General features: G+C 70.8%; 43 protein-coding genes and 1 pseudogene (1 of these 44 running past the window's edge). 20 read left to right on the top strand and 24 right to left on the bottom strand.

The window, feature by feature from the left end:
* On the bottom strand, positions 1-449 hold the start of the coding sequence (locus AWX74_RS26430) for a thiamine-phosphate kinase (RefSeq protein ID WP_091282518.1). It extends 811 nt beyond the left edge of the window; only the first 449 of its 1,260 coding nucleotides appear in the window; the start codon lies at positions 447-449; the stop codon falls past the left edge of the window.
* A gap of 342 nt (positions 450-791) precedes the next feature.
* On the opposite strand from AWX74_RS26430, the gene AWX74_RS26425 reads away from it, so the two are divergent.
* Positions 792-2,156 (top strand): acetamidase/formamidase family protein, encoded by a 1,365-nt coding sequence (locus AWX74_RS26425; protein ID WP_091282515.1) that lies wholly within the window; start codon positions 792-794, stop codon positions 2,154-2,156.
* A 318-nt stretch (positions 2,157-2,474) separates the two neighbouring features.
* On the opposite strand, the gene AWX74_RS26420 is transcribed toward AWX74_RS26425, so the two are convergent.
* Complete coding sequence (locus AWX74_RS26420) at positions 2,475-9,338, bottom strand: AAA domain-containing protein (protein ID WP_091282513.1); 6,864 nt, start codon at positions 9,336-9,338, stop codon at positions 2,475-2,477.
* 379 nt (positions 9,339-9,717) lie between these two features.
* Between AWX74_RS26420 and AWX74_RS26415 the strand changes: the two genes are divergently transcribed.
* Positions 9,718-13,350, top strand: coding sequence for a UvrD-helicase domain-containing protein (locus tag AWX74_RS26415; protein WP_091282510.1), 3,633 nt, complete (start codon positions 9,718-9,720; stop codon positions 13,348-13,350).
* A 798-nt stretch (positions 13,351-14,148) separates the two neighbouring features.
* Here AWX74_RS26415 and AWX74_RS26410 read toward each other — a convergent pair.
* Genes AWX74_RS26410 through AWX74_RS26395 form a run of 4 tightly spaced genes read right to left on the bottom strand, consistent with a single transcriptional unit; the run spans position 14,149 to position 18,131 of the window.
* Positions 14,149-14,922: a MerR family transcriptional regulator gene (locus AWX74_RS26410; protein WP_091282668.1), complete on the bottom strand. Its 774-nt coding sequence runs from the start codon at positions 14,920-14,922 to the stop codon at positions 14,149-14,151.
* A 12-nt stretch (positions 14,923-14,934) separates the two neighbouring features.
* Positions 14,935-15,756 (bottom strand): ABC transporter permease, encoded by an 822-nt coding sequence (locus AWX74_RS26405; RefSeq protein WP_091282507.1) that lies wholly within the window; start codon positions 15,754-15,756, stop codon positions 14,935-14,937.
* On the bottom strand, positions 15,753-16,712 hold the full coding sequence (locus AWX74_RS26400; RefSeq protein ID WP_091282504.1) for an ABC transporter ATP-binding protein: 960 nt from the start codon (positions 16,710-16,712) through the stop codon (positions 15,753-15,755). The genes AWX74_RS26405 and AWX74_RS26400 overlap by 4 nt, the downstream gene beginning before the upstream one ends.
* Before the next feature lie 57 nt (positions 16,713-16,769).
* The gene (locus AWX74_RS26395) at positions 16,770-18,131 is read right to left on the bottom strand and encodes an aminotransferase class I/II-fold pyridoxal phosphate-dependent enzyme (protein WP_091282501.1); all 1,362 of its coding nucleotides are present in this window, start codon (positions 18,129-18,131) and stop codon (positions 16,770-16,772) included.
* Positions 18,132-18,725: 594 nt separating this feature from the next.
* Here AWX74_RS26395 and AWX74_RS26390 point away from each other — a divergent pair.
* Positions 18,726-19,547, top strand: coding sequence for a class I SAM-dependent methyltransferase (locus AWX74_RS26390; protein WP_193209817.1), 822 nt, complete (start codon positions 18,726-18,728; stop codon positions 19,545-19,547).
* Positions 19,548-19,718: 171 nt separating this feature from the next.
* Here AWX74_RS26390 and AWX74_RS26385 read toward each other — a convergent pair whose 3' ends face one another.
* The 3 genes from AWX74_RS26385 to AWX74_RS26375 form a co-directional block, all read right to left on the bottom strand.
* Positions 19,719-20,996 carry an ABC transporter substrate-binding protein gene (locus tag AWX74_RS26385; protein WP_091282498.1) on the bottom strand — a complete coding sequence of 426 codons (1,278 nt, stop codon included), beginning with the start codon at positions 20,994-20,996 and terminating at the stop codon, positions 19,719-19,721.
* Positions 20,997-21,664: 668 nt separating this feature from the next.
* On the bottom strand, positions 21,665-22,543 hold the full coding sequence (aat, locus tag AWX74_RS26380) for a leucyl/phenylalanyl-tRNA--protein transferase (protein ID WP_091282495.1): 879 nt from the start codon (positions 22,541-22,543) through the stop codon (positions 21,665-21,667).
* Positions 22,537-24,849, bottom strand: a complete 2,313-nt coding sequence (locus tag AWX74_RS26375) for a putative bifunctional diguanylate cyclase/phosphodiesterase (protein WP_397312532.1) — start codon at positions 24,847-24,849, stop codon at positions 22,537-22,539. Before AWX74_RS26375 ends, aat begins: the two co-directional genes overlap by 7 nt.
* Positions 24,850-25,126: 277 nt before the next feature.
* Here AWX74_RS26375 and AWX74_RS26370 point away from each other — a divergent pair, with 277 nt between their 5' ends.
* Positions 25,127-25,999 carry an LLM class F420-dependent oxidoreductase gene (locus tag AWX74_RS26370; RefSeq protein ID WP_091282490.1) on the top strand — a complete coding sequence of 291 codons (873 nt, stop codon included), beginning with the start codon at positions 25,127-25,129 and terminating at the stop codon, positions 25,997-25,999.
* Positions 26,000-26,060: 61 nt separating this feature from the next.
* Here the strand turns inward: AWX74_RS26370 and AWX74_RS26365 are convergent, their stop codons facing one another.
* Positions 26,061-26,891 carry a patatin-like phospholipase family protein gene (locus AWX74_RS26365; RefSeq protein WP_091282487.1) on the bottom strand — a complete coding sequence of 277 codons (831 nt, stop codon included), beginning with the start codon at positions 26,889-26,891 and terminating at the stop codon, positions 26,061-26,063.
* Positions 26,892-27,297: 406 nt separating this feature from the next.
* On the opposite strand from AWX74_RS26365, the gene AWX74_RS26360 reads away from it, so the two are divergent.
* Complete coding sequence (locus tag AWX74_RS26360; protein WP_091282484.1) at positions 27,298-28,545, top strand: TRM11 family methyltransferase; 1,248 nt, start codon at positions 27,298-27,300, stop codon at positions 28,543-28,545.
* Positions 28,546-28,668: 123 nt separating this feature from the next.
* Positions 28,669-29,358 carry a hypothetical protein gene (locus tag AWX74_RS26355; protein ID WP_242666429.1) on the top strand — a complete coding sequence of 230 codons (690 nt, stop codon included), beginning with the start codon at positions 28,669-28,671 and terminating at the stop codon, positions 29,356-29,358.
* A 59-nt stretch (positions 29,359-29,417) separates the two neighbouring features.
* On the opposite strand, the gene AWX74_RS26350 is transcribed toward AWX74_RS26355, so the two are convergent.
* The 5 genes from AWX74_RS26350 to AWX74_RS26330 all read right to left on the bottom strand — a co-directional run bounded on the left by AWX74_RS26350 (position 29,418) and on the right by AWX74_RS26330 (position 33,423).
* Positions 29,418-30,194 carry a sulfite exporter TauE/SafE family protein gene (locus AWX74_RS26350; protein ID WP_091282479.1) on the bottom strand — a complete coding sequence of 259 codons (777 nt, stop codon included), beginning with the start codon at positions 30,192-30,194 and terminating at the stop codon, positions 29,418-29,420.
* Positions 30,191-30,790 (bottom strand): rhodanese-like domain-containing protein, encoded by a 600-nt coding sequence (locus tag AWX74_RS26345; RefSeq protein ID WP_091282476.1) that lies wholly within the window; start codon positions 30,788-30,790, stop codon positions 30,191-30,193. The genes AWX74_RS26350 and AWX74_RS26345 overlap by 4 nt, the downstream gene beginning before the upstream one ends.
* Positions 30,787-32,259 carry an MBL fold metallo-hydrolase gene (locus AWX74_RS26340; protein ID WP_091282473.1) on the bottom strand — a complete coding sequence of 491 codons (1,473 nt, stop codon included), beginning with the start codon at positions 32,257-32,259 and terminating at the stop codon, positions 30,787-30,789. Before AWX74_RS26340 ends, AWX74_RS26345 begins: the two co-directional genes overlap by 4 nt.
* A 401-nt stretch (positions 32,260-32,660) precedes the next feature.
* The gene (locus tag AWX74_RS26335; RefSeq protein WP_226932836.1) at positions 32,661-32,924 is read right to left on the bottom strand and encodes a metal-sensitive transcriptional regulator; all 264 of its coding nucleotides are present in this window, start codon (positions 32,922-32,924) and stop codon (positions 32,661-32,663) included.
* 58 nt (positions 32,925-32,982) lie between these two features.
* Complete coding sequence (locus AWX74_RS26330; protein ID WP_091282662.1) at positions 32,983-33,423, bottom strand: ArsR/SmtB family transcription factor; 441 nt, start codon at positions 33,421-33,423, stop codon at positions 32,983-32,985.
* 102 nt (positions 33,424-33,525) lie between these two features.
* On the opposite strand from AWX74_RS26330, the gene AWX74_RS26325 reads away from it, so the two are divergent.
* From AWX74_RS26325 to AWX74_RS26315, 3 genes are read left to right on the top strand one after another with little or no spacing between them, the layout of a single operon-like run.
* Positions 33,526-34,143, top strand: coding sequence for an ArsI/CadI family heavy metal resistance metalloenzyme (locus AWX74_RS26325; RefSeq protein ID WP_091282469.1), 618 nt, complete (start codon positions 33,526-33,528; stop codon positions 34,141-34,143).
* A gap of 11 nt (positions 34,144-34,154) precedes the next feature.
* Entirely contained in the window at positions 34,155-34,865 is a 711-nt protein-coding gene (locus AWX74_RS26320) for an aquaporin (protein WP_091282466.1), read from the top strand.
* A 39-nt stretch (positions 34,866-34,904) separates the two neighbouring features.
* Positions 34,905-35,312, top strand: a complete 408-nt coding sequence (locus tag AWX74_RS26315) for an arsenate reductase ArsC (RefSeq protein ID WP_091282464.1) — start codon at positions 34,905-34,907, stop codon at positions 35,310-35,312.
* Between the two features lie 138 nt (positions 35,313-35,450).
* Here AWX74_RS26315 and AWX74_RS26310 read toward each other — a convergent pair whose 3' ends face one another.
* Together AWX74_RS26310 and AWX74_RS26305 are read right to left on the bottom strand one after the other, a co-directional pair.
* A complete protein-coding gene (locus tag AWX74_RS26310) occupies positions 35,451-35,903 on the bottom strand; it encodes an anti-sigma factor (protein WP_091282461.1) in 453 nt (150 codons plus the stop codon).
* Positions 35,904-36,049: 146 nt separating this feature from the next.
* Positions 36,050-36,421 carry a hypothetical protein gene (locus tag AWX74_RS26305; protein ID WP_091282458.1) on the bottom strand — a complete coding sequence of 124 codons (372 nt, stop codon included), beginning with the start codon at positions 36,419-36,421 and terminating at the stop codon, positions 36,050-36,052.
* Between the two features lie 527 nt (positions 36,422-36,948).
* Here AWX74_RS26305 and AWX74_RS26300 point away from each other — a divergent pair.
* The 11 genes and pseudogenes from AWX74_RS26300 (at position 36,949) to AWX74_RS26255 (ending at position 48,740) form a co-directional block, all read left to right on the top strand.
* A complete protein-coding gene (locus AWX74_RS26300) occupies positions 36,949-37,431 on the top strand; it encodes a GNAT family N-acetyltransferase (RefSeq protein ID WP_091282454.1) in 483 nt (160 codons plus the stop codon).
* An 814-nt stretch (positions 37,432-38,245) separates the two neighbouring features.
* The gene (locus AWX74_RS26295; protein WP_091282451.1) at positions 38,246-39,217 is read left to right on the top strand and encodes an MATE family efflux transporter; all 972 of its coding nucleotides are present in this window, start codon (positions 38,246-38,248) and stop codon (positions 39,215-39,217) included.
* A 173-nt stretch (positions 39,218-39,390) separates the two neighbouring features.
* Positions 39,391-40,425: a replication-relaxation family protein gene (locus AWX74_RS26290; RefSeq protein WP_091282447.1), complete on the top strand. Its 1,035-nt coding sequence runs from the start codon at positions 39,391-39,393 to the stop codon at positions 40,423-40,425.
* Positions 40,426-40,812: 387 nt separating this feature from the next.
* Positions 40,813-41,883: an SAVED domain-containing protein gene (locus AWX74_RS26285; RefSeq protein ID WP_207550419.1), complete on the top strand. Its 1,071-nt coding sequence runs from the start codon at positions 40,813-40,815 to the stop codon at positions 41,881-41,883.
* Positions 41,884-41,974: 91 nt separating this feature from the next.
* On the top strand, positions 41,975-43,003 hold the full coding sequence (locus tag AWX74_RS26280; protein WP_165615791.1) for an SMODS domain-containing nucleotidyltransferase: 1,029 nt from the start codon (positions 41,975-41,977) through the stop codon (positions 43,001-43,003).
* 15 nt (positions 43,004-43,018) lie between these two features.
* A pseudogene (locus AWX74_RS42875) lies at positions 43,019-43,438 on the top strand (hypothetical protein); the annotation flags it as partial.
* Positions 43,439-43,522: 84 nt separating this feature from the next.
* Complete coding sequence (locus tag AWX74_RS26275) at positions 43,523-44,761, top strand: ThiF family adenylyltransferase (protein WP_242666428.1); 1,239 nt, start codon at positions 43,523-43,525, stop codon at positions 44,759-44,761.
* A gap of 359 nt (positions 44,762-45,120) precedes the next feature.
* The gene (locus tag AWX74_RS26270; protein ID WP_091282436.1) at positions 45,121-45,630 is read left to right on the top strand and encodes a hypothetical protein; all 510 of its coding nucleotides are present in this window, start codon (positions 45,121-45,123) and stop codon (positions 45,628-45,630) included.
* A 293-nt stretch (positions 45,631-45,923) separates the two neighbouring features.
* A complete protein-coding gene (gene fxlM, locus AWX74_RS26265) occupies positions 45,924-47,162 on the top strand; it encodes a methyltransferase, FxLD system (protein ID WP_091282432.1) in 1,239 nt (412 codons plus the stop codon).
* 427 nt (positions 47,163-47,589) lie between these two features.
* Positions 47,590-48,144, top strand: coding sequence for an excalibur calcium-binding domain-containing protein (locus AWX74_RS42630; protein WP_091282429.1), 555 nt, complete (start codon positions 47,590-47,592; stop codon positions 48,142-48,144).
* A gap of 212 nt (positions 48,145-48,356) precedes the next feature.
* Positions 48,357-48,740, top strand: a complete 384-nt coding sequence (locus AWX74_RS26255; protein ID WP_091282426.1) for a hypothetical protein — start codon at positions 48,357-48,359, stop codon at positions 48,738-48,740.
* Between the two features lie 104 nt (positions 48,741-48,844).
* Here AWX74_RS26255 and AWX74_RS26250 read toward each other — a convergent pair whose 3' ends face one another.
* The 7 genes from AWX74_RS26250 to AWX74_RS26220 form a co-directional block, all read right to left on the bottom strand.
* Complete coding sequence (locus tag AWX74_RS26250; RefSeq protein ID WP_091282423.1) at positions 48,845-49,297, bottom strand: deaminase; 453 nt, start codon at positions 49,295-49,297, stop codon at positions 48,845-48,847.
* A 77-nt stretch (positions 49,298-49,374) separates the two neighbouring features.
* Positions 49,375-50,997, bottom strand: a complete 1,623-nt coding sequence (locus tag AWX74_RS26245; protein WP_091282420.1) for an NsdA family TPR-like regulatory protein — start codon at positions 50,995-50,997, stop codon at positions 49,375-49,377.
* 123 nt (positions 50,998-51,120) lie between these two features.
* Positions 51,121-52,317 carry a methyltransferase, FxLD system gene (fxlM, locus tag AWX74_RS26240; RefSeq protein WP_091282416.1) on the bottom strand — a complete coding sequence of 399 codons (1,197 nt, stop codon included), beginning with the start codon at positions 52,315-52,317 and terminating at the stop codon, positions 51,121-51,123.
* 59 nt (positions 52,318-52,376) lie between these two features.
* Complete coding sequence (locus AWX74_RS26235; RefSeq protein WP_091282412.1) at positions 52,377-53,576, bottom strand: lanthionine synthetase C family protein; 1,200 nt, start codon at positions 53,574-53,576, stop codon at positions 52,377-52,379.
* Entirely contained in the window at positions 53,573-56,641 is a 3,069-nt protein-coding gene (locus tag AWX74_RS26230) for a lantibiotic dehydratase (protein ID WP_091282408.1), read from the bottom strand. Before AWX74_RS26230 ends, AWX74_RS26235 begins: the two co-directional genes overlap by 4 nt.
* A gap of 79 nt (positions 56,642-56,720) precedes the next feature.
* The gene (locus tag AWX74_RS26225) at positions 56,721-56,912 is read right to left on the bottom strand and encodes an FxLD family lanthipeptide (RefSeq protein ID WP_165615789.1); all 192 of its coding nucleotides are present in this window, start codon (positions 56,910-56,912) and stop codon (positions 56,721-56,723) included.
* Positions 56,913-57,415: 503 nt separating this feature from the next.
* Positions 57,416-57,671: tetratricopeptide repeat protein (locus tag AWX74_RS26220; RefSeq protein ID WP_131799537.1), on the bottom strand; the 256-nt coding region annotated here is incomplete at its 5' end.

The raw sequence follows: 57,671 nt of genomic DNA, 5'->3' as shown, positions 1-57,671 counted from the left end.
CGCAGGCCGTCGGCGAACTGCTCGGCCCAGGCGATCGGCAGGCTCCGCGGAACACCCAGGCCGACGACCAGGGTGGTCGGCCGGGCACCCATCGCGACCACGTCGGAGAGGTTCTGGGCCGCGGCCTTGCGGCCCACGTCATAGGCGGAGGACCAGTCCCGCCGGAAATGCCGGCCTTCGAGGAGCAGATCGGTCGTGATGACGACCCGGCCGTCGGCGCTGGCCACCACGGCGGCGTCGTCGCCGGGCCCGAGCAGGACGTCCGGGCCGGCCGGCAGGCGTCGGGTGATCGCCCGGATCAGCCCGAACTCGCCGAGATCCGCGACAGTCGGTCCGGATCCGTCGCTGGTGGCCGTGGCGGCTGTACCCGGTGCCGCCGTGTCGGGTGCGGGCGTATCCGTTGTGGGGACATCCGCGGTGTCATCGGTGTCGGGTCTGCTGGTGCTCATGGCCCGGCCCACGCTATCGGTCCGGGCCGTGGTTGCCGCGGGGGTCGGTGTTCTGCCGGGATTCAGTCGGGATTCGGTGCTGTTAACGAGGTAATTGACGCCGACTGCAACATCCACGACATCGTGACGTCATCTTCCGCTGCGACTCTGACGCGCGTGCATCACCCTCAGCGCCGTTGTCGGCGGCCGGCTCGTCCGACAGCCGTGCGCGTCGTCCGTGAGCCCGTGGGGCCTCGCGTCGGCGTCCGTCCCAACGTGGGCGGCGAGCGATGACCGGGCTCCCGCGGGTGTGCGCAGGGCGCCGACCCGGCCTCGCCGGGCGTCGGCACGGGTAGGGCGCGAGTGGCCCTGCAGCCGGGACGAGGAAAGATCGAGGGCCGGCACTATCTGCCGTCCACCCCGGAGACGATCAGCTGGGGTGCCCTCCCGAACGCGCGGACGCGACCGGTGCTCAGCGTGGACTCTGGCACGACCGTCACCATAGACACGGTCAGCCAGGAAGGCATTCTCGAGGACCAGGGCCGCGATCCCGATGCCTTTCTCGGGGGTTTCGGGGTCGTCCCCTCGGAGGTGTTGGAGGACGCGCGGGCCATCGCCGCGTCCGGCGTTCCACACCGGTTCGGCACGGACGGCTCGGATGTGGTGACGGGCCCGATCCACGTACGTGGCGCCATCCCCGGCGACATGCTGCGGATCGACATCCTCACACTGCACCCGCGGGCCCGTTATGGCGTGATCTCCACCCGGCACGGCGCGGGCCTGCTCGCCGGGGAGTTCCCGGAGACGCCGGCCCCGGCCCCCGACGCCGACGCGCGGCGCTGGCAGGGCTATCGCACGGTGACGTCCTTCTGCGCGGTGGAGCGCCGCCGGGGGCGGCTGTTCGGGGCCATGCCGAGCGGGAGCCAAGGGCGCATCCGCTTTCCGCTGAACCCGTGCCTGGGGATCATGGCTGTCGCGGCCGACGTGACGGACGATGCGATCACGTCGCGCTCGACCGGTGCCTTCGGCGGTGCGCTGGACTGTCGGGAACTCGGGCCCGGCGCGCATCTGTACCTGCCCGTCCAGGTGGCGGGGGCGCTTTTCGCGGTTGGCGACCCCCACTATTCCGTGGGCGACGGGATGATCGGGGCGACCGCGCTGGAGGGTCCGCTGCGGGCCACCCTGCGCCTGGTCACCCTGCGGGACGCGGCGGCGACCGCCGCGCTAGGCGCGCTGCGTGAGCCGTTCATCGAGACCGAGGAGCTGTGGATCACCACGGGCTTCGACCCGGATCCGCGGGAGGCGGTGCGCCGGGCGGCGCGGGCCGCGGTGAGGTTCCTGCAGACCAGGGGCGGCCTGCAGCGGGCGGACGCGGTCGGGTACCTCGCGGCGGCGGCGGACTTCGGTATCGGCCGGCTGACCGATGGCCACGGGACCGGCTTCTGCCGGATCCGCCGTTCGGACTTCAACGAGCCGGCGCCGGTCAAGTCACGGCTGCCGCGCGGCGGCTTCGCCCGGATCGTCGGTGCCTCCGACTCCGACTCGGCACCCGACTCCCCACCCGACTCCGACCCGACACCCGAAGCCGAGTCGATGCCCGAAGCCGAGTCGATGCCCGAAGCCGAGGTGGGACGTCCCGGCGCTGACCGTCAGATCATCGTGCCGGAGCCGACCCACGAGGCGGTGACCGCCGCCGGCCAGGCCGGGACCGACGAACCGGTCACCTAGCTCGGCGTAGGACGGCAATCGGACGGACGCGGCTACGCGGCTACGCGGCTGAGGGCCGCCACTGGTCCGAGAAGCCGGTGGCCCGGTTTGGCGCGTCGCAAGAGTGAACGATTTTGGTCGGGCCAACGACCAAAATCCTCACTTCTTGCGGGTCGCCAGGTGGCTCTGCGCCTCTTTTGCCCCTCTTGAGGCGAATTGCTGGTGCTGCCCGGCGGCGCGGGATCCTCGATGGGTGGCCGTGCGCCCGGAAGTCCGGCAGACCACCCGGTCGGGGGCCTGCCGGACCACCGGGCCTGCCGGACTGCCGGACGGCCGGGGTCAGAGCGCCGTGGGAGGAACGTCGTCGAGGCCCTCCAGCTCGGAAAGCTGGATGGGACGCCAACGCTGGCGGCGTTCGTCCGGGTCCGCGTGCACCGAGGCCACACCGGGACCAGCGGTGTCGGATGCGGCGGGAGCATGGTCGGCCGACGGACGGCTGGAGGAAGGGTCGTCCGCGTCAGCCGTGCCACCGGTCGCCCCACCGGCCGCAGTGACGGAGGCCGCCGGTCCGGCGTCGGTCTGCCCGCCGGTCGGCACAGCCGCGATGCTCGCGTCCGGGACGACCGGTGCGCCGGGCGAGACAGCGTCCTCCGACCACTGATCCGGCCCGGAGGGGAGGTCGTGCATGGCGGGGAAGCCGCTGGGTGACGTCCCCACGGACGCCCAGCCGGTGGGCGAGCCGCCGGATGTCGACCAGGCGCCGGCAGCGCCCGAGCTGGTCGTGCCGGAGCCGGTCGTGCCGGAGCCGGTCGTGCCGCCCACGGACGGCAGCGGCAGGCCCGGTGTGCTCGGGAACAGGTCCCGCGCGGTGGACCTCCCCGCGTCCCGTGGTTCCGGCACCGGCAGGGCCGAGGGGCGCACGGGAGCTGAATCCCGCCCGGGTGCGGTGGTGTCACCGGCGGGCCGTGGCGCCGGCCTCGACTCGCTCTCCGGCCGCACCGAGCCGGCCGCGGCCGCCGACAGGGCCTCCGCCGCCGCGGCCGTCGACCCCGCCGGAGTGAACGTCGCGGGAGCGGGCGTCGCTGGAGTGGACGGCGCCGCGATGGACGTCGCCGAAGCCCCCGGTGGGAGGGCTCTCGGTGCCGGGGCCGAGGGCAGGGCGGTGCCGGCGGGCACCGGGCTCGCGTACTCGGGCGCGGTCAGGAGCTGGGTCACGTGCATCGCCGGGTCGGGATGGTTCGGCGTCACCGGCAGGTGCGCCGGGGTGGCGATCGGCAGGATTCCCGCGGCGGCGAGCCGGGGCCACAGCGGGGCGAGCGCCGCCTCCGGGTCGATCTCGAACTCGGACCGGCGGATCCGCCAGATCCGCCAGCCGACCCGGCGCAGCTCCCGCTCGCGGGTCAGGTCGCGCTCGACGTCGTCGGTGGAACGGGTGGTGTCCCCGTCGCACTCGACGGCGAGCCGGGCCCGCCCTCCGGACACGACCAGGTCGAACCGGCGGCCGTTGATCTCGACCTGCGGTGTCACGTGGTAGCCGCGCGTGGCCAGGGCGAGGAAGACCCGCTGCTCGAACAGCGAGTCGAAGCGCGGATGCGGCAGGACCGGGCTGACCTCGGACGCGGCGACCGGCGCCGCCGAGATGGCCGTCGGCGTCGACCCCGAATGCGCCAGCACGTAGCTGAGGTAACTGTGCCGCAGGTCGACGGGGTCGAGGTCGGAGGCCGAGACCGAGTGGAACAGCCAGACCTGGTCACGGGCCCGGGACGCCGCCACGTTGAACCTGCGCTGGTACTCCAGGCGGGTCAGCGAGGTGGTCGACGTGCCGGGTGCGACGACCAGGGAGAGGAAGATGACGTCCCGCTCGTCGCCCTGGAAGTCGGGCGGCGAACCGACCCGCAGCCGGCGTCGCTGCTGCTCGGCGGCGGACATCCGGGAGACCAGCTCGGAGCGGATGAGCTCGGCCTGGGCGCTGCCCTGCAGCACGACGATGCCGAAGGTCAGGCCCCGGTAACGCGGGTCCTCGGCGCATTTCAGCACCTGGGTGACCAGCGCCTCCGCCTCGACGGGGTTGCGCGGGCCCTCCGCCGTCGGGGTCGTGTAGGCGTGCGGGACGTACTGGGCCCGCAGCGGGGTGAGCCGGTCCACGCCGAACTGCCGCAGCGGGATCAGCGGTGCGTCACGGTAGAACATCGCCGACGACCACTCGATGATCTCCGGCATGCAGCGGAAGTGCTCGCGCAGCCGTACGACGTCGCCGAACCTGGTCCGCAGCAGGGAGAACAGGCTGGACCGCGGGGTGAAACCGACCCGCAGCCAGCTGGGGATGTCCGGCAGCAGGGTGTCGAGCCGGTTGAAGACCGGTTCGAGCTCCTCGGCGGAGGCGTCCGGCGGCGTGCACTGGCGGTCGTCGCCGACGACGATCACCCGCGGCGCGAGCCAGAGCAGGAACAGGCTTTCGAGACCGGCCTGGCTTCCCTCGTCGACGATCACCACGTCGAAGCTGTCCCGTACCGCCGGGATGGTCGACAGCACCTCGCTGATCGGCATCACCCAGGCCGGGACGGCGGTCTGCGCGATCCGCATCGCCTCCCGGGCGGCCTGCCGGTAGCGCTCGGCGTGCCGGCCGGTGAAACGGCCGCCGGCGGCCATCGCGTCGGCGTAGGCGCGCAGGGCCGCCGACTGCTCGGTGCCCATCCGTTCCAGGCAGTGCTTCCAGGCCAGCGATCCGGCCAGTTCGGCCGTCGCGGAGGCGACCAGCTCGTCGGCGGCGTCGAGGTCGGCGTCCAGGTCGGCCTGGTCCGTGGCGCGGACGCGGGCGAGCCAGGTCGCGGCGACCGCGTGCGACCACGCCTTGCCGAAGGACTCGAACAGCTCGCCGAGGGCCGCCGGGCCGGTGGGGGCCTGGCCGCCCTGACCGGTCTGACCTGCCTGACCCGTGTGACCTGCCTGGCCGGGCGTCCCGTGGCTGGCCGCGCCCTGGCCGGCGAACAGACGTCCCGCCTGCAGCAGGTCGGCCAGGACGGGGTGGGCCTCCCGGACCCGGCCGAGCAGCTCGTCGCGGCGGCGGGCGCGGGCACGGCCGTTCAGCGCGTCCGCCGTGGCCTCCAGGGCCGCGACATACCCGGCCGGGTCGCGGGCCTCGACCGCCATGGCGAGCAGGGCCAGCTCGTCGACGGCATCCGGCTGGGCGGCGGCGGCGACGAGCTCGGCGGTGAGGTCCCGCAGCCCGGTGCCCGCGGCCGTGGCGGCCTGCCGCAGCCGGTAGGCGTTCGCGGCCGCGCCCACGTCGAAGCACGCCGTCGGGGAGTCCAGCGGGATGCCGTGCGCGCCGAGCGCGTCGAGCAGTGCCGCCAGCCGGCCGCGGGCCGCCACGGCGACGTCGATGGCCCGCGCCACATCCTGCGCCTCGGTGAGACGGGCCAGCCGGACCTCCAGCTCCGCGGACGGGTCCGGGGCGACGCTGAGCAGGGACCAGGCGCGGGTCGCCGCGTCGAGCGCGACCTCCGCGCGCAGCCGGAACAGTGCCAGGTCGAGCAGCTCCGGGGTGCGGGGCGGGACCCCGTCGACGCTGGTCTCCTCGAGCAGGACCCGGGCGTCCTTCTGCGCCTTCGACCGGAAGAACCTGCGCAGCGTGCCGCCGGCGTCCATGTGCTCGCGCAGCGCGATGGCGGAGGACAGCAGCGCGATCGCGTCGGGCCCGCGGCCGTCGGGGTAGCGGGGGAGCTCCACCTGGTGCAGGCCGAGCTCGACCACCGCCGCCGTCGCCTCGGCGATCGCGGGCGCGGCGGCGGCGACCTTCGTCCACAGCACCGCGGCCCGGCCGGCGAAGGCGTCGGCGAGCGCGTCCGCCGCCCACGGCTGCCGGACGGCGAGCCGGGCGATGATCTCCGCCGCGCGCAGCACCCCGTCGACGGCTCCGGCCAGCCGGTCGGCCGCCTCGTCTCCGGCCAGGGCGAGGGCGTGCGCCAGCACGGGAACCATGGCCGCCGCCTGGCGGGACAGCGCCTGCTCGGCGGTCTCGGCGGCGTGCAGGGCTCCCTGCTCGGCGTAGGCCAGCGCGGTCAGCTCGGAGCGGGTGGGTAGTTCGCCGAGCTCCGGTGGCAGCCCGAACGCCCGCTGCTCACGCAGTGCGGACAGCGCGATCGCCGAGGTGATCGGGGATGGGACGGTCGGCGGGTCGGATGGTCCCGTGGACTCCGCCCCGACGGCCTGACCAGCCTGACCGGCCGGTGTCCCCGTCCCGGCTGAAGCACTCGGACCACCCTGGCGTCCTGCTCCAGCCGCGTCCGAGGCACGTTCCGGCCCGGCGCCACCGCCACCATGGCCCGGTTGGGCGGGTTGACCTGGCCGCGCGGACTGTCCCGGCTGGGCGGGGGGCGCCTGGCCGTCCGCCGGAACGGGCGCGGCGGGCAACACGGGTGGCGCGGGCGGTGCTGGGAGGGTGGCGGGAATTGTCCGGACCAGCCGTCCCCCGATGGTGATCCGCAACGGTGTGGTCGGCGCGCTGGACGGGTCGCCCGGCCCGCCGTGCTGCTGTCCGGGGCCACCGAAGCCGCGCATTGCCGAGGAGACGGGGTCGGGTGTCGTCAGCAGGCGCCACAGTTCGGCGGCCTCGGAGTCGTTGAGCGGCGGGCGTGGCCAGCCGCCACCCTCCGGTCCGGGGACGGGAACGGGAATCCATCCGTGTTCGGAGGCCTCGTCGCGCAGCCGCGCGGCGATCTCGGCGCGGGTGCCCGACCAGCCGGCGCCGACCTCGTACGTGCCGTGCCGGCGCCACTCGGCCGCCCGCCGTGCCGCCACCGCGGTGGCGATCCGTTCCCGCTCGGAGACCGCCGAGTCCCGGCGCTGGCGTGCCGTCCGAATCCGCTCGTCCTGGGATCCGGCGTCGTAGACGGCCTTCTGGGCGGCCAGCGCGCTGACGCTGGTGGCGAGCTCGCCGGCACCGCTCTCGGCGTCCTCGGTGAGCGAGACGCACAGCCGGCGAAGCTCGGGCGGGAGCTTCTCCTGCAGCACCCGCAGGGCCTGGCCCTTCTGGCTGGTCACCAGGACCCGGCGGCCTTCGGCGAGCAGCGCGCTGATCAGGTTCGCGATGGTGTGGGTCTTGCCGGTGCCCGGTGGGCCCTCGACGACGACCCCGTTGTCCAGGCGCAGCCTGCGCATCACCCGGGTCTGCTCCGGGCTGATCGGGAGCGGCGAGAGCCAGTCCCCGGCCACGTCGGCATCGGCCGCATCGGCCGCATCCGGCGAGCCGGGGGAGCCGGATGAGCCGGAGCCGGTGGAGTCGGTGGGGCCGGCGAGGGTGCCTGTGGAGCGGGGGGCGAGGGCCAGCCGGCCTGGTTCGGCGCCCTCCGCCGTGGCGAGCCAGGCGAGGCGCTCGGACGTGTCGAGGGTTTCCACCAGCTGGGCGAGCCCCAACGGCGGCAGGCCGTCGCCGCGCAGCGCGTCCAGCATCTGCTCGTAGTAGTTGAGCAGCGCGGCATGCCCGCGGGAGCGCAGGATGAGCGCCGGCGCGAGGGTGAGCGAGGCGCTGGGGCCGGCCGGGCCGGGCGGTGGCCAGTTCGGGCGGTAGCCCTCGGTCGGGCCGTCGACGGCGAGCGTTAGCCAGTCCCGCAGGAGTCGCTCGTCGTCGGCCCCCAGCGGCGCCGCGTCACGTGAGCGGAGGCGCTCGTGCAACGCGTTGGTCCGTTCCGGCCGGAACGCCGGGACCCGGTCGAGGAAGGCGCTGTCCTCCAGCCGGGTGGAGGTACCCGCCGGCACCCGCAGCCGGATGGCCGACGTCATCGGATCGGTCTCGACCACGAGCCGGGTGACGAGCAGATGCCGCCGGACCGGGCGGGGCAGCTTCCAGGTCAGCAGGCCGGTGGCGAGCACCAGCTCCAGGGTGTCGCCTTCCTGGGCCAGACGCTGCGCGACCCCGTACAGCGTCGTGTGCAGGTGGCGTCGGTCGGCGTCGGCCCGCGCCCGTGAGCTCCACACCTGCCACGCCCGCGCCCACTCCGCGAACGCGGCCGCGACGTCCGCCGGAACCGGCGTGGCGCTCGGATAGGTGGTCGCCGGCTCGCCGGAGGTGCCGGCGCGCCCGTTGCCGGCGGCGCCGGCAGTGCTCGGCTGCCGCGGGCCGGTCACCTCACCGGTGCGCGGCCGGGTGCCGTTGGAACGACGGCCGTTGGACGTCGGCGAACCACCCTTGGACGCCGGCCCCGAGCCGTTCGACGTCGGCGCGGATCCATTTGCCGAGGGCGCAGTGCCGTTGGTTGAGGGCGCGGTGCCGTTGGCGGAGGGCGCGCTGCCGTTGGACGAAGGTCCCTTGCCGTTGGATGACGGCGCGGCGCCGTTGGACGTCGGCGAGGAACCGTTCAGGGCACCCGATGGCGCGTCACCCGGGCGCGCCGCGTCATCCCTGTCGGACTGGTCGTCGCCGTGGCCGGCATCGCCGGTGGGGTGGCCCGCGGCCCGCTCCGCCTGGCTCACGGCGGGCAGATCGTAGACGAGGAGCGGGGCCGCGCTCAGGTCCACGTCGGCCGGGGGCACGGGGCCGTGCAGGACGATCCCGTGCTCCGACCGGCCGGCGGACGCCTCCGAGCCACGGACGGGCAGCCGGACCCGGCCACGGAGGATCTCGGGCAGCGGTGGCGCGGGCGGAAGCAGCGCGGCGGCGGGTGCCTCGAGCAGGACCTCGCCGGCACCGGCGGCCTCGAACAGCGACAGGCCGGAGGGCAGGCCGGCGAGCCAGATCACCAACGGGTTCTCGTCGACGTCGACGATCTGCTCGGACTGGGAGACCGCCACCTCGTGCAGGAAGCGCACGAGCCGGTGGCAGCGGTCGGTCAGCGCGGCGTAGCGCTCACGGCGGGCGAGGTCCAGCGCCCTGGCGTCAGCGGCGTAACCGGCGTCAGCGGCGTCAGCCGCGGTGGCGTCGTTGCTGCCACCGTCACCGGCGTCACCGACGTCCGGGCCAGGGCGGCCGGTGCCAGTGCCGGTGCCGGTGTGGCTCTCGGTGCGACCGCGGCTCTCGGTTCCGCCGCGGCCTGCCGCGTGATCGGCGCCGATGCCCGTCCGTGGCGCGTCGGAGCTGGCACGGGTCGTGGTCCGGGCGGTCACCCGTGCCGGACGGCGCTCCGCCCCGTCTGTGCCGACGTCCGCCGTGTCCGTGGCCCCTGCGTGAGCCACTCCGGAGTCCACCGAACCCGAGTCCGTCGTCATCTAGTCTCTCCCCGATTCCGGCCGGCGCGTGCCGGCGGCGGAACTCGTGACGGGGCGTCGCGAACGCCCTGTTCCGATCGTTCCGGGACCGGAACACCCGATACCAGAACTAGTGCAAGCCTCCCGGACGAACCAGGACGGTGGCGCCGCGACCCACTGTTTGCGGCACTCGTCCGTATGCGGAGTTGGCCCAGGGGGTGTGGCGGCTGAAATCGATGGCCCGGCGGTGGCCGGCCGTGGTGGACGGAAGTCGCCTGCGGCTGGGCATGGTTGGCCGTGGTCGGTCCGTGGTCGGGTGCGGGATTCTGCGTGTTCGGTGGCGTGTCCACCGGCGTGCCGCTGCCCGGCCCGAAGGTGGGATGCGACAACATACGCATCCGTGAGGTCACGGTTCTTTGCCGACACCCACGTGCACTCCAGGTACTCGCGGGCCTGCAGCCGCGACTGCGACCTGGAGCATCTGGCGTGGTGGGCGGCCAGAAAAGGCATCAGGGTCGTCGGCACCGGCGACTTCACCCATCCGGCGTGGTCGCAGGAGCTGGCGACCAAGCTGGTGCCGGCGGAGCCGGGGCTGTTCCGGCTGCGCCCCGATCTGGAGCGCGACGTGCTCGCGACGCTGCCGGCCTCGTGCCGGACAGCGACGCGATTCATGATCTCCACCGAGATCTCCACGATCTACAAGCGTGGTGAGCGCACCAGAAAGGTCCATCACCTCCTCTACGCACCCGATCGGGAGTCGGCCGGTCGGATCACGTCCGCACTGGCCCGAATCGGCAACCTGGCCGCCGACGGACGTCCGATACTCGGCCTGGACTCCCGCGACCTGCTGGAGATAACGCTCGCCGCGGGCGATGGCTGCTACCTCGTCCCCGCCCACGTGTGGACCCCGTGGTTCGCCGTTCTCGGCTCGAAGTCGGGGTTCGACGCGGTCGAGGACTGCTACGCCGATCTCGCCGACCACGTCTTCGCGCTGGAGACCGGGCTTTCGGCCGACCCGGAGATGTTCTGGCGGATCTCCGGGCTGGACCGGTATCGGCTGGTCAGCAACTCCGACGCGCATTCGCCGCCGATGCTCGGCCGCGAGGCGACGGCCTTCACCTGCGATCCGGACTACTTCTCGATCCTCGCCGCACTGCGCACCGGGGACGGTTTCGGCGGCACCGTCGAGTTCTTTCCCGAGGAGGGGAAGTACCACCACGACGGGCATCGCAAGTGCGGGGTCGCGCTGACCCCGGAGCAGACCCGCGAGCTCGGCGGGCTCTGCCCGGAGTGCGGCCGCGGGCTGACCGTCGGCGTGCTCAGCCGCGTGGACACACTGGCCGACCGGACCGAGTCCACCCGCCCCGAGACCGCGGGGGACGTCACCTCGCTCGTCGCGCTGCCGGAGATCGTCGGCGAGATCCTCGGTGTCGGCCCGAAGAGCAAGGCTGTCGCCTCCCAGGTGACGACGCTGGTCTCGCGGCTGGGCCCGGAGCTGGGCATCCTCTCGGACGTCCCGCTCGACGCGATCGCCGAGGTCGGCTCGCCGACGCTGGTGGAGGGCATCGGGCGCCTGCGCCGGGGCGAGGTGATCCGCCAGGCGGGGTACGACGGCGAGTACGGCGTCATCCGGCTCTTCCAGCCGGACGAGCTGAGCGCGGACGCGGGCACGCTGTTCGACGTGCACCCGACGGCTCCCCGGCCAACCTCCACCGGCAGCGGCGGCAGCGGCGGCAGCGGCGGCAGCGGCGGCGGCAGCGGCGGTTCGGGCGGGCGAAAGGCTCGGGGCTCCGCCCGGCGCAGCGCGCTGGTTCCCGAGGCCGCCACCCCGGCACCGGAGGCCCCCGTCCCTGCCCGGGAGGCCCCCGCCCCTGCCCCGGCGGTGCCGGGCCCCGTCCCGGATGTCCTCGGCTCGGAACCGGGCGACCCCGGCTCCGGCTCCGCGCCGGATGCCGCTCCCGGCAGCCGTTCCGTTCTCGACGGCCTGGATCCGGACCAGCGGCGCGCGGCGGAGCAGGTCGGTGGGCCGATGCTGGTCCTCGCCGGTCCCGGCACGGGCAAGACCCGCACGCTGGTGCACGCCATCGCGTACCGGGTGCGGGAGCTGGCGGTGCCCGCCGAGCAGTGCCTCGCCGTGACCTTCACCCGCCGGGCCGCCGGTGAGCTGCGGGAGCGTCTCGATCTGCTGCTCGGCACGGGCACGGGCACGGGCACGGCCGGGTTCCCGGCCGGGTCCACGGTCGGATCTGTGGCCGGCTCCGCGGTGACCGCGACGACGTTCCACGGCCTCGGCCTCGCGATCATCCGCGAGCGGCACGAGGCACTCGCGCGGGCCGCCGAGGTGCGGGTGGCGGACGACGCCGTCCGCGACGAGCTGGTGGACGAGGCCCTGCACGGTGCCGAGAGCCCGCAGGCCCGGAGCCGGGTCGTCGCCGAGCTGGCCGACCTCAAACGGCGGCGCGCGCTGGGCCGGTCCTACCGGGAGCATCCGTCGGCCGGGGTGCTCGCGCGCTACGACGCCGCGCTGCGCGACCGCAACATGGTCGACCTGGACGATCTGGTGACCCTCCCGCTCGGGCTGCTGAGGTCGTCCCCCGAGCTGGCCCAGGAGTACCAGCGGCGCTGGCGGCACGTCTGGGTCGACGAGTTCCAGGACATCGACGAGGTGCAGTACGGGCTGCTGCGGGAGCTGTGCCCGCCCGACGGGGACCTGTGCGCGATCGGTGACCCGGACCAGGCCATCTACAGCTTCCGCGGCGCCGAGGTCGGCTTCTTCCTGCGGTTCGGGCAGGACCGTCCGGGTGCTCGTCAGGTCTCGCTGACCCGCAACTACCGGTCGACGCCGACGATCGTCGGGGCCGCGCTGGACGCGATCGCACCCAGCACGTTCGTCCCCGACCGGGAGCTGCGCGCGGTCACCGGCCAGGACGCCGACGGTCCCGTCATGATCCGGCCGTGCGGGAGCGAGGCGGAGGAGGCGATCGCCGTCGTCGACCTCATCGAGGAGGCGCTGGGCGGAACGTCGTTCCACTCCCTCGACTCCGGTGCGGTGGACGGATCGGAGCGGGGCAGGCTCTCCTTTGCCGACATCGCGGTGCTGTACCGCACGGCCCGCCAGGCCGAGCCCGTGGTCGACGCGCTGCTGCGCCGGGGATTTCCGTTCCGCCAGCACGGCCACACCCCGCTCGCGGAGCTGCCCGCGGTGGGGGCCCTGCTCGCGGACCTGCGGGAACGGGCCGGCGAACCGCCGCGCTCCGTGTCGGCCTCCCTGCGGGACGCCGCCGCGCGGCTGACCGATCTCGCGGCCGGTTCGGACACCGCGCTGGGGGCGGTCCTGCGCTCCGAAGCCGCTGCCGGCGTCGGCGCTGCCGCCGGCGGTGGCGCTGTCGGCGGTGGCGCTGTCGGCGGTGGCACTGTCGGTGGTGGCGCTGCCGGTGGTGGCGCTGCCGGTGGTGGCGCTGCCAGTGGTGGTGGCGGCGGTCGGTCGCCCGGTGCGGCGGAGCTACGCCGGGCGGTGGAGCTGCTGACCCCGGCGGCCGTCGCCGCGGGAACCGATCTCGACTCGTTCCTCACCGCGGTCGCGCTGGGGACGGAGATGGACGGGCTGGATCCCCGGGCCGACCGGATCTCCCTGCTCACCCTGCATGCGTCCAAAGGGCTGGAGTTCGGGCTCGTCATCATCGTCGGCTGCGAGGATGGGCTGCTGCCGCTGCGATGGGGCAGATCGGCGCCCGCCGGGGCCGCCGCTGCTTCCGGGCCTGGCAGTGCCGCCGCCGGGCCTGCCGCTGCGGCTGCCGCCGAGGCCGAGGCGGAGGAGCGGCGCCTGCTGTTCGTGGGAATCACCCGGGCGCGTACCCGGCTCGTCCTCACCCATGCCACGCGACGTCGCCGCGGCGGGGAGGTCGTCCAGACCGGGCCTTCGCCGTTCCTCTCCGCCATCGACGGCCGGTACCTGGAAAAACGGATCGGATCAGCGCCCTCCGCCGCGCAGACCCGGCGCCGGTCCGAGGGCCGCCAGCTTCGGCTGATCTGACGGCTAACGAGGCTGAGGCGTGCTGACGGAAGGCGAACCGCACCCGCACGGCTGCCCATCGAGGATCCCGCGCAGCACCGGCAGTTCGTCCTCGAAAGGGGCAAAAGGGGCGCCAGATTGCCTGGCGAACCGCAAAGGTGAAGGATTTCGGTCGTCGGAACAACCGGAATCCTTCACGCTTGCGACTCGCCAAGCCGGGCTACCGGACCCTCGGAGGCCCGGACACGTTGATGGAGCGCACCGTCACCCGCGGGCTAGCGATCTTGATTGGAGCCTCCGGGTTTCTGGCAGTGCTGGTCGGCTTTCGGCGGGTGCACGGCTGTTCTGTTCGCGATCCTAAAGGGCTCCGCGTTTCTCTTTCTTCGGGCCTCTTTACATCCATTTCTTCGCCGGTTTTGCAAGTCTTCGAGGGGTGTTTATCGGAAGAGCGACGAAGAGCCCTTTAGTTGCCGATCCCGCACACCTGGTCGGGAGCTACGGGGGTGGGATTTCGTCCGTCCAGAGGGTGGTTGGCGTCGTCGGCGGCCCCTGAAGACGCTGGTCGCGGGGGTTCTTCGGGTCTCGCCGGATGCCATGACGCGGTGCCGGGCCGGCGATGTCGGATGTGCGGGCTGCCCGTGGGGGCGATTTGTCCGCGATGGCCCGATCGTCGAGTGTCCGTCATTCATCCAACGGATTGGAGCGATTCGGGTTTCTGGCGCCTCCGTCACTTTGCCTGATGAGGACCGAGGGCCGAGGGTCGAGGAACCGGTCCGTTCACGGATCTGAACGGCCATGGGCGCTGGCGGCGGCGCGCCACTATTTCGGCTGGATTCGCTCGATCTTGGTCCAGCCGCGCCAGCCGCGTTCCTCGAGCTGCTTCAGGAGCCTGCGTGCGATCGGTACCGACTCGAGGAAGACGGAGTCGAGGAGCTCCGCGAGCTCGTCGGTGATCTCCCAGTCCCGGTTCTCCGCTTCCGTTTCCGTGGTGTCGGCGGCCTCGAAGGAGGCGATGAGCCGGTCGCCCAGGGCCGCCACCCGCGGGTCGTCGGCATCCCATTCGATCACTGTGGCGAGATCGCGGTAGAGCGTGACGATCGCCGGGTCGTCGAGCTGTTGCCGCTTCAGCTTCATGAGCAGTGGCATGCGCTCCGGGAGCTGGGCGGCGACCAGGATCCAGGCGTCCCGCTCGCCCGCGATCATCAGCTCCGGGAGCCCGAGCTCGCGCAGCCGGTCGAGGTAGGCCACCGCCTCCGGCGGCAGGGCGAGGCTGTCACCGGCCGCCAGCTGGGCGATCCGCTCGCGATGCCGCTGCCGCAGCCTGATCTCCGCGCGCAGGCGCCGGTCGATGTCGGCGACGGCGGTGCTGAACTCCTCCTCGCCCGCGTCCAGCAGCTCGCGGACCTGCGCGAGCGGCACGCCGGCCTCGGCGAGCGTGCGGATCTTGACCAGCTCGACGACGGCGCGGGCGTCGTAGCGCCGGTAGCCGGAGTGGTCTCGCTCCGGCTCCGCCAGGAGACCCTTGGCGTGGTAGTGCCGCACCGCGCGTACGGTGACGCCCGCGTACGCCGCCAGCTGGCTGATCGTGAGCACCATGCCAGTCTCCTATTTCGTGGGCACGCGCAGGAACAGCCGACGTGACCACAGGAAGCCGAGCAGCGCGATCAGGGCGCACCAGCCGATAGCGAGCCACAGGTCGGTGCCTGCCGACGCACCCGTGACCAGGGCCCGCAGGGTGTCGATCATCGGGGTGAACGGCTGGTGCTCCGCGAACTGGCGCAGCCCGGTGGGCATCGCGTCGGTCGGCACGAAGCCGCTGCTGATGAACGGCAGGATCACCAGGAACAACGGCGTGTTGCTGGCTGTCTCGACGCTGTCCGCCGCCAGGCCCATGCCGACGGTCAGCCAGGTGAGCGCGAACGAGACACCGACGAGCAGCCCGATCGCACCGAGCCAGTCGAGCGGGCCGGCGTCGGAGCGGAACCCGAGCCCGAACGCGACCGCCGCCACGATCACCACGGCGAAACCGGTCCTGATGACGGCGCCCAGCACATGGCCGGTGAGCACCGAGACCCGGGCGATGTTCATCGTGCGGAACCGGGCGATGATCCCGGTGGTCATGTCGGTCGCGGTCGAGATCGCGGTGCCGAGCGCGATGCTGGTGACGGTCATGAACAGGATGCCCGGCGTGATGAACTCCAGGTAGTCGCCGCGGTCCCCGGTGCCGGCCCGGCCCACCGCACCCGTCACGCCCTCCTGGCCCGGCAGGCCGGCGCCCAGGGTCCCGCCGAACACGTACACGAACATCAGCAGGAACACGATCGGCTGCGCGACCAGCATGATCGACAGCGAGGGGTAGCGACGGATGTGCAGCAGGTTGCGCCGCAGCATCGTCGCCGAGTCCCGGACGGCGTAGGCGGTGCTCATGCGGGGATCCCCTCTGCGGTGGGCGCCGCTGCGGCCGTGCGGCCGGTGAGCGCGAGGAACACGTCGTCGAGGTCGGCGGACTGGACCGTGAGGCCGGCGACGGTGTCGTCGTCGAGGCCGGCGAGCAGTCGGCGCAGCCCGGCGACGCTGCCGTCGCCCGGCACCTGCAGGGTGAGCGCTTCGACGTTGGACGAGGCCCGCGGATGCGCGGCCGCCGCGGCGGCCAGCCCCGCGGCGTCGGTGAACTGCACCGTCACGTGCCCACCTGGCACCCGGCGCTTCAGCTCGGCGGCCGTACCCTCGGCGACGAGGCGGCCACCGTCGAGCACTCCGATCCGGTCGGCCAGCTGGTCGGCCTCGTCGAGGTACTGCGTCGTCAGCAGCACCGTCACGCCGTCGGCGACCTGCTCGCGCACGATCGCCCACAGGTCGCGACGGCTGCGTGGGTCGAGGCCGGCCGTCGGCTCGTCGAGGAAGATCAGCCGAGGCCTGGTGATGAGCGTCATCGCCAGATCGAGGCGACGCTTCATACCACCTGAGTAGGTCTGCGCCCGCCGGTCGGCCGCGGCGACGAGGTCGAACCGCTCCAGCAGCACCGTCACCGCGGCGGTCGCGGTCGCCCGTTCCAGGTGGGCGAGCTCGGCCATCAGCCGCAGGTTCTCACGCCCGGTGAGCAACTCGTCGATCGCGGAGAACTGCCCGGTCACACCGATCGCGGCACGCACCCCGGCAGGCTCGCGCCGGATGTCGAAGCCTCCGACGCGGATCTCGCCGCCATCGGGGGCCAGCAGGGTGGAGAGGATGTTGACGATGGTCGTCTTGCCGGCACCGTTGGGCCCGAGGAGCGCGTAGACGGAGCCCTGCGGGACGGTCAGGTCGACGCCGTTGAGCACAGCGTGTTGCCCGTAGGACTTGGTAAGCCCGGAAACCTCGATCGCGGGCCTGATGGCGGTCATGGGGCCATGCTGGAGGCCTGACGCAGGGTCAAGGTCAAGCCGCCGCCCGAAAGGAAATCAGTCCAGGCGGCGCAGGGGAAAACGCCGGGCCGCTTCGCTCAGGACGTCCAGGAGCGTGTCGATTTCGGCCTCGGTGTTCGCGGCGGTCACCTGGACGCGCACACCGACCTGGTCCCGGGGCACCAGCGGGAACGGCGCCACCGTCACGTAGATGCCCCGCTCGAAGAGGAACGCACCGAGTGCGTCCGCGTGGTCGGGGCCGGGGTCGGTGAGCGGAATCTCGATGATCGGATGGCCGGAGCTGTTCAGGGTGGCCAGCCCGAGCGAGCGGATCCCGGCCAGCGCCCGGGCGGTCAGGGTGTGCAGGGCCAGCCGGGCCTGTTCGCCGCGCTCGGCGTTGACCCGTAGCCCAACCTGCGCGGTCGCCAGCGACGCGACCGGCGGCGGGCCGGAGAAGATGTACGGGTTGGCCATGGTCTTCAGGTAGTCCTTCAGCTCGGTCGGGCAGGTCGCGAAGGCGAGCAGCGAGGAATACGACTTCGAGAAGCCGCCGACCATGACGACGTCGTCGTAGGACTGCCCGAGATGGCGGACTATGCCGTTCCCGCGCAGCCCGTACGGAGTGGGCTCCGTCGGGGAGCGCTCGCCGATGACGCCGAACCCGTGCGCGTCATCGATGTAGACGACGGCTTCATGCGACCGGGCGACGGCGAGGATCTCGGCCAGCCGCGGCCCGTTGCCCGTCATGCTGTTCACGCCGTCGATCGCGATGACCCGGGGGAAGAGCCGGCACGCGCGCAGCGCGCGGTCCAGCCGGTCCAGCCGGGCCTCCCGGAACCGGCGCACGGTGGCGCCTCGGCCCAACGCCATCGCCGCCCCGTCGTGCACCGAGCTGTGGGCATGCACCTCGACGAAGAGGGCGCCCTGGCCGACAAGCGCGGGCAGCACGGAAAGATGTATGTGGCTGATCGTCGGAAGCAGCAGGGTGTCGGGCGCGCCGAGAAGCTCGGAGAGGCTCTGCTCGATCTCGGTGAACAGCCGTGGATTGGCGATGATCCGGGACCAGCTGGGGTGGGTTCCCCAACGGTCGAGATACTCCGGCACGGCTTCGATGATTTCGCGGTCCAGATCGAAACCCAGATAGTTGCAGGACGCGAAGTCGATCAGCCATCGGCCGTCGATGCGAATGCGTCGTCCCGCGATCTCGTCGACCCGCGAGTCGTAGAACGGTGACTGGCGGCGCATCCGGGCCATTTCCGCCATGACACCGTACGGACGGGCCAGCACGTGGCGAAGACCTGCGCCGTCGGCCTGCCGGGCCGGCGCCACGGCCGGCGCCGCGAGCCGCGGATCGTCGGCGGTGGCCGTGGTGCGGATCGACTCGGCGCCGGCCGGGGCGGAATCCGAGATCTGGGTCACTCGGGCCAGCTTTCGTTCTGCGGATGACGCAGAGCCGTCGGGGTCATCGCCGGCACCGACCTTTCGGGACGCCCGAAAGTCCGGTCTCCGGGCATGGGAAACGAGAAAAATCGACGAAAGGCTGCCCGAGTCGTCGGGAAGTCAGGTGAGGGTGACGCTTGACGAAGAGCCAAGGAAGAACATAGCGGGTCGAACCGGTGCCTTCCACCACTTTCATGTTTTCTTGGGCGCTATCGCGGGGGCGGCGCCGGGCGTCCCACGGCGGCCGGCGCTCCGGGCAGGCTCCGGGCCCTCTCCGGGTGTCCGTGGCGTGGCCTCCCGCGGGTATCCGGGCTCGCCCCGGCCACCTCGTCCGGCTGGTCCGCGGGCGCTCGTCCGGCTGGTGCGGAGGCACTCGTCCGGCTGGCTTGCAGGCGTTCGTCCGGCTGGTCCGCGGGCAGCGCGACGACCGGCCGAACGGCAGGGCGAACGAGGGCACCGGATCGGGCCGCGCGGCGACCCGCGGGCGGGCCCGTCGGCGCCGCCGCGGGAGCAGGCCTTTCGTCGCGGCCACAGGGAACAACCCGGCGCGGCAGTGGTGTTATCGTGCCCGGCATGTCCGAGACCGTGTCCGCTTCGAACAGCCCGTCGTCGAGCGCGCCGGCTTCGGCCAGGCCCGCGTATGAGGGCCCGCCGCCCCTCCGTGACCTCCCGTACGCGGGCTTCGGCCTGAACCGGTCGGTCACGCTCTTCAAGGCGCACCGCAAGGAGCCGGTCGACCCGGCCGGGTTCTATTCGCTCATCGCGGCCGACTCGGTCCGCCAGCTGGAGCGGTACACCTCCCTGGCCGGCCAGCTGGTGCTCGACGTCGGTGGCGGCCCGGGCTACTTCCGGTCCGCCTTCCTGGACGCGGGCGCCCGGTATTACTGGGTTGAGCCCGACGTCTCCGAGATGGAGGCCGGCGGCATCGACGTTCCGGGGCGAATCCGCGGCAGCGCGCTCGAACTGCCGTTCCGCTCCGACTCGATCGACCTCTGCTACAGCTCGAACGTCCTTGAGCACGTGCCCGACCCGTGGCGGATGTGCTCGGAGCTGGTGCGGGTCACCCAGCCCGGTGGCCTCATCTTCCTCAGCTACACCAACTGGCTCTCCCCGTGGGGCGGCCACGAGACCGCGCCGTGGCACTACCTCGGGGGCCACCGGGCCGCCGAGCGGTTCCGCAAGCGTGAGGGAAAGGCACCGAAGAACCGGTTCGGCGAGACCCTGTTCCCGGTTTCCGTCGCCGGCACCCTCGCCTGGGCACGCCAGCGCAACGATGTCGTGGTCGTCGACGCGATGCCGCGCTACCTGCCGGACTGGGCGAAGGTCATCCTCCGCGTTCCCGGCGCCCGCGAGGTCGTCACCTGGAACCTCGCGATGGTTCTGCGCAAGGTCTAGCGCAGCGTCGTCCAGCGCAGCGTCTCAGCAGGGCCCTCGCCGTCGACCGGAAGCAGTGCCCGTCCGAAGAGCCCGAACAGTGGAGGATCGCGGTCGTTCCGACGACCGCGATCCTCCACTGTTGTCTGACAGCAAGGCCGGAGGTGGCGGCGGCCGGCGGCCGCGGCCAGCTCAGTGGTCGAGGCGCTGGCCGCACCAGAGGGAGGCGTTCTGGGCGCCGGGCGCCTCGTTGCGGACGATGTCGAAGCCGGTGCCCGCGTCGTTGACCTGAACGAAGCTGTAGCAGCTGCTGATCCTGCCGAAGTCGTTGCGGAAGTCCACGTCGCCGGCCAGCAGCCCGGAGGCGTTGTAGCCCTTGGACCCGCGCAGGGTGTCGATGAAACCGGTGCGGGTCGGGCAGGGGCCGGCGAGCTCGAGCCCGTGCAGGAAGACGTCCGTGAGGATGTAGGACACCAGCGCGAGCTCCTGGTCGGGCCGGCTCAGCTGGGGCGCGAACTCGCTCATCGCGTTCAGGTAGATCTGCTGTGACGGGGTGCGTGCCTCGAAGGGCACGTAGTTGACGAAGGTGGTCAGGCCGGCCAGCGCGTTGCCCTGCCGGGCCAGCAGGCTCGGATCGTAGCCGTTGGCGGCGAGCATGACTCTCGGCTTCAGGCCGATCCGCTGCCCCACCCGCATGATGTCGGCGAGCTCGTCGCTGGAGATGGGCGCGATGATCGTGTCCGCACCCGAGGCCTTGAGCTGCTGGGCCATCGCCTCGGGCGTGGTCGTGTTCAGGTTCCAGATGAACGGGCCGGGCAGGATTCTGATTCCGGTGGCGACGAGACTGTCCACGATCTTGCTGCTGAAGTCCTGGGGGGCGTCACCGATATCGGTCCTGATGACGGCGGCGGTGGTACCTCCGCGTGCTTTCACGTACCGGCCGAAGGTGTCGACGGACGGGCCTTCGCCGAACACGTAGGAGTACGCGAACATGTTCTGGTATTTGGACCACACGCCCTCGGCCGGCAGCCCGGCAACCGGAATATTGAGGTCGTGCAGGTAGTCAGCGCCGCCGGAGGCCGCTGTTGTCGCCTCCACCAGGCCGAAAACATTCTTCCGATCGATGAGGTCACGGACGACCTCATTATTCGTGGCCGGGCTGGACTCGTCATCCCGCGCGGTGGCGACGATGCGCCGGCCGTGGATCCCACCGTCGGCGTTCGCGAGGCCGATGCGTGCGTCGAAGCCGCTGCGCATCGCCGCCAGGGGTTTCGCCAGCGGGCCCGTGTCCGGGACGACGAACCCGATCTGGATCTCGTCGTCGGTCACTCCAGGTGCGACACAGCCGGCCTTCCGTGCGCTGGCGCCGTCGTCGGCGGACCCGACCAGGGAGCATCCGGCGAGGGCGATCACGGCGGACGTGACGAGCCCGCCTGCCACTCGTAGCTTCCGGTGGTGACGACGGGCCATCTGTGCTCCTCCGCAGGATGCGATTAGTCGGGATCGGTGGCCTGGGCGGGGACCTGGATGCGGATGTCGAACGAGCGTCTTCGAGCCCGTGGCGACCGCGATCCAGGGCATGAGAACAACGTTTCTGGCCGGGTGCTTCGTGATTCTCGTTCTGGGTGGTGCGGGCGGCCTGGTTGTCTTTTCGGGTACGGGCATGCTGGAGCCGCCCGGGTCTTCTGTTTGGTTGGGTGACTGCCGGTCGCCAGGTTCACGGTGAACCGGCGTTCATTTGATGAACCGCCGTTCAAAGTTCCTCTTCCATCTCACGGTCCGGGGCCGGGATGCCGCGGGTCCGAGTGGACGATGGAAGAAGATCAATGCGGTCGACGATTTCGACCACAATACAGATGGCTGTCGGATTGTGCATGGAATGCATCAGGTGTACTTGTTACGTCAAAGCTGACATCGACCAATAATTTCGGGGCGCAACGGATGTATCGACTCATTCCGGCTCCGGCTCCGGCTCCGGCTCCGGCGCCGACTTCGACTCCGACCTCGACTTCGGCACGGACCTGATGATTCGCGGCCGGAATCAGAGCACGTCCCGCGGAATCAGGGGCACGGGTGTATCTCGGGTTTCGGGCATGTGGGGCAGGGCCGGGCTGGCGTGCCGGATGCGTCCGGTTCGCTCAGGCGTCGGTCGGCCGGAGACGGTTCTGCGGTGGCCTGCGCGGCGGCGCGAGGCGGGAGACCGGAAGCCGGTCGCATTCGAGGCGGATGCGATGATCACGGACGGCCCGCAGAGTCGCGAGGAACTCCGAGCGCGGAATCTCCTGCACTCCGAGCGTGATCAGGTGCTCGGTGGTGAGCTGCGTGTCGAGGAGCACCCCGCCGGCCTGCCCGAAGCGGTCCAGGAAGTCGACCAGGGCGACCTTCGAGGCGTCCGAGGCGCGGTGGAACATGGACTCACCGCAGAAGATCCGCCCGACCAGCACGCCGTACATCCCGCCGACCAGGCGGTCGTCGTCCCAGATCTCGATGCTGTGGGCCCAGCCGCAGGCATGCAGCTCGGCGAAGCCCTCGATGAGGTCCTCGGTTATCCACTGGTGCGGGCCGTCGCGCCGGCAGTGGCGGACGACGTCCACGAAGCATTCGTTCATGGTGCTGGTCCAGGTGCTGTTGCGCAGGCGTTTGACCAGCGAGCGGCGGATCCGCATGGTGCCGGGCGCGAGCACGGTCCGCGGATCCGGGCACCACCAGGGCGGGTCCAGCAGCTCCGGGTGCCCACCGGTGATCCGGCGGCGGCGACCGCCCCGCTCAGCCGGGATCCGGGGGATCGCCCCGCGGGCGACGGCCACGCCCAGTGCCGCGCGCAGCTCGTCGGCCTCGGCGGGATCGTCGGTCGGCCACGGGAAGACCCCCTGGCGGTAGGCCCCGACCAGGGTCGCCGGGGTCATCCCACCGCCGGCGGCGACCGGCCCGTACGGCGGGGCCTGATCCAGGTACCGGGCCAGGATCGGATGGTCCCAGCCCGAGGAGGGCGGTTCGGGGCTCGGCGGGGTCAGCATCGCAGCGGACCCATCGGAGTCGGGGCCGGGGCCGGGGCCGGCGTCGGGGTCAGGTGCTGCGCGCAGTCCTGGTGGCCGAGCGCGGACAGGGTCGCCGTCAGCTCGGTCGCGGGCCGCGGCCGGCCCAGGAAGTAGCCCTGGGCCAGGTCACAGCCGTAGCTGCGCAGCTTGGCGAGCACGCTCGCACTGTCCACGCCCTCCACCACGATCCGCAGGCCCAGCGCGTGCGCGAGCCCGATCGTCGACCGGACGATCGCCTCCGCCTTCTGCCGGCGCCGCTCGGACCCGTCCTCCAGCCGCGTGACGAACGACTTGTCCAGCTTCAGGATGTCGACCGGAAGCTCCTGGAGATACGCGAGCGAGGAATAGCCCGTGCCGTAGTCGTCGACGGCGATCTTCACCCCGAGCTCGCGCAGCTCGTCCAGCACCGCGGCGGAACGCACGAGATCGCGCATCAGCGTCGTCTCGGTGATCTCCACCTCCAGCGCCGAGGGCGGCAGACCGTACTGCTGCAGCAGCCCGCGGACCTGCTCCGGGAAGGCGCGGTCGAGCAGGTCCGAGGCGGCGAGGTTGACGGCGACCGTCATGTCGACACCGCCGTCCCGCCAGCGCCGGCACTGGGCGAGCGCCAGCTCCAGCACCTCGATGGTGAGCTTGCGCATCAGCCCCGCCTGCTCGGCGAGCGGCACGAAGGCGTCCGGTGCGAGCAGGCCCCGGGTCGGGTGCCGCCAGCGGACGAGGGCCTCCACACCGTGCGGGCTCCCGGAGCCGAGATCGACCTTCACCTGGTAGTGGACCTCGATCTGGCCGGTTCCCAGGGCCGCGCGCAGTGACTCGATCATGTCGAGGCGCAGCAGCGTGTCGACCTCCGCGCCGGGCCGGTAGTAGCCGACGCCGGTCCGGCCGGCCTTCGCACCGTACATGGCGACATCCGCACGCTGGAGCAACGTCTGTGCGTCGAGTGCGTGTTCCGGGTAGAGGGCCGCGCCGATGCTCGCGCCGACGTGCAGGGTCATCCCGCCGACCTCGAACGGGCCCGACAGCGCCTGCAGCACCCGCTCGGCCACCAGCCGGGCGGCGTCGGCGTCGGCGTCCTCCAGCAGCACGGCGAACTCGTCCCCGCCGAGGCGAGCCTGTAGATCACCGGGCCGCAGGGCGCCCGAGATGCGGGCGCCGACCTCGATGAGCAGCGCGTCGCCCAGGTGGTGGCCGAACGAGTCGTTGATCTCCTTGAAGCGGTCCAGGTCGAGCAGGAGCAGTGCGGACGAGTCGCCCTGCCCGGAGTTCATCTCCATCTGGGAGAGCCGTTCGAGGAAACCCCGCCGGTTCGTCAGCCCGGTGAGATCGTCGGTGTGGGCCAGCGCCCTGCTCTCGGCGAGCTGCTGGACCTCGATGAAGGTCATCGCGGCGCGGGCGAGCGCGGCGAGCACGGTCGTCGCCGCCAGGATCACCGTCACCAGCGGAAGGTGCACGGTCGATCCGAGCACGAGCAGCGCGATCGCGACGACGCTGAGCACCAGCGGCACGGTGATGACGCTCCAGCCGGACATCCGCGCCGGTCTGCGCCAGGGCTGGCGCTGCCAGGCCGCGAACGCGGGGGTCAGCAGCGACAGCACCCAGACGATGTCCAACAGGCCGCCCTGCGTGTACTGCCCGTTCGCAATCAGGTACAGGACGTAGGAGTCGGCCAGGGCGAAGCCGCCGAGCCCGGTGCCGAGCAGCCACCACACCTGCCCCGGGCGCCAGTCCATCAGCCCGAAGGCCGTGACGACCAACAGGAGCAGCAGCAGGTCGGCGAGCGGGTAGATGAGCCCGAACACGATGGTCGCGGTGTCACCGGGATCCGCCTCCGAGATCCACGGAGTGATTCCGCTGCACAGCGCGGCCACCCCGAGGACGCCGACCAGGGCGTCGAGCCACACGCTCGGGTGAAAGCGAAGGATCCGCTGCCGCAGCAAAAGGATGACCGCGACATAACAGGCGGGGTAGAAGAGGAGCCAGCCGATGTCGGCCGCCGAGACGATGCTGTTCTCACCGCTGCCCGCACCGCCCGTGGGCTCTTCGACCACCAGGCTGAAATAGGCGCCGGCGAGACCGTAGCTGATGATCCCGGCGCCGAACAGCGCCCACGGGGCGCGCGCACCGCGCAGCAGGACCGCACGCAGGATGCACAGCAGGCCCGACACGACGATGATGGACGTCCGCAGCGCCAGGACGGCCGGCTCGTCGCTGGAGGCGCCGGCCAGCGTGAGTACCGCGTACAGCCCGGCGGCGAGCAGCAGCGAAAGCTGCGCCAGCCGGATCACACGGAATCGGCGGGGCGCTGGTGGGGAGATGTTCAACCGCCACTCGCCCGATCTCCGCAAACGGCACGGCTGGTGGCTGGCCTGGACATAGGCCAAATTCTGCTGCACGCGACCTCGTGAGCTGCAATGGGTGGTGGTCCGTGGCGGGAGGTCTGGGTGGACGTTGTCCGGGGTGGACGTCGCACGGGCGGATGCTGGTGTCGACAGCGTCGCCGCGTGGTCTGATGACGGGAGAAAACCGAGTCCCGGACGGCCGCGCCGCCTGAGAGGAGACGACGTGCGACTTGGCGTTCAGATTCCGGACTTCACCCGTCCCGCTGGGCCCGCGGACCTCGGGCCCGCGCTCGCCGAGGTCGCCCGGGAGGTGGACGCGGCGGGGTTCGACTATCTGGCGGTGATGGACCACTTCTTCCAGATCGCCTTCGTCGGCCCGCCCGAGCACGACATGCTCGAGGCCTACACGACACTCGGCTTTCTGGCGGCGAACACGAGCCGGGTCACCCTCCTGACCCTGGTCACGGGGACCGTTTACCGGGAACCGGGAGTTCTGGCCAAAATCATCAGCACCCTCGACGTGCTCTCCGGCGGCCGGGCGATGCTCGGTATCGGCGCGGCCTGGAACGAGGAGGAATCGGTCGGGCTGGGCATTCCCTTTCCGCCCGTCGCCGAGCGGTTCGAGCGACTTGAGGAGACCCTGCAGATCTGCCTGCGGATGTGGTCGGAGGACGAGAGCCCCTGGTCCGGGAAGCACTACCAGCTGGCCCGGCCGCTGAACGTTCCCGCGCCGCTCACCCGCCCGCACCCGCCGATCATGATCGGCGGTGGGGGAGAGAAGAAGACGCTGCGGCTGGTGGCGAGGTACGGGCAGGCCTGCAACCTTTTCTTCGGTCCGGAGCTGCGGCACAAGCTGGACGTCCTGCGCCGTCACTGTGACGCCGAGGGGCGCGACTACGACGAGATCACCAAGACCTGCTACTACTCGTTCGACGTGGGTCCCTCCGGCGAGAACGTCGGGCGCATCCTGGACGATCTCGGAACGCTTGCCGACCTCGGTGTCTCGGTCGCGCTCGGGAGCGTCGCCGACATCTGGGACGTCGAACCGCTGCGGATCCTGGGCGAGCAGGTGGTCCCCGCGGCCGCCAAGCTCTGACCCGGGGCCGGGCGCCGGCGGCCGAGACCAGCCGCCGGCGCCGGGCCGGGGAATCGGCGGGTCAGCCCTTCCACAGGTCGCGGACGCTGTCCGCGACCGCGGCGGCCTGCGCCCGTCCCGCCCGGGCGGCGTCGGCACGGATCGCCGGGTCGAGAATGTTCGAGCCGAACGCGGCCCGGGACGCCTCGTCCGCGGCGACCACGAGCACCCGGCTGCCCGCGCGTTCGAGGCGCCGCACCTCGGTCGGAATGCCCAGGCCGTTGACCGGGGCGAGAATCAGCACCCGTTCATGGCCCTCCGCCAGATCGGCATTGATCACGGATCGCATTCCGCCGTCGACATACCGGCGGTGGTCCACGGTCACCGGCGGAAACACGCCGGGCAGTGCGGAGCTCGCCGCCACCGCGTCGACCAGGTGGACTCCCGAGTCGCGGTCGAACGCCACCCAGTCACCCGTTTCGGCCTCCACCGCCACCACCATCAGGCGACGGCGAGGCCATTCGCGCACGGGCAGCCGGCCGGCCACGATCTGCCAGCGATCCTCTTCTGAGGGGACCGCGGCAGTCAGCGCGTACGCACCGATCCGGGCCCGGGCGTCGCGTGCGCCCCGAGAGCCCGCGGTGACCTGAGCAAGGGTCGACATGAGTTCGCTGTAGTCGAATTCGACGGTCGGTTCAGCGGCCGGGTCGGCGGGAGCCAGCTGCCGTGAATACAGCAGGTCCAGGTCCGCGCCACTGCTGATCATCGTGCCCACGGCAGATCCTGCCGAGGTTCCGACGACCAGATCGGCATCGGTCACATCGATGCCCGCCTCCGCGAGACCGACCAGCAGGCCGATCTCCCAGGCGATGCCGGCCACGCCTCCGCCGCCGAGGACCAGCGCGTGCCGCATCCAACACACCTCTCCGCGACGGCCCTCGTCAGGGCGCGTCGCTTTCAGAAGGGCTTTTGGGAAGTACGCACCGGAGGTGGCAAGCCACCGCCGAAATCACCCGACAGTGCCATGCCATTGCGGCATGGAGATCGCTGCGGTGTAGATAAAGGGGCGGTGACCAGGCTCGATCGACGGCGGCCCGCCTGTGCTTTAGAGCAAGTGCGGCGGGCGGCCGTAGGGGAGCCTTCTCCAGTCGGGTTCGGTGCGAATCGTGTCGCGGCCTCCGGATCCGCATCGTGAGGGGGTGTCGGGGTTCACGTCCCGGGATAGCCGATCCGGGTCTGCAGTGCCAGGGTGACATTGCCAGGGTGACATTCCGGGGCAGGTCACCATGCCGAACATCGGAGCATCTTCGGGAGGTCATATGACCGCGGCCATTGACCGGACGTCCCTGGCGCGAAACGAGCACTTCACATTTCGGGCGAACCATGGCGTGGGGCGGCACGGCTGGCTTCGCCTCACCCCCGCGTTCGGGGTTCGGCTCGTGCGGGCCCGGCTACGCGCGCTGCCCGCCGGATCGGTCGTCACGGACCCCTTCTCGGGGACCGGAACCACGCCGCTGGCCGCGGCCGAGCTCGGGCACCTCGGTCAGAGCACCGACGTCAACCCGTTCCTGGTCTGGCTGGGCCGGGCGAAGGTCCGCCACTACCCGCACGACACCCTCGAGCAGGCCAGTGCCGCGGCCCGGGACGTGGCGGCCGGCGCCGCTCGCAGCGATCGGGACAAGGCGCTGTGGCAGCCGGACATCCACCGGATCGAGCGCTGGTGGGGACCCGGTGAGCTGCAGGCGCTGCGAGCGCTACGGGCCGAGATAGACGCCTTCAGCGGTCCGGTCGCGGACCTGCTCCAGATCGCGCTGTGCCGGGTGCTCATCTCCGTCAGCAACGCGGCCTTCAACCACCAGTCGATGTCCCTGCGCGCTCGCGCCCCGGCAGCGGAGGCCGCGATCTCACGGGCCGCGATCGCGCGGGCCGCGATCGCGAGATGGGAGGCCGAGGCCACGGACCTCATCGAGTCGGCCCGCCTCGACCTGCCCGGCACGGCGGCCGTCCACGAGGGGGACTCGCGCGGATGCCCCGCCCGGCTGCGCCCGGCCGACCTGGTGCTTACCAGCCCGCCCTACGTGAACCGGATGTCCTACATCCGGGAGCTGCGGCCCTACATGTACTGGCTGCGCTTCCTCGACCGCCCCGTGGAGGCCGGGCAGCTCGACTGGCGCGCGATCGGCGGCACGTGGGGCAGCGCGACGTCGAGGCTGCGGACCTGGCTGCCGAGCACGTGCACGCCGGTCGACGACGAGCTCGACGCCGTGTGCGCGCGCATCGCCGCCGCCGACGACCGGAGCGGGCCGCTGCTGGCCGCGTACGTCCGGAAATACCACCACGACATGTGGCTGCACTTCCAGGCCAGCACCGGTCTCGTCCGGCCCGGCGGGCGGATCTCCTATATTGTCGGAAACTCCACCTTCTACGGTCACGTTGTACCCGCGCAGGACTGGTACGCCCGTATGCTGCGCGAGCTCGGCTATGTTGGTGTAGAGGTCGAGGTAATACGAAAGAGGAATTCGAACAAGGCTCTCTTCGAGTTCGATGTCCGGGCCTTCCGTCCGTGACATGCCTGGTACGGACCGACCCACCGACAAGTCCGTCGGACGGCCGTCGTCCGGCCGCCTGCGATTATCCTCGGGATGGCAGGGAAAAATGATTCCGGCGGAAGCGGGGCGGACAGATATCAGGTGACGACCACCACGACCAGAACACCACCGAAATCGACACCCGCGACCCGGGTCGCCGTCATCGTCGCCGAGGTCGCCGCGCCGGCGGTGCTCGTCACGGCGCTGCTCGCGCTCATCGCCTGGCACGACGCGCCGGACCCCGCGCACGCCCTGCTCTGGGGCGCCGTCTCCATCCTGTTCGGAACGGTCATCCCGATGGCGTTCATCTTTCACGGGGTGCGGCAGCGCCGATGGTCCGGCCACCACGTTCCCGAACGCAGCAAACGGATGGCGCCGATGCTGTTCGGCTGCGCGTCGGTGAGCGCCGGCTGCTTTCTGCTGGCGGTGCTGGGCGCACCGCGGAATCTGGTCACCGTGTACGCGGCGATCATCGTCGAGGCGCTGATTCTCACGGTGATCACGAAGTTCTGGAAGATCAGCGGACATGTGGCGGCGGCGGCCAGCTGCGCCACCGTCGTCCTTTTCGTGTTCGGCCCGGCCTTCGTGTTCGGCTGGCTGCTGGTCCCGGTCGTGGCATGGGCGCGGGTACAGGCCCGGACCGCCCGCCTGGCCGAAGGCCCGGCGGAGGGCCAGGACCTCGCAGCGGATCACGACGAGCTTGACGGTCACACCCCGGCGCAGGCCGTCGCCGGCGCGGTGGTGGCCGCGGTGACGGTCACGGCCGCCTACCTGCTCGTCGGCGCCAGGTAGCGGGCTGCCCGGCGGGACGTCGCTTCGGGACGTCGCTTCGGGACGGTTGCTTCGGGACGTCAGCTGCTGGGCGGGTTGACGGCGGCCTGGACGGCGACGAACGCGGCGACGGCGAGCACGAGGTACGCGAAGGACCTGCGCAGGCGGTCGGCGGGCAGGTTGGCACCGAACCGTCCGGCCAGCAGCGAGCCGATGATCGCGGTGGCGGTGAACGCGGCGGTGATGCCGTGGTCGAGCGTGGCGTCACCGGCATGGGCGGCGAAACCGGCGGCGGAGTTGATGACGAGGACAGCCAGGGAGGTGCCGACCGCCAGGGGCATGGGCAGGCCGAGGAACAGGACCAGCGCGGGGATGACGAGGAAGCCGCCGCCGACGCCGAACAGGCCGGTGAGGAACCCGACGGTGATGCCGGTCGCGATGGCTTTGGGCAGGCAGCCGCGCCAGTTGACGCCGCCATCGGGCCGGGCGCAGTCGCCACCGGCCTCGGTGTCCCCGTGCAGCAGGCGGGCCGCGGCGACGACCATGACGGCCGCCAGCCCGATCAGGACGACGCGGGGGTCGAGCAGCCGGTTGAGGGCCGCGCCGCCGAACGCCGCCAGCGCGCCGGCGGTGCCGACGACCGCGGCGATGCGCCAGCGGACCTGGCCGGCACGCAGCCGGGGCAGCAGCCCGGTGGCGGACGAGATCCCGACCACCACCAGCGAGGTCGGCACGGCGGCCTTCACCGACAGTCCGGCTCCGTAGACGAGGGCGGGGACGGCCAGGATGCCGCCGCCACCGCCGAGCAGGCCGAGCAGGATTCCGATCGCCGCACCGAGGCCCAGCGCGGCGATCACGGCCGCGGGCCGCCCAGGGCCGCGATGACGCCGCCGATGTCGAGGCGGGGGCCGCGGTTGTAGGGGAGCTTCGCCAGCAGCATCGCCATCGTGCAGGTGTTCGTCAGGGCCGCCACGGTCAGGCCGGTGCCGATCCCCGCCGCGACCCACTTCGCGCGTGGGAGCACCGTGCTGGCCACGACCGAGCCGAGCACGAGGGAGCCGGCGAAGAGGCGGACCTGCCGTTCGAGCTCCCAGCGGGGCCGGCCGGCGCGCACTGGGGCGTCCAGTGACTGCCAGGCGCCCATCCCACCGGTGAGGATCCGCGGGTTCGCCACGCCCGCCGCGGCGAGGTCCGCGGCGGCCGCGGTGGCACGCTGCCCGGAGCCGCAGACGAGCACGACATGGTCGTCGAGGTGGGTGCGCAGGTCGCTGAGGTGGGCGCGCAGCAGGTCGAGCGGAACGTTGTGCGAGCCGGGAATGTGGGCCGTCTCGAACTCGCCCGAGGTGCGTACGTCGACCAGCCGCGGCGGCCGCGCCGTGGCCATCAGCTGCGCCAGGGTGGCCGCGTCGATCGTGGCGGGGCTCCCGCCGGCGGTGGGGGCGTTGCGGGTCATCGGATCTCCGTTTCGTCGTTGACGATGGTCAGGCCGGCCTCGGCGGCGGCGGGAAAGTCGTCGTCGAGATGCACCACCTGGCGGCCGGCACGTTGCAGCAGGCTGGCGGCGACCGCGGCGCGGTACCCGGATCCGCAGTGCACCCAGACGGTGCCGGCGGGGATCTCGTCGAGCCGGGCCGGCAGGTCGGGCAGGGGGATGTGCACGGCGCCGTCGAGGCGGCCGGCGCGCCACTCGTTGCCCAGGCGCACGTCGAGCACGACATCCGGCGCCGGCAGCGGCGGTGACGGTGACGGCGGCGGTGACGGCGGCAGCAGCGGCAGCGGAAGCCCGGGCGGGACGGTTCCGCGGCGGGCGGCGGCGAGGTCGGCGAACGTGGCGGTGGCGAGCCGGGCGAGGTGCTGCTCCTCGCCGGCGGCCCAGTGGTCGGGATCGCCGCTCGCGGCGGCGGCGGGCCGGTCGATGCCGATGCGGGCGAGTTCGCGCTGGGCGTCGGCGACCTGCCGCTCGCTTTCGCCGAGCAGGGTGATCGGCGTGCCCCAGGGGACCAGCCAGCCCAGCCAGGTGGACATCGGTCCGTCCAGGCCGAAGCTCAGCGTTCCGGCGAGGTGCCGGTGCGCGAACGCCCTGCGCGAGCGCAGGTCGACCACCCACTCGCCGGCGATGATCCGCTCGCGCAGCTCGGCCGGGTCGGCCGGGCGGGCCGGGGTTAGATCGACCGGCGCGGCACCGTCGGCGTTACGGGCACCCATGTGCGCGTAGTAGGCCGGGTAGACGTCGAGCCCGGCGAGGACCTCGGTGACGAACGCGTCGCTCTCCAGCCGCAGCGCGGGATTGACCTGCCGTTCCCGGCCGATCGTGGAGGCACGGGCGTCGGACTGGGTGGCGGAGCAGAAGCTGCCGAACCCGTGGGTCGGCCAGATCCGCGTGCCGTCGGGCAGCAGGTCGGCGAGACGGCGCGCCGAGGCGTGCTGCTGCGCGGCGAGGGTGTGGGCGTGGCGCTGGCCGAGCAGGTCGGTGCGGCCGGTGGTTCCGAACAGCAGCGACCCGCCGGTGAACACCCCCACCGGCCCGCCGGTGCCGTCGAGGACGTACGACAGGTGGTGGAACGTGTGCCCGGGTGTGGCGACCACCCGCAGCCGTATCGCGCCCGACACCGCGATCTCGTCGCCGTCGGCGACAGGAAGGCGGTCGAAGCCCACCACGTCGCTGGCCGCGACCAGGTACCGGGCGCCGGTGATCCGGGCCAGGGCGAGCCCGCCGGAGACGTAGTCGTTGTGCAGGTGCGTCTCGGCGACGTGGGTGACCCTGACCCCGAGCCGCCCGGCCAGGGCGAGGACCCGGTCGATGTCACGCTGCGGATCGACGACGACCGCGACCTGCCCGTCGTGCGCCAGGTAGCTGCGATCACCCAGCGACGAGGTCTCCACGACCTGGACGTCGATCCGGAGCTCCGCTCCCACGGTCATCGGCTTTTCCCTTCGGCTCGTCTGGTCGTCTGCTCATCTGCTCGCTGGTCATGCCTGCTCGTGCTCGCTGGTCGTGCCTGGTCGCTGATGTCGAGGTGGTGCCGGGTGCGGCCGGGGCAGCGGCTCGCCGGGGCCCCGCGGAGTGCGGGCCGGCACCTGACCGGTGCCCGGCGACGGCCGTGACGGCACCCACCGATGCCCGGCGGGACGGCTCCAACACGCCGGGCCGTCGCCGCCGCACCCCGGACGGGCGCCCCCATACCCGGGGGGGTATCTGCGGAACCTGGTACCGCCCGCCCAGTGCCACACCGCGCGGGTGGCCGGTGCCACACCGCGCGGGTGGTGGGACTGCCTCGCGGTTCCACCGCCCGCACGGCCCCGGGAGCGCCCCGGTACGGGCGTCAGGACAGGGCCATGAACAGCCTCTCCAGTTGATCCTCCGTCAGCGGTGGCTGCTCGCCGCGTTCGCGTGCGGCCTGGCACTGGCGCATTCCGGTGGAAATGATTTTGAAGCCCGCCTTGTCCAGCGCCCGTGACACCGCCGCGAGCTGCGTCAGCACCCGCTCGCAGTCGTCACCGTTCTCGATCATGCCGATGACGGCGCCGAGCTGACCGTGGGCGCGACGCAACCGTGTCAGCGCGTCCGACAGGATCGCGGCGTTCATCTCCACCAGGCCCCACCTCCACGGCGAGGGTACCCCCCGGGGTACCTGGGCCGTCTCGCTACGGAACGGTGGGAAAGGCAACAGGTGCTGGTGCCGGTGTCGGCGTGAGCATCGCCGCGAGGGTGGCCATGGTGCCGGGCACGGGGCGGTAGTAGGCCCACACGCCGCGCTTCTCGCGGGTGATCAGACCGGCGTCGACGAGGACCTTGAGGTGATGGCTGACCGTGGGCTGGGTCAGGCCGAGCGGCTCGGTGAGCTCGCAGACGCAGGCCTCACCGCCGTCACGTGCGTAGATCATGGACAGCAGTCGCAGTCGGGTGGGCACGGCGATCGCCTTGAGGACGGTGGCGAGCCGCTCGGCGTCCTCGACGGACAACGGCTCGCGGGCCAGTGGCCCGCAGCAGGCCGAGAGCGCTCCCGTTGGTGCTCCCGTGAGCTCGGGGGCCTCGGTGCGAGGGGCGAGGGCGGGGCTCGCGGCCGGCGGGGGTGTCGTCGCCATGGGTCCCAGCATGCCCCAGGACATTGACAGTCGTCTATGTGGTCGGTCATCCTCTGCTCATCCAGACATAGACGGTCGTCGATGTGATCGTGGGGGTTCGTGATGGAGCGGGTGCAGCTGGCGCTGAACGTCTCGGATGTGGACGCGGCGGTGGAGTTCTACCGGAGGCTGTTTGGGGCCGAGCCGGCGAAACGGCGGCCGGGGTACGCGAACTTCGCGATCGACGCGCCGCCGTTGAAGCTGGTCCTGATCGAGAACCCGGCGGCGCGTGGTGCCGGGGTCGCCGGGGCGCTCAACCACCTGGGCATCGAGGTCGGGACGTCCGACGAGGTGTCCGCGGCCACCGCGCGCCTCGCCGGGGCCGGGCTGGCGACGGCGGTGGAGGAGAACACGGCCTGCTGCTACGCCCTGCAGGACAAGGTGTGGGTCGACGACCCGGACGGCGCGCCGTGGGAGGTCTACACGGTGCTCGCCGACGTCGCCGAGACGACCCGTCCAGGTGCGACGCCGTCGGCCGCCGAACGTGCGGAGCGTGCCGGGGGCCCGGGCTCCGCCTGCGACTGCGGCCCGATCTGCGCGCCAGACGCCACCGCATCCACCGCAGTCGGCACAGTCACCGCAACCACCGCATCCACCGCAGTCGGCACAGTCACCGCAACCACCGCATCCACCGCATCCACGGCGGAGCCGGGACCGGCCTCGACCGGCTCCTGCTGCTGAACCCGCCGCCCGTGACGAACGCATTGGCGGGCCATCCGCCGCTGGTACGGCCGCCGCTGGCACGACGGCTGCTCGCCGAGGCGCTGGGCGGCCTGCTGCTGGCGGCACTGGTCGTCGGTTCCGGAATCGCCGCGCAGCAGCTGAGCCCGGGCCAGGTCGGCCTGCAACTGGTCGAGAACGCCGCGGCGACCGCCGCCGGCCTGTACGCGATCATCCTGATGGTCGGGCCGGTGTCCGGCGCCCACCTCAACCCGGTCGTCACGGCGGTCGACGCCGCGTTCGGTGGCCTGCCGTGGCGGGACGCCGCCGCCTACCTGCCCGCCCAGGCCGCCGGCTGCTGCGGAGGCGCGATCCTGGCGAACCTGATGTTCGACGGCCCGGCGGTGTCGATCTCTACGCACCACCGGGCGTCGGGAGCACACCTGCTCGCCGAGGTCGTCGCCACCGCCGGGCTGATCCTGCTGATCTTCTCGCTGACCCGGACCGCCCGCGCGGAACGGGCACCGGCCGCGGTCGGCGCCTACATCGGCGCCGCCTACTGGTTCACCAGCTCCACCAGCTTCGCGAATCCCGCGATCAGCCTCGGACGGATGCTCTCCGACACGTTCGCCGGTATCGCCCCCGCATCCGTCCCGCCCTTCGTCGTCGCCCAGGTCGTTGGTGGCCTGGTCGGCTACTGCCTGGTCCGCGTGCTCTACCCACTGGCGTCTGCCGGGCGGTGAGCAGGCGGTTTCCCACACCGTGAAAGGACTGAGCCATCCGTGCCCGAGAAACCGTCGATCCTGTTCGTCTGCGTGCACAACGCCGGCCGTTCCCAGATGGCCGCCGGCTTCCTCACCCACCTCGCCGGCGACCAGGTCGAAGTCCGTTCCGCCGGCTCAGTTCCGGCAACTGAGGTCAACCCGGTAGCCGTGGCGGCGATGGCCGAGATCGGCATCGACATCGCCGCTGCGACACCGAAGATCCTCACCGCCGACGCGGTCGCGACCTCGACCCTGGTCATCACCATGGGCTGCGGCGACACCTGCCCGGTCTTCCCCGGCATCCGATACGAGGACTGGAAGCTCGACGACCCCGCCGGCCTTGACGTCGACGCCGTCCGCCCGATCCGCGACGCGATCCGCGCCCACGTCGAAACGCTTCTGAACGAACTTCTGCCCACCGGCTGAGGCCATGAGCGGTTACCCGCGATGGCCTGACATTCATGCCGAACAGTCCGCCCGGCCCGCCGATGGGAGGTCTTGGAGGAGGCGCATCCGGACACGTTGACGGCGCCGGGGAGCTGGACGGTAGGCGCGGGCGACCGGCTATTCACCGCCGCGTCGCTTCGCCAGCTCGATCGTGACTCGTCGGCCCGGCCCGGTGGAAGTGCGGACCTCACCGGCGAGCGCGTTCAGCACGGTCCAGGCGAACGTGTCCCTCGACGGCGGCTCACCGTCGAGGCTGTCGACCGAGACGGTCACCCTCAGGACGCCCGGCGACAGCGTGAAGACGCATTCCAGGGACGATTCGGGGACCGCGGAGACCAGCAGAAGGGCGCAGGCCTCGTCCACGGCGATCCGCAGATCCTCGATGTCGTCGAGGGTGAAGTCCGCCCGCGCGGCCAGGGACGCGGTCGCGGTGCGAAGGACGACCAGGAAAGCTCCGGTGGCGGGGATGGTGAGCTGCACGACGTCGCGCGGACCGTCACCGTGGCCGTCGCCGGAGCTGCCATCGCCATCGCCATCACCATCGCCGGCGGCTGGAGGTGCCGTATCCATGTTCCGCTCCCAGCGCTGGGCCGTTCCGGCTTAGAGATCCGTCGCCGGTGTCGAGTTCGAATTGTCCGCCGTCCGCCGGGCACATTCCCACAGCGGGCCGTCGCATACATCATCAGACCGATCCGGCCGGCAACAGCCCAGTGGGGTCAGACGGGTTCGGGAGAGGTGCACCCGCGCAGGCGGTTGACGACGAGATCGGCATGACCAGGCCTGGTCTCCTCGGCGCTGTCGATGGACGTACAGACGAACCGCCACCGGGCTGGACCGGCGCCGCGGAACCGGGCCTTGCTGCGGTCTTCGAGGACGGCGATGCCACCTCGGGTGTCGCCGGTGAGCGAGTAGACGGTCGGATCGCCCTCTGTGTCGAGCGCGGTGCTTTCCAGCACTGCTGCCCGCCGGGCGGCGACCGCCTCGACGAAGCACCGTCGGGCCTCCCCGGCGGCCAGGCTGCGTGGCCCGATCCGCTCGCTCCCACAGTCGACGACGGCGGCCCCGACGACGGTGCCGCCGCTGGGCACCGAGGGCAGGACCTGCGGCTGAGTGGGCTCGCCCGAATTTTCGCAGCCAGTCAGCGCAAGAGCCGCCACAAGAGAGGCAAGAGCACCGACAACGGTCAGCTTGCGATCAATGTCCCTTGACGTCATGGCTTTTGGACGCACGCGCGGGCATCGCGGTTCACCCTGCTGTTCGACGTGCTGTTCGACGTGCGACGGCGGCTCGGGCACCGTTCACCGAACCTGACGGCGGAGGGCCTGCACCCATTCTGATGCGGGACGCTACGAGGAGCGCCGGACGGCGATGGTGCCGGTACATGGGCGAGGGATGCAAGGCCGTCTGACGGGGCTACGCGGGCCCCTTGCCCCTTCCCCGGCGGGATCGTCGTGCGTATCGCGGGGGAACGGCGCTCATGCCTGAGGCCAAGACCTTCTGGCGTGATCAGAGGTCCAGTAGGAATTCGTGATGGTCTCCCCAGCCGTTCGGCCTGCGGTACATCACAGGACGCCGAAAGCCGATTGACTGCGCCCACACCAGCCATACTGAGTCCGTGGATCCGGTGATACGTCCTCTGCTCGCCGCGGATGTGGAAGAGGTCGTTGCATTCTCGGTGGATGCATGGGGCCCGGTTTTCGCGTCGGTCGAACAGGTGCTTGGGCGTGCCGTCTTTCTTCGGGTATGGCCGGACTGGCCCGTTTCTCATGCGGAGTTCGTGCGCGGGGTCTGCCTGGGGGATAAGGCCAGGGTCTGGGTGGCGGACGTCGACGAACACGCCGCCGGTTTCGTCGCTGTCATCATTGATCGGGAGCTGAGCAGGGGCGAGATCGAGGTTATCGGCGTGGATCCGCGCCATCAGCGGAAGGGGATCGCGGATGCCTTGATGACGCAAGCCATCGAGTACATCCGAAGATCTGGATGCCGCGTTGCCATCGTCGAGACCGGCGGTGATCCGGGTCATGCTCCCGCGCGAGCCACCTACGAAAGCGCCGGTTTCACGGCACTGCCCATGGTCCGGTACCACAGGAGTCTCTGAGGTAGTCGTTACGCGACAAGCGCTGTCTCAGGCGCAACGCCGTGATTGCCTGACGGCATGGAGTTCACCCGCGCTGTCCGGGGAGCGTGGCGTTCTCGCGTTGTCTCCCGGTTTTGGCCGGCGTGCCTCTGCTCGTTTTCGGCTGCCACCGGCGCACGCGGCGGATGCCCCGCGGTTCCCTGCGCGGTGTCTCGGCCGATTCCGGGACGCTGTCGGCCGGTGTCGTTCCTCGAACATCTCGGGATCGTCTACGTCGTGCGGGCTGCGACGCGCCCGGCGAGCACGGCCAGGCGCAGCCGGCCGCGCGGCGCAACCCGCACCACGGCTTGATCAATAAAGGGACTGATCCGGCTGCCTGCGGTCGGCGTTCGACGCGCCAGACGTCTACGTCGGTGGGACCAACGACCGGACGAGGTGACGGCACTGGCCGGTGAGCGCCTGCTCCCGCGGCCCTCGGAGGTCGCGACGATGCTCGACCGGGTACGGCGAAGATCTACGAACCGCTGGCCACGAACCAACTCGCCCGGGCACCGATCGGACCGGCAAGCCACCCCAAAACCCCGGCTACCCAAGAGCGCCGGCCACCCGGGGGGCTTGGGGGGTCGCCCCCCCAACAAACTGACACGACGCCAAGGCCCAGTCCCACTGGGCACAAACCACCCAAGTCGTGTGCCCCCGGGGAGGCTCGGACAGCATCCACGCAGAACCGGGCCAAAGCGAGCCTGGTCGTGTCGGCCCGCGTACCTGCATTTATCACGCCCAGTGACGGATCGCGGCCGGCGGCGGCGCGGGCGCTGACCGGGGGCGGTGCCTGATGGCCGCTGATGGCGCCGCCGTGATGGACGCTTCGACTGGAACGCGGCCGGTAGCAGGAAGTGACGCGGCGGTCACCCTCGTCACGGTGATCATGATTGTGGTCGTCGGGCTCACGTTCGCCTTCGGGTTCGGCAATGTGTTCCAGCTCGGGTTGCGTCTGGGAGTGCCGGTCTGGGTCGCGCCGTTGGTGGCTCCGGCGGTCGACTTGTCCGTGGTGGGCCTCTTGCTGGGCACGCGGCAGATGGCGCTGCAGGGTGCTCCGCCGGAGCTGCTGCGTCCGGCGCGGCGGCTGCTGGTGTTCTCCAGCGTGGTGACGCTGGCGTTGAACATCGCCGAGCCGGTGATCGCGGGGGACTACGGGAAGGCCGCGTTCGACGCGGTCGGCCCGGCGCTGCTGATCGGCTGGTCTGAGGTTGGCCCGGGGCTCCTGCGCGCGATGCGCCACCCCACCACCTTCCATCCCGCAGCGCAGGACGCCGCGATCCCTCAGCCCGCATCCCGGCCGACAGAGACTGCCGGGGCAGTGGTGTCCACCGCGGTGCCTGTGGCAACGGAAGGTGGGAGCCCGCGGGCCGAGGTGGGTGCGGTTCCTGCGCAGCGCGCTCCCGAGCAGGCGAACGCCGTGGTGGTCGATGGTTCGCTGTTGGACCGGGCGCGGCGTGAGGACGCCCGTTACTGGGAGGAACACCGCCGTCCGATCTCCTCGGACGAGCTGCGCAAGCGGCTGAAAGTCGGCTCGAAGAAGGCGCGGGCGCTGGTCACGCAACTGCGCATCGAGGCGCACCGGGTGCTGGAGGAACACGTCCCCAACGCTGACGCGTCTGAGGTCGGCACAGCCGCGATCGTGCTGGAGGCCGATGACGCGGCTGCGGACGGGCTGCCCGCGGTGGTCGTGCCGGGAGACGTCGACATGGTTGACCTTGGGCCGGTCGAGTCGGCCGAGACAGGTGCGCTGGCCGCTGTCGGATGAGGGTCCCCGCCCCGACGGGTGGGACTGGCGCGCACCCCGTGTGTTGGCGGGCGGGATGTCCCGGTGCGGATGCGACTGCCCGCTCACCTCCGGATTGGCCTGCCATCTGCCCCTTCCTACCTGCCTGTTCGTCGATCTCTGCCTGCCTGACGACCCTCGGGAGACCTCTCCGCATGATCACGAACCCTCCGCAGCAGACCTACCTCGGCCGCCGCACCTACGCCCGACCCACCGCCCGCATCGTGTCCAGCGGTGAGCACCAACTGTGGCTGGCCCGCCACCTGACCCCACGGGACCGGTGGATCACCCGCATGATCCACGAGCACCGGGTGTTGACCACCCACCAGATCGTCGAACTCGGCTGGGTCACCCGCCGGTCGGCGAACATCCGTCTGCTGGAGCTGTACCGCTGGCGGGTCCTCGACCGGTTCCAGCCCCTGGCCATCAGTGGCCTGTCGCCCATGCACTACGTCCTCGACGTCGCTGGCGCCGCCGTCCTCGCGCACGAGGACGGCCTGGACCCGAGGAAGATCGGTTACCAGCACGACCGGGCCATGGGCATCGCCCACTCCCTGCATCTGGCCCACCGGGTCGCGGTCAATGGGATGTTCACCCGGCTGATCCACCACGCCCGCCAGCCCGACGCCACCGGCCGACTCACGGCCTGGTGGTCAGAGGAACGGTGCGCGGGACTGTACGGGGACATCGTCCGCCCGGACGGCTACGGCCGTTGGGCGCAGGGCGGCGCCGAGATCGAGTGGTTCGTCGAGCTGGACTTCGGCACCGAACCGCTACGCCGCCTCGCCCTCAAGATCGACACCTACCATCAGCTCGCCAAGGAGACCCGGATCACCACACCGCTCCTGATCTGGACCACCACGACCCGCCGGGAGGCCCGGATCCGCGAGGCGCTGGTCGATGCGCTGCGCCACCTCGACCAGCCCGCACGGGTACCCGTCGCGACCACGGCCGCGGACCTCGCCGAACCCGACCAACACCTGGACGCCACCCTGGTCCGCTGGCTACCCCTGACCCGCGCTAGCGCCGGTCGCCTCGGACTGGGCCAGTTGTCCCTCGTCTGGTCGCCCCTGGACCGCGCCGCCACAGGCCACGAAGACAAGATCAATCTCCCCGGGCGTCCCAACCGCCTTCACCCGCCGCAGCCAATGCCCCCCATAGGCCTCGACCATCAGCAACACGCGGCCTGACCGTAGCCGTCCAGATCGGTTCTGGTTGCCTGGGTGTTGCACCCAGGCAACCAGAAACCCGGCCGATCGGAAGGAGTAAGCCAGCCCAGGTTTCGAGTCCCCGGCGGGCCACCACACCGGGTTACGGAGCGTGACGTTGGCCGCAAGACCGCCGGGGTGGACGGGGAGGTTGTCCTCACTCCCCAGGGCCGGGCGAAGCTGGCTGCGTCCATCGGGCGGCGCGGCCATGTATCTGGTACACCGGGCGGCGAGCCGGTTCTGTCGGACCCGTCGGATACCTTCCGATCTATGGCATCTAAGAAGGTTCGGGACACGGCGGTCGCTCGGGGGAACATCAAGCCCTCGGTGCGAATCGCTGTCTGGGCGCGGGCCGGCGGGTGCTGCGTCATGTGCTCCGTCAGCCTGCTCGGCGCGGCCCGTACCTTCCTCCACACGGTCCTCGTTGGCGAGCTGGCACACAATGTCGGCGCCACGGCCACTCCTGGCTCTCCTCGCGGGCTCGTCGAGGACCTCACGGAGAGAGAGACGGAGGAGAACCTCCTTCTGCTGTGTCACGGTTGCCACCGTCTGATCGACAGTGATGATCACTCTCCGTACTTCACGACTGACCGCCTCCGTGACCTGAAGACGCGGCATGAGGACCGTGTGCGGGTAGCCGCGACGAGCGGCGGGCTGCGCCGTACCGCGCCGATCCGGGTCGGTGGTCTCGTACGGGGGGCTACCGCCTTCGCCTCGCAGCGGCAGACAGCCGACGCGCTGCTGGCCGCCGGCTATCTCGGCCTCGCGGACGGCCGGTGGCAGGGGGACTTCGCCTGCCACCTCGCCGGCGACCCGAGTCGTTCCTCCTACTGGCTTGCTGCCCAGGAGACGATCGACCACACCTTGGCACTCGTCGAGCAGGCAGTCGCGAGCGGCGTCGTTGACCATCTGTCGATCTTCGCGATCGCGCCGATCCCGCTGCTCGTCTACCTGGGTTCCCGGCTCGACGACAAGACCGACACCCGCCTCTACCAGAAGCATCGGGACGGAGATCAAGGCTGGCGCTGGGACGAGACCGCCGAAATCCACGACTTCACCATCCGCGCCGCCCTCGACTCCACCGCGGCCGGAGAGGTCGTCCTCGCCGCCTCGCTGACGGCCGAGGTCCAGAGGCTCAAGCTGCCGGAGCCGCTGCAGGGGCTGCCGTACGTTGAGATTCGACCGCAGGGCGATCTGTTTGGCCCTCGGCTCGTCTCGCATCCAGACACGCTGCGGAACTTCGCTGACCGCTGGCGGAGCCTGCTCGCCGAGGTCGAGACGACGTGCCCCCGAGCCACGCGATGGCATCTCGTCGCCGCCACACCGCTGAGCGCCGCCATCGAGATGGGACGCGCCTTCATGCGTGGCGCCCAGCCGCCCGTCGAGGTGTACGAGCGGCAGAACGACACCTACGTGAGCGCCGTCGAGGTCAACACCTGACCGACCAGGGCTCCGACCTCTCCCGCGCGTCCCCGGCCGGATCGTAGATGCCGGCTCCTTCTCACCCACGATCACCCCAGGGAAACGTTCCGTGAAGCACACCGACTACTTCAACAGCTTCTTGAAGAACACGGTCAACCTCAGCCAGCCGAAGCTGGACCTGCTCGCCGCCCGTGTCGACGCCATTTACACGGCCCTCAGCGCGGATCCTGAGCTCGGCCCGCGCCTAATCAAAAAGATCCCGCAGGGCTCCTGGGCTCAGGAGACGATCATTAGTCCGCAGAATGGCAAGCCGTTCGACGCTGATTTCCTCCTCCAGATGAAGGAGGAAGCTGTCTGGTCAGACAACGTACGGGAGTACAGCAACGCTGTCTGGGAGGTCATCCACCACCACTCGCGGTACGGTGGCATGCCACACGGCCGAAAGTGCCGCTGTGTCTACATTGAGTACGCGGACCACGAGATGCACGTCGACGTCGTCCCGTACGTGATCCTCGCCGACGGTCGCCAGGTGATCATCAACCGGGACCTCAACCAGTTCGAGACGACCAACCCGGACGGCTTCACCGCGTGGATGAAGGAGCGGGACAAGATCGCCGACGGCAACCTGCGCAAGGTGATCCGTCTCTTGAAGTTCCTGCGCGACCACAAGAACTCCTTCACCGGCACCAAGTCGATCCTCATCACCACCCTCCTCGGCGAACAGGTCGCCGCCTGGAAGAAGATTGGTGACCCGGGCTACTATCAGGATCTACCGACCGCCCTGCTGCACCTGGTCAGCGATCTGGACGTGTGGCTGCAGGCCCGCCTGACTAAGCCGTCCATCGTCGACCCGTCGAACCCGTTGGTCACCTTCGACCATCGATGGGACCAGACGACCTACTCCTACTTCCGCGCTCGCATCCACGTCCACGCGGCTGAGATCCGTGAGGCCTACCTCGAGACTGACGAAGAGAAGAGCGTCAAGAAGTGGCAGGAGCTCTTCGGGGACAAGTTCCAGGCTCCGAAGACCTCGTCGGCCAGCAGCAAGTTCGGCACCGCCGGGGTCGCGGGTCGAATCACCGACGGCATCAAGCCCCCGGGCATCTCCTCGTCCGGCCGCTCGGGCCGAGCCGGGTAGCGAGGCGCGCGACCGGTGACGAGACGGAGACGTGCCGAGTTCACAGACTGGCAGCAGTCGGCCATCCGTGAACTGCGCGCGGTCGCCGCTGACTTCCCAAACGAGTTCCAGCTGCTCGACCACCCGCGGCTGACTGACGGCGGGCTCGTCGAGGCCCGCATCCGGCTACGAACAGGCGGCCTGCCCCGCGCCCCACGTGGTCTTCCCCTACGCGAGAAGGAGGAGTTCCTTCTGAGGATCGGCGCCAGTCAGCTGTCGCCTCCGGTCGTCGAGGTCGATCATGGTCGATTCCTGGGTTACCCGCACGTGCTGCAGGGACGACGACTGTGTATCTACCTTGACTCGGCGAGGGAATGGGACCCTCGGCGCGGATTCGCCAGCGCGATCGACCGGCTGCACGACTGGCTCGCGGACGCGGCAGCTGCGCGGTTCAACCCCGAGGTAGCCCTCTTCCACGCGGTCGGCGGGATCCTGCACCGCACACCGGGCATCCCCACGATCGTCATCCGTGAATCCGGCATGGCGCTCACGGCCCAGCCTGCCTACCTCGCCGTGCGTTCTCCACATCGACACGACCTCTGCTACAGCGACGATCACACCGGACGACACCGAACCGTGGTCTTCCAGCTGGCAGATCCCCTGCCTCTCGGAGCAGGGAGCCGACTGCGGGGCCTTCTGGAGCTGCTCGACACCGCAGTCAGGCCTGGAGCTTTCGGCGCATGGCGGCCGCGGGCGCAATCGGTGCCCTTCCTCACGGCTCTCGCGGCTGCCGCTGCTCGAAACCAGGAGGGCACGCCGCAGACGTTCATCCTCGCGATCCCGCACCCCGTCGGCGGCCCTCCTCACCTTCTCGCAGGCCAGGTGCCCGCCACGGCGGCCGACGAACTGCGTCGGCTCGTCCGTCAGCGCACCACCCCGGTGATCAGCATTGGGGCGGGCGAGATCGACCACCAGACACCCGTGGAGTGGTGCGCCGTGTCCGACGAACGGGACAGCGTCACAACCCGACGCGACGCTAACCGTCCCGCCAACGCCTATCAGGGGAAGACGATCCACGTCTGGGGGTGCGGCGGCCTCGGATCCTGGATCGCCGAGTTCATCGCCCGCGCCGGCGCCAAACGTCTGATCCTCTGCGACCCCGGCACCGTCACCGGAGGCCTGCTGGTGCGTCAGGACTTCACCGAGGAAGACATCGGCACAGCGAAGGCAGAAGCACTGCGAAAGCGCCTTGCCGCGATCCGCGACGATCTGGAGGTCGAGGCGCACGTCGGTCTTGTCCCAGGTGCCATCGCGTCGATCCTCGACGCCGACCTCGTCCTCGACGCCACCGTCTCCCGCGCCATCGGCCAGCTCCTCGACGACCTCGCGCCGATGCCAGGTCGCCCGCTGCTCGCTCAAGTCGCGACCGACGCGAGAACCAGCACCCTTGGGCTACTCACCGTCAGCGACCGGACGAACCCCTCCGGGCCGAACACGATCGACCAGCGCGCCGGCGAGAAGATCAGCGCCGACGGCGAGCTCGAAGCCTTCCATACCTTTTGGAGGGATCTGCCCCCAGGCGACGAGCTCATCCCCACCCGGGGCTGCTCCGTACCCACCTTCCATGGTTCGGCCGCTGACACCGCCGCTGTTGCCGCCAGTCTGACCTCCATACTCGGCAGCTACCTAGCGAGCACCGAACCGGTATCCGGCACCCATCTGATCGGACTGCCTCACTCGCCCGCAGAACCCTTTCGCCACTTCGTGCCCGCTGTCTGACGCGAGGTGGCTAATCCGCCCGACCTGTCCCCGGCCTCTCCACTCACCTCAGCCGATACCCGCGCCAGCCTCGACCGGCAGCTGCATGCGGCCTGACCGGAGTCCGGCCATGCTGTCGCTGAACCGGAGGTCGGGTTGCAGGACCAGTCGGCGACCGCCGGACAGTTCGGCCGCGATGACCGCCCTACCAGGCCGACGACGAGAAGCGGCAGAGCAGCCCAGGGCATGCAGGCGGAGAAACTAGCGCGTGTCGCGGACGGTCGGGCCCGACGCCACAGCGCATCAGTGGTGAAGGGGCGTGATCACCCCTGCGGTGTATCCGCCGGATATGCCGACACCACGGAAGGAAGGACTGGGCTATGGACAGTGAAACTGGGGCCCTGGTCGAGGACATCACCGCCCGTGTGCAGCGCGCGGTCCGCGCGGGCGATTTTCCGGCCATCGTTGGGTTGCGCGGCGATCGGACCTTGATCCTCAGCGACTACGACTATCTGACCAGCTGGGCGACGAGCCTCGCGTTCGAGGTCCGCGTGGCGACCCAGGCGCAGGCCATCCGCGTTCACCGGTGGGTCTTCGCCGTCCCACATGTCTGGTACGACGACGGCGACACCATCCAGGCCCGCCCCCTGTTCACTGCCCCTCTCCAGCCTGGCGAGACCGAGACGATCAGCTGGATGAGCTACGACAACGGCGATGGCATCGACTACGGCCGGGTCGAGTTCGCTCGCCGTCCCAACGGCGAGCCCGTCTTCGATGAACCCGAGTACTTCGCCGTCCCCATTCGCCCGTTGCCTCGCCACCCCGGTGCCGCCCTGCACCGTCTCCTCACCTCCGGTATCCCCGATCTCGCCTCGGGGCTTCCGCAGTGACCCTGAACGTGACCCGGTCGAGAATTGTTGGCCCGCGTGGTAGACGGACCGGCTGGCGAACTTTCCGACTCGCATCTGTGGCCTATACGCCGAATCGGTGGGGGCTTCGGTCATCGTTTCCGCAGCTCAGGAGCCTATGCGCAGTCGAGGTCGAATCTTCCCTGTCCGGGGAATGAGTCGCGCCTCGGCATGGGCGGTCGTTGCAACGCACACCGCCGGAGCGCAGACGATCTTCCGTCTGTGGCGCCGCGAAGCTGGGGCGAGACCGCCCGGGAGGATCTTCGTTGACTCAGATGATTGGCACGCCCAGCGACTCGGACAGGGCGGCGGAGGTCCGCAATGCGCTGGTGGACAAGCTTTGCGTGACCGGCATGATCACCTCACTGGAGGTGGAGCGGGCGTTTCGCGCCGTGCCGCGGCATCTGTTCGTGCCCGAGGGCACCTCGCTGGAGGTTGCTTACAACTCCGATGACTCGGTGGCGATCAAGTGGGCCGCGGATGGTGTGATCATCTCGTCGATCAGTGCGCCGTTCATCCAGGCTCGGATGATCGAACAGGCCGGGCTCGGCCTCGGGATGAGCGTGATCGAGATCGGGTCCAGCGGCTACAACGCCGCGCTCCTCGCCGAGATCGTCGGCCCGTCGGGCCGAGTGATCAGCGTGGACATCGATCCCGAGGTGACCGAGCGGGCCCGCGCACTTCTGGAGGCGACCGGATACACGGACCGGGTCACGGTCATCCTCACCGACGCGGAGGACGGCGTTGCCGAGCTCGGCGACCGGGTCGACGCGATCCTGGTGACGGCCGGCGCCTGGGACCTCTCGCCGGCGTGGCTCGCGCAGCTGGCCGAGGACGGCCGGATCGTCGTACCGCTACGGATGAACGGGATCACCCGGTCGATCGGGTTCCGCCGCGACGGCGATCACCTGGTGAGCACCTCGGCCGAGGTGTGCGGGTTCGTTCCCATGCAGGGCGCCGGTGCCCACGACGAGCGGGTCTTCCTTCTGCCAGACGGGCACGGCCGCCACGTCAGGCTGCGTTTCGACGCCAACCCACCCCAGGACCTGGATCTTCTGGACGGTGTCCTGGCGACACCTCGGACCGAGGTGTGGTCCGAGGTCACGATCCGTAACGGCGTGTCGTTCGCCGACCTGCACCTATGGTTCGCGTGCTTCCTGCCGGGCTTCTGCCGGCTGGCGGCGGACGAGGGAACCGACCTGGCCGCTGAACGCAAGAGCTGGTTCCCCTTCGGTACCGTGCAGGACGACTCGTTCGCCTATCCGGCGGTGCGCCCGGCGCTGGACGGCGCCGGTGTCGAGTTCGGCGGGCGGGCGTACGGCCCGTACGGCGAGGCCGCTGCCACCGTGCTCGTCGAGCAGATCCAGGCCTGGGATCGCCAGGCACGGGGCGGACCGGCCCCGACCTTCGCCTACTGGCCGACGGGCACCGACCGTCCGCCGGCCGGCGAGGGCACGGCCGCGCTGGCGAAGACCCACGGCCTGGTCTCGATTTCCTGGCCGGTCGCGGGCTGACACGGCCGGTTCAGGACGTACCACCCACCCGAGAAATCCCCCACCAGAACAATCGGTCCGGAAACGGATCCCTCGGGTCCGAACCCGGATCCGGTCCGGTGGGCAGACCCGGACCACCCCGCTCCGGTGCCGAGTCGTCGCTGCCGGCGGGGCTGCGTCACGTTCGCGCGCCCACTCACCTGTCCAGTTACCTACGGGGGAGCTGGCGACGATGTTGCCGGGTGGAGCTGGCTATGCGGGTCCGTTTCTGATCTGGAGCAGGACCTGATCTTGATCTTGTAGAGCGGGTTGGTGGGTCTGCCCTGCAGCTCGCGCTCCGAGGGGCGTCCTCATTGTGGAGCTACCCGGTAGCTGTGTGCTTTCGGGTGGTCCGCTACTCTGCTCGCCGCTTGTCCCACGGGGGTGGACGAGCAGGGGGGATCACAACATGTCGCGTCAATCGTCGGCGCTGGGTTTCCGGGTTCTCGCCTGGATCCGTCGACATCCGATAGCCAGTGGGGTCATCGGGGTCTTCCTGCTGCTGCTCCTGATCGGCTCTCTGGCGGGATCGCCGCCCGAGGAGACGCCAGTGAGTAGTCCGGCGAAGGTCACCGCGTCAACGACGCCAACGACGTCCGCGACACCGAGTGCGTCGCCGAGCCTGGTTTCCCCGGCGCCGAGCGATCCCGCTCCAGTGCCCTCTGCCACCACGGAGGCCGCACCACCTCCTGCTGCCGCCTCGACGCAGCCGGTCCAGCAACAGGCTCCCGCTCCCGCCCCGACCCAGGTGGTGCAGCAGCAGGCGCCGCCTCCGGCACCTGCTCCGGTCCAGGCTGCACCACAAACCACGCAGGCGCCGCCGCCAGCGGAGCCCGCGCCGGCCGCTGTCTCCTTCGCATCCTGTGCCGAGGCACACGCGGCCGGCGCCGCCCCGCTCTATGCGGGTCAGCCGGGCTACAGCACCAAGCTTGACCGGGACCGCGACGGCGTCGCGTGCGAATGAGAACGGCTGGCGATGTCCTGCGTGAGAGACCGATACGACGAGCATCCGGCTGCCTGGTCCTGGCTATCGTCGGCAGCCTCGCTGGCTGCGGCGGCGGCGAGGCGGAATCGGCGACGGCCGCGGCCGTCGTCCCGAGTTCGTCAGCTCCCCTCTTGCCGACGCCGACTCAACCAGCGGCGTCGCCCACCTCTCGCCCGGGTCCTGGCGTCGAGGTGGTCACCGGCTGGGGCTCGGTGACGTACTTCGGACAGCGGCGTCAGGCCGCGCCCGGCGCCCCCGCACCCCAACAGGCGGGAACCGAGTGGGTCGGGATCGACGTTCAGACGTGTCTGGACTCCGGCCAGGCGGGCAGCGAGGTGGGGAAGGACGCCTGGACGGTGACCGACGCGGGCAACGGGCTGACAGAACCGGCCAATCTCACCTACAACCAGTTCCCCGCGCCCCAGTACCCGATCCAGGGATACCTCGAGCCGGGCACCTGCGTTCGGGGCTGGATCATCTACCCGATCGTGACCGGGCGGGAGCTGACCGCCGTCCGATACTTCCCGGCGGGGGCATCTGCGCCAGTGGCCTCCTGGAACGCGGGAGGGCCTTGAGTCGCTGCGCAGCGCGTGCGGGGCGGACGTGATTCTGCCGACGATGCGGCGTGCCTCCAGCCTGGTGGCAGCCATGCGGTCCGACGCGACGCGACGACGTTGAGTTAGACCGAGAGGTGGGCGTTCATGGCGCGGGCCTGCTCGCCAAGCTCAGGCAGTTCCACGACGGTGACGCCGGCCTGGGCGAGGAGTTCGTAGCCCTGGCAGTCGGCGACGAAGAGGCTGGGCTCGCGCCAGGCGATGACCACTCGCGGGATCTTCGCCTCCAGGATGAGCTGGGTGCAGGTGCGCGGCCGGGACTTGCGCTGCGAGCACGGTTCGAGGGTGCTGTAGATCGTCGCGGTTGCGAGCCGGGGGTCGTCGGGTGCGATCTTTGCGAGGGCGGACTCCTCGGCGTGTACCGCGTCGTCGACCTCGCGGGAGAAGCCGAAGGCGATCTCCTCGTTGTTCTCGTCGACGATGACGGCGCCGACCGAGTAGGCGCCGGTGGCGGGTGGGCAGCGGTGAGCGAGTTCGATGGCCCGGGTCATCCAACGGTGGTCATCCAGCTGGGGCATGGAACGGCTCGTCCTTCCCTGAGGGGCCCGGTCCCGAGTGGGGCGGACCGGAAAGCCGATAGGCGGGATGGTGGCAGTCAGACGGCGATGGCCGTGGGAACCCGGTCCATCGCCTGACGGAACTCGCGTACCTGGGGGACAGTCTGCCACCCGGCGACGGCGTCACGCAGTGTCCGCAGGCTAGTCATGATGCGCCCGGAGTGCGTGCTGGCACCCACCGTGAGTGCGTTGAGACCAAGTGTTGCGGCTTGCTCTGGTTCGCGTGCTCCTGCGTGCGCGAGGGCTTCGCGGGCGAGGTAGACACCGCGGTCGCGATGGAAGGCAGGGGGGAGGCCGTCGATCGCGGTCCGGAAGCCGCTGGCTGCAGCGGGGTAGTCACCGAGTGCCGCGAGGCTGTGTGCCCGCTGGACTTCGATGTAGGCAGGGCTGAAGAACTCTCCCCAGGGGTCGGTGTCGGGTCCGGCCCTGTCGAGGATGTCGTGGGCACGGTCGTAGAGCGTCAGGCAGGTGGTCTTCTCGCCCCGCAGTGCGTGGCCGTGCGCGCTGTAGGTCGCGGCGATGGCGGCGAGACGGCCGGTTGGTTCCGCGCTGGTCAGGGCTGCGTCGGCTACGTCGACGGCTTCGACTGGGTCGCCACGGTCCGCGGCGAGTTGGCTCTTGCGGGCGAGGATGAACACCGTGGCCTTGGGGTCGCCTGCTCGGTGTGACCATTCCAGCGCCCGGTCGAGCCAGTATCCGGCGGTGGCGTGATCCCCGCTGTCCTGGTGGAGCCAGCCGAGGAGATCAGCGAACTGCGTCTGGATGTGGAGCAGGGTCTGCCGTTGGGGGCGGGAGTTCGTGCCGTTGCGGAGATGAGTGGCGATGAGGCCGGCTTGCTCCTGCGCCGTGGTGATGACCTGGCGCGGTCCGAAAAGGTTGTCGTTCTCCGCGAGCACGGCGCGCAGGCGTGCGAAGTGATCGACGACGCGTGGATCGATGGAGGACGATCCTGATGGGATCGTCGGCGTCATGGCGAGCGGGCTGAGGGTCGAGCCGCTGGCGGCGGTGAGACCCAGGCCGCTCAGGAAGCCCCGGCGATCGAGTGGCATGAGGACGATCCTCCCATCCGGGGCGAGTTGCGGAAAAATGATCAAGTGATCTTCATGCGTCTGACCGGCTGAGCTGGGGTTCGGCGCGTGTCCGGCGCTGGCGGCACTGGGGGCGGCTTCGACCGGTCGTTCGGTAGCTGTGCCCCATAGAGGCGCCGAGGACGTGAACGAAGAGGCCGCTGACGATGTAGCCGCTCGGTCCGGCGGACGGCTCATGCCGTTGATCAGGAACACGTCCGCGGGTGGGAGGTGCTCACGGTCATCGACGTCGACCAGGGCGTGGAGATCGCATCCGTAGACCTCGGCGAGTAGGGCGAGGAGCTGGGGGGTGGGACGTCGCCGAGCTGGACGAGGCCAGTTCTCCACCTCGGACAGCCGCGGTGCGGTCATCGGGGCGGTGCCCTCGGGGTCGAGGCCGGCCCGGGTGGCGTGGGCGTTGATGCGGTCGGCGGCCTGCTGCTGTGTCCAGCCGTGTGCGACCCGGTAGGCGGCGCGGGGGCGTAGGCGGTAGCGGCGGGCGAACTCGATCGCGATCTCGTGGTGGCTCATCCCGGTCGCGCGCATCCGAGTCCGCAACTCGTCCTGCTCAACCCGCTGGCTGGGCTTGTTCATGGCGACGTTGCCGCCCCTTCCGGGTCAAGGACGCTCGCGAGCCCGCAGCTACGGCCACGGATCGGCTCTCGATCGGAACCCGCCCACAGTAACCGCTGCCTCACTATCCAGGACGGTCGCTGCTTAGTACCGCAGTACCAGGCGGTTCTCCGGCTTGCTTATGATCTTCCCTTTCGTCCGGTCGGGGATCGGCCTGCCGGTCGGGAAGGCGAGGATTTCAGGGTCGGCCGTGCGGTCGCGGTCCCAGGCGTCGATCTGGTCGACGATCCGTGTGGCGAGACGGTGGCCGAGGGGCCCGTGGCCGATGGCGCCGAGCTGCCAGCGCCCGGGGCTGTCGGTGCGCCGGATGGTGAAGTAGGCAAGGGAGCCGTCCTCGACGAGGGCCGGGCTGCGTGAGGCGATCGCGGGTGTGCACAGCCCGTCGGCGACGGCCTGCTGGTCGGCCTCGATGCGGACCGTGCCGTCGTCCACGGCGCTGAGGTGGAGCCAGACACGGTCGAAGGGTTCCTGGCCGTGCACGGTCACGTCGGACCAGATGGCGGACTTCTCCCGGTCGAGGACGCCGAGCAGGGCGTCGGCGTCGATGGGCTGGTCGAGATCGTGGTGCAGCGCGGCGAGGCCGTCGGGGTGGATGACGCTCTTCCGCTCGCCGGGCTGGCCGAGCATCGGCACGAAGCCGCACAGGAAGACCCAGTCGGACTTCCAGTGGTCTTCCTGCTTGGTGAGGGCGACGGCGCGGGTGGTCCCGCGCCAGCGCAGCGGGAGGACGAGGCGGCCGTCGGGGGCGAGCTGGTCCCACCAGGCCTGGGGGATGTCCCAGGCACCGACCGTGACGATGATCCGGTCGAACGGGCCCTCCTCGGCGGCACCGTCGGCGCCGTCGCGGGTCAGGACGCGGACGTGCGGAAAGCCGGTGTCGTCAAGATTGCGCCGCGCAGCGGCGGTCACGTCGGCGTTGATGTCGATGGTGGTGACCTGGCCGCCGGCTCCCACGAGGGTGGCGAGGAGTGCCGCGTTGTAGCCGGTGCCAGCGCCGATCTCCAGGATGCGCTGGTCGGGCCGGACGTCGAGGGCGGTGAGCATCGCGGCCACGATGGTGGGGCCGGAAGCGCAGCTGAGGTGGGTGCCGTCGGGGAAGGTGTGGGTGATGACCGCCTTCTCGTCGTAGGCGTCGGTCAGTGGCGCCTCGGGGACGTAGCGGTGGCGTTCGACGGATCGCAGTGCCGCTTCGACCCACGGGGGCAGATGCTCGTTGGTGAGGATGCGGTCGACCATCCGGTCGCGCAGCGCGCCGGGTGATGTGGCTGCGGTCGTCTCCATGGATCTCCTTCGCGATGGTGGGGGTGGTCGTAGCGATGGCATTGACCGGTCACTGACTGTCAGCTGATGAGGAGGCAGCGGTCCCAGCCTGGCAGCGCGGAATCAGATGTGATCTCCAGGGCGGCGGCGGTGAGCGTCACGCCGGTTAGGCCCTCCAGGAACCCTTCTCGGGTGGGCTCGCCGTGGCCGCGGAGGTACCGCTGCCCACGTGCTTCTGCAGCGCTGACGGCGGCGGAGAGTTCGCAGGTCCCGGTGTCGACCGCGGCCCGGTGGGCGGTCAGGAGGAGGCCGGCCCAGCCGTGGCAGAGTCCCGCGTCGGTGAGCTGCGCGAGCTGGTGGCCGTCGGTGAGGCATCCGACGAGACTCTCGACCGCGTTGGAGGCTCGTTGTTGGTCTCCGAGGGCGAGGGCGGCGAGGTGTTCGGCTCGGGCGATTCCGGGACTGCCGTAGCACCAGGACGGTCGCGGTGGTCCCGGGCGGGCCGCGCTGCCGGTGCGCAGCTCGTCGTGGTCGATCACCTCGGGCCACCAGCCGGCCCGCCTCTGGCCTCTGCGCCACTGGTCGAGCCACGCGATGACGTTGTGGAGCGCGTCGATGTGTCCTGCCACGGTGATCCCCTGCCGCTTGGTGATGGCCAGGAGCGCCAGCGGTCCAGCGATGCCGTGGGCCATGCCGAAGCCGGCATGGCCGGCGTTCCACCGCGCGGAGGCGCGGCGGTCGGGGCTGCCCGTCGCCCACCATCCGGGCAGGGCGTGGCCATCGACGCGGATGGGTCGGGTCAGCCGCACCAAGTACATGAGCACTTCCCGGAGAAGTGCGCTTTCGCGGTCGCGGTGGAGAAGGAGCGCGCCGAGGCCGGTGAGTCCGTTGATCAGGTCGTACTCGCCGGCGTGGGGCAGCTGCCCGTGATCGATGCGGCGGTGGGCGGCTTCCAGACGGCTCCGGATGACGGTGGCGATGGCGTCGTCGAGGGTGGCGAGCGCGGTGTCGTAGGCGGGGTGATCGGCCGTGTGCAGGGCGTAGGCGACGGCTGGTGCGCCCTGGTACAGGCTGGCGGTGTCCGGATGGGCGTTGAGCGGGCTACGTGTCATCGCCGCGGCGAGGCGGTGCACCGGTTCCCAGCCGTCGAGGCCGGCGCGGGCACGGACGATATGCGCCAGTGCGATCCCTGGTGCCCCGTCGCCGAGGGACTGGGCCCAGTGCGCCGATTCCGCATCGCCAGAGGCCGGGACCGGGGGGAAACGGGGCAGCGTACTCACGTGCTGTCCGCCGTGATGTGTGCGCGCCGGGTGAGGGCGATCTGCCGGGCCAGGCGCCGGCAGATGGCCTCGTCGGCGCGATCGATGAGCCTGGCGCGGTTGTGGTGCATGTGCAGGAGCGCCGACAGAATCTGATCGACATCGGCGTTCCCGGGGAGCGCGAGCCGATAGCGGGTCAACGCTTCCCGGCGAGCCTGCCACGTCTGCACGAGGGCGGCGGGAAGGGATGCGTCGCCCGGCGGAGTCCTGCTGGCTGCCCAGCGGGTGACCTGCTCGGTGACGGCCCGATCCGCGCCAGGCGTGGCTTTGGCGGCGAGGTGCTCCAGCAGCCAGGCGTTCGCGTGGACGGGGTCGGCGTGGAATCCGTCGGCGATCTCCACCATGCCGATGGCCGCGAGCGCCATCGGATGGACGGCGAGAGGCGTCGGGACCTGGAGTGCGGTCGCGACCGCGTGCGAGTCGGCCGCGAATACCGCTTCGGCGGCGTCCATCGCCGTCCCACTACCGTAACGGCCGATTTCAGGATGGTAGGTCGCCAGGGTCAGCCGGGACGCGGCGCCCGCGTCGCAGAGCTGCTGCCCCCACTTGCCGACTGCACAGGCCACTGCGGCGTACCCCTCCTGGCCGGTGGTGCGGATCCGCAGCCGCAGATGGTCGGTCTCACGGACGCTGCGGTAGCGGGCGAACCAGTACGACCGGTCTCCGTCGATCAGGTCAATCAGCCGGGGCAGGTGCGTCCGGAGGATGTCGTCGAGACGTTCGGGATGGGTGAAGACCTGCGCGTAGAGCCAGGAGCCATCCGGCGAGGCCGGCCGGTGTGCGGCGTTCGCGTTGGTCACGAGCGGTAGAGCGCCGGTGACGAGGTTCGGTGTCGCCGGCACAGCGCGGACGAACGGCAGGACGATCTCGTGGACGTGGCCGCCGATCCATCCCGTGTCCTCGACGGAGTCGGTCTCGGTCAGCGTCGCGCGGCCGTGTTTGTCCAGGTGTTCACGCAAGATCGCCAGATGTGCGTCCACAGTGAGATCCAGGCGCAGTGACCGGTGGTCGTCATGGAGCTCCACGATGTCCGGGCAGGTCCCTCGCTGCCGCCATTGGGCGAATGCTTCCTCCCAGCGGTGGCCATCGGCGCGTAGCGCGGCGTGGTCTGCGGCGCTGATCCACCACGTCGCGGGTGACAGGATTGCGCGCCGGTAACGCACCCGAGGCGTGTAGGGGATGCCGGCGGCCAGCGGTCCCCAGTCGAACTCGGTGAAACGGGCGAGAAAGCCACGGGTCAGCGTGGCGAGGAACCGTGCCAGCGGCGGGGCCTGCTTACGCAGCGCGAGCGCGTGGAAGATCTGCGGTTCCACGACCTGGCGCCGCGAGATGCTGACCAGGTGCAGCCCGTCGGCCACCGCGACGATCCCGAGATCGTCCAGGCGGATCACGGTCGACTCGTCTCCCCGGTGCTCACCGACCGGCAGCACCTGGGGCAGCCAGCGGGGAACCCGGGAGACGTTCTCCGAGTGCGGAAACAGCGGCGGGAAGGACAGCTGGACCGGCAGCGCGCCCTCGACAGCCGCCGGCGCGGCGGCGAAGACGGTGTCCAGGCCGGCACGGCCCACGGCGGAGCCGAACCGGCAGGTCAGCGTGCCGAACGCCCACGCGGGATGAACGCCGAACGTGTAGTCCCCGGCCGCCAGCGCCTCGACGTCGGCGGCGTGGATACGGGCGCCCAGCTCGACGTGCGGCGGAATCCACCGTGGGTCCACCGGCCTGTCCGCTGTGATCGCGGCGATGAGGGAGTCGGTGAGCACGAGTTCATGCCGTCCGGCGGTGATCGTGTCCCAGGCCAGGCGCAGCAGCTCCTGGTCACGGCGGCTGACCGTGTCCTCGGGCTCGGCGAGCATGCTTCCCGGGAAGCCAGCCGGCCAACCGATCCCCGTATCGGGATGCACCGCGTCCAGGACGGGGACAAGCGCTCCCGTGCCGTAGCGGTCCCAGAACTCGCGGCACCAGTCGTTCCACCCCTGGTCCGGACGCGGCTGGCGCGTGAGACGCAGCAACGCACCAGCCGCGTGGGCCATCTCATCGGCGAGGTCGGTGGGAACAGCGATGTCGCAGTCGAGGTGCAGGTCCCCGGCCAGCGATGTCCGGCCGGCTGGCGACAGGCGCCGCATCCGTTCCGATGCCTCCTCCCGGAGCCGTGCCTGCGTGCTCGGCTTGGTGTGGTCGTCGTTGTGCGTCCGGATCAGCTGCTGGGCGGCGCGGAGATCGCCCAGCATGGCGGCGGTCGCCTCGCCGTCGCCGACCATGGCACGCTCGACGGCCGCGATCACATGCGCCAGCGGGTCGGACACCGTCATAGGCGCACGCAGACCCGTGATCAGGATGCCTTGGGCGACCAGGTCACCGAGCACACGGCGGACATCCGCGGCAGGGGCGGCAGGAAACGCGAGGGCGACCTGGTCGAGCAGAAGGTGGAACGGGATCGGCTTGGCCGCCAGGTCACGGACGAGACGCATCACCGCCGTGTTACGTACCGTTACCCGCCCTGGTCCGCGAGGCATCTCGATCCGGTCGCCGCGTTCGACCAACAGATCGCAGACCACGACGTCCAGGTGAGTGAGCAGGTCGGGCAGCCTCTCCAGCTGCTCCACCACGTCGTCCAACCACAGCGTGTCCGCCCGCAGGACCAGCCGGTGGGCCGATCCCCGGTACGCACGTACGCCCTCGCCGATACGGACCCCGGCGACACCGGCGAACAAGCCGAAGGGAGTCGGCCTTCCCAGGGAACGCAACAGGTAGCGCACGACCGCCGACGTCACCCGTCGAACCTGCTTGCCGCCCGCCGCCTCGTCGTCGTCGAGAACCGACTCGACCTGAGCGGCGAACGACCCACTCGCGTAGCGGATCGCGTCGGCAAACCCGGGCAGCGTCCATGCGGCGCGTAGCCACGACCGGCACGAGTCCGGATCGGACAACGTCGGCCAGTCCTCCGGCTGCTGGGACAGCGGAAGGACCGCCGCCCGCAGCATCGCACCGCCAGCATGGCGGTACAGCGGCAGCTCCACGTCGACCATCACACCTCCGTCGCACACTGCGGTCGCCGGCTCGCCGAACGGGCACGACCGGCGAGCCGGCGCCGCAGCCGTCACCGGGTCAGTCGCTGGCGCACGCCGAAGCGCAGGTCGAACCACAGGTGTCGCTCGTGTCGCACGCCCGCATCGTGTATCCGGGCGCCGCCTCGACCGTCACCTGCACATCGAGCTGGAACTCGTCCAGCAGGCCGAGCGGTGGCGCCTCGGTCCGCTCCAGAACCGCACTCGCGGAACCACCAAGCGTCATGGTCATCAACCCCTTCGAAGGAGGAAGCAGGGCAACGCCCCGAGGGCGCGCCGTAACGATGCTCCGTCCCGGCCGGTGAAACATTCCCACCAGCCAGAATCTTTGGCTTCGCGTTCCGGGCGGCGCTTGACCTGTGAAAACAGGGTCCGCGCCCCCTGCATGTTCGGTGAATGGCCAGGGTTCGACGCTGAAACATTCGTGAGCTACGAATCGGCTGGCCCGTCGCGGTGGGCGCGATGGCGGTCACCTTCGCCGATCATGGAGATCTCCGTCTGCCGGCACCCAAGGGTGATCACGTCCTGTTGTGGGACTGGCGCCGTTCGCGCTGTGGCGGGCAAGGCAGCTGGCTCCCAGGGACCGGGAACGGCAAGCACTCTGCAACCGCGTACGTGATCAGTCGGACGGGGAAGGGGCGTGAGATTGGCATGGTGACGTATCTGACTGTGTCGTATTCAGCCCTTTGAGCTGGACGCAACTTCCAAGCACGGAGGGTTGCGGGTCTTTCCCGGCTAGGTGTGGTGACCCTGGGCGAATTCGAGCCACTCGCGGGCGGCCTGGTAGTCGCCGAGTTGGTTGAGGGTGTTAGCGAGGTTGTTGGCACTGCGCAGGGTGTTGGGGTGATTGTCGCCGAGGATCTGGCGGAGGCGCCGGAGGGTGTCCTCGTTCAGGTGGCGCGCCGCCTCGTACTCCCCGAGTGCGTGCAGGTCGCTGGCGAGGTTGTTGGCGCTGCGCAGGGTTTCGGGGTGGTCGTCGCCGAGGATCTGG

The organism is Parafrankia irregularis, from assembly GCF_001536285.1.
GTDB classification, from domain to species: Bacteria; Actinomycetota; Actinomycetes; order Frankiales; family Frankiaceae; genus Parafrankia; species Parafrankia irregularis.
Note: the sequence above shows the minus strand (reverse complement) of the source record. Positions and strands in the feature narration are given on the sequence as shown.

Coding starts and splice junctions, on each gene's coding strand:
- AWX74_RS26330 (WP_091282662.1), bottom strand. CDS start 33,423: ATGGCGACGACACCCCCGCCGGCCGCGAGCCCCGCCCTCGCCCCTCGC.
- AWX74_RS26335 (WP_226932836.1), bottom strand. CDS start 32,924: ATGAACGCCGCGATCCTGTCGGACGCGCTGACACGGTTGCGTCGCGCC.
- AWX74_RS26270 (WP_091282436.1), top strand. CDS start 45,121: ATGGACAGTGAAACTGGGGCCCTGGTCGAGGACATCACCGCCCGTGTG.
- AWX74_RS26295 (WP_091282451.1), top strand. CDS start 38,246: ATGGCCGCTGATGGCGCCGCCGTGATGGACGCTTCGACTGGAACGCGG.
- AWX74_RS26290 (WP_091282447.1), top strand. CDS start 39,391: ATGATCACGAACCCTCCGCAGCAGACCTACCTCGGCCGCCGCACCTAC.
- AWX74_RS26420 (WP_091282513.1), bottom strand. CDS start 9,338: ATGACGACGGACTCGGGTTCGGTGGACTCCGGAGTGGCTCACGCAGGG.
- AWX74_RS26340 (WP_091282473.1), bottom strand. CDS start 32,259: ATGACCGTGGGAGCGGAGCTCCGGATCGACGTCCAGGTCGTGGAGACC.
- AWX74_RS26345 (WP_091282476.1), bottom strand. CDS start 30,790: ATGACCCGCAACGCCCCCACCGCCGGCGGGAGCCCCGCCACGATCGAC.
- AWX74_RS26250 (WP_091282423.1), bottom strand. CDS start 49,297: ATGCCCCAGCTGGATGACCACCGTTGGATGACCCGGGCCATCGAACTC.
- AWX74_RS26245 (WP_091282420.1), bottom strand. CDS start 50,997: ATGAACAAGCCCAGCCAGCGGGTTGAGCAGGACGAGTTGCGGACTCGG.
- AWX74_RS26325 (WP_091282469.1), top strand. CDS start 33,526: ATGGAGCGGGTGCAGCTGGCGCTGAACGTCTCGGATGTGGACGCGGCG.
- aat (WP_091282495.1), bottom strand. CDS start 22,543: ATGCTGACCCCGCCGAGCCCCGAACCGCCCTCCTCGGGCTGGGACCAT.
- AWX74_RS26360 (WP_091282484.1), top strand. CDS start 27,298: ATGACCGCGGCCATTGACCGGACGTCCCTGGCGCGAAACGAGCACTTC.
- AWX74_RS26405 (WP_091282507.1), bottom strand. CDS start 15,756: ATGAGCACCGCCTACGCCGTCCGGGACTCGGCGACGATGCTGCGGCGC.
- AWX74_RS42630 (WP_091282429.1), top strand. CDS start 47,590: ATGTCGCGTCAATCGTCGGCGCTGGGTTTCCGGGTTCTCGCCTGGATC.
- AWX74_RS26390 (WP_193209817.1), top strand. CDS start 18,726: ATGTCCGAGACCGTGTCCGCTTCGAACAGCCCGTCGTCGAGCGCGCCG.
- AWX74_RS26225 (WP_165615789.1), bottom strand. CDS start 56,912: ATGACCATGACGCTTGGTGGTTCCGCGAGTGCGGTTCTGGAGCGGACC.
- AWX74_RS26385 (WP_091282498.1), bottom strand. CDS start 20,996: ATGGCCCGTCGTCACCACCGGAAGCTACGAGTGGCAGGCGGGCTCGTC.
- AWX74_RS26275 (WP_242666428.1), top strand. CDS start 43,523: ATGGCGCTCACGGCCCAGCCTGCCTACCTCGCCGTGCGTTCTCCACAT.
- AWX74_RS26285 (WP_207550419.1), top strand. CDS start 40,813: ATGTGCTCCGTCAGCCTGCTCGGCGCGGCCCGTACCTTCCTCCACACG.
- fxlM (WP_091282432.1), top strand. CDS start 45,924: ATGATTGGCACGCCCAGCGACTCGGACAGGGCGGCGGAGGTCCGCAAT.
- AWX74_RS26310 (WP_091282461.1), bottom strand. CDS start 35,903: ATGGATACGGCACCTCCAGCCGCCGGCGATGGTGATGGCGATGGCGAT.
- AWX74_RS26365 (WP_091282487.1), bottom strand. CDS start 26,891: ATGCGGCACGCGCTGGTCCTCGGCGGCGGAGGCGTGGCCGGCATCGCC.
- fxlM (WP_091282416.1), bottom strand. CDS start 52,317: ATGGAGACGACCGCAGCCACATCACCCGGCGCGCTGCGCGACCGGATG.
- AWX74_RS26230 (WP_091282408.1), bottom strand. CDS start 56,641: ATGGTCGACGTGGAGCTGCCGCTGTACCGCCATGCTGGCGGTGCGATG.
- AWX74_RS26400 (WP_091282504.1), bottom strand. CDS start 16,712: ATGACCGCCATCAGGCCCGCGATCGAGGTTTCCGGGCTTACCAAGTCC.